The organism is Micromonospora sp. AP08, from assembly GCF_008085935.1.
GTDB lineage: Bacteria > Actinomycetota > Actinomycetes > Mycobacteriales > Micromonosporaceae > Micromonospora > Micromonospora chersina.
In genome coordinates this window covers 566384-623733 of record NZ_VSEZ01000001.1, presented here as the reverse complement: position 1 = coordinate 623733, position 57350 = coordinate 566384, and the positions used below count along the sequence as shown (strand labels likewise).

Here is a 57350-nt window from a genome sequence, read left to right as displayed (position 1 = left end):
CTTGATCAGGGTGTCCGGGTCCTCCCGCAGGCCGACCCGGGCCATCAGGTCCAGCGCCATCCGGTTGGCGGCCTTCCAGTCGATCGCCCCCCGCTTGCGGGGCTCGTTGCCGAGGAAGATGTTCTCGGTGATCGACATGTCCGGGATGAGCGCGAGCTCCTGGTGGATGATCACGATCCCGGCGTTCTCGCTCGCCCGGATGTCCGAGAAGCGGGTCTCCGCGCCCTGGTAGACGATCTGGCCGTCGTAGCTGCCGTACGGGTAGACGCCGCTGAGCACCTTCATCAGCGTCGACTTGCCGGCGCCGTTCTCGCCCACGATGGCGTGGATCTCGCCGGCACGGACCACCAGGTTGACGTCGGCCAGGGCCTTGACGCCGGGGAACTCCTTGGTGATGGAGCGCATCTCCAGGAGGACGGGCAGATCGCTCATCGCTCCCACCACCTTGCCAACGTCATGGCCGCCTCCCGCGATGGGTTATGACCTTCGCTCACTTTTCGTTGTCGTCGGCAACCCAATCTCGCCGGGGGCTGTTCCGCAAGTGCTCAAGTCACTCTTTTTCGTAACAAGTCGGTAATATTGACCGCCACGCTCAGTGACCTTTGCGACGCGTCCGGCGCTTGCCGACAAGCGCCGAGGGGGTGCTACTGATCAACTAATGACATCGTTGACGCGCATCGTATACCGCTATTTCGCGAAGCGCCCTCGTGGCCCGGATCGCCTGGTGAACCGGTGCGGCCGGCCACCCACCCGAGCCCGTGGCCGGGCCTCGGGCGGGTGTCATAATCGCGGCCATGACCGCTGACCCGAAGGCTGGTCGACCGAGCCTCGCTCAGGTCGCGGCGCTGTCCGGGGTCTCGGTGAAGACGGCTTCCCGAGCCCTGGGCGGCGAGCCCCGGGTGGCCGCGGACACCCGCTCGCGGGTGCGCGAGGCCGCCGACCAGCTCGGCTACCGGCTGAACGGGGTGGCCCGCGAGCTACGGCGGGGCGCCAGCACCTCCACGCTGGTCGGCCTGCTCATCGGCGACCTGGGGAACCCGTTCTACTCCCGGCTCGCCGGTGGGCTGGAGCGCGAGCTGCGCATGCGGGGCCTGCAACTGATCACCGCCAGCACCGACGAGGACCCGGAGTGGGAGCGGCGACTCGCCGACGCGCTGCTGGAGCGGCGGGTCCGCGGGCTGGTGATCGCCTCGACCGCGACCGAGCACGCCCATTTCGCGGCGGAAGACCGCCACGGCATCCCGTTCGTGTTCGTGGACCGGCCGCCGGTCGAGCTGGCCGCCGACACCGTGCTGCTGGACAACCGCCACGGCGCCCGGCTGGCCGGGGCCCACCTGGGCGCGCTCGGCCACCGGCGGATCGGGGTCGTCGGGGACCTGTCCCGGCTCAGCACCCACCGTGACCGGCTGGACGGCTTCGCCGAGGCCATGCGCGCGGCCGGCGTGGCGAACTGGGCGGACTACCTGGTGGAGAACGCGCACGACGTCGCCGCCGCCGAACGGGCCGTGCGCGACCTGCTGGACCGTACGCCCGCTCCGACCGCCCTGTTCACGATGAACAACCGGATCACCCTCGGCGCCCTGCGGGCCCTGCGGGGTCACCCCGCTCCCCCGGCGCTGGTCGGCTTCGACGAGGTGGATCTCGGCGACGTCCTGGGGGTGAGCGTCGTCGCACACGACCCGGAGGACATGGGGCGGCGGGCGGCACGGCTGCTGCTCGACCGGATCGACGGCCACCGCGGCCCGGCCCGGCAGGTGGTGATCCCGACCCGGCTGCTGGCCCGCGGATCCGGCGAACGGCCGCCGACCTCGGTGGGAACCGCCGGCTCCTAGTCCCCCATTGACACACACCTCTCGGGGCTCTACACAGGACGTTGACACCTGTCGATGACAACGATGTCACAAGTGTGTCGTCCGCGCCTCGAAGGAGGACCGCCTCATGCTCCGATCAGGCCCGTCCCGTCTGCTCACCCTGCTGGCCACCGCCGTCACCGGCGCGTCCGCACTCGTCGCGGTCGCCTCGCCCGCCGTGGCGGCCCCGCTGAACCTCACCCCGTACGTCAACCCGTTCATCGGCACCGACGACAGCAACGCGCCGAACCCCGTCGGCGGCGGCGCCGGCGGCAGCACCGTCCCCGGCCCGGTGCAGCCCTTCGGCATGGTGCAGCTGAGCCCGGACACCCCCACCGCCTCGCCGTCCGGCTACCGCTTCGGCGACACCCAGATCGAGGAGTTCAGCCTCACTCACTTCAACGGCGCCGGCTGCGCCAACAACGAGGACCTTGGGATCCTGCCCGTCACCGGCGCGCTCGGCGCCTCACCGGGAACCTCGTGGACCTCCTACCGCGCCACCCAGGACAAGGCGCAGGAACAGGCCCGTCCCGGCTTCTACCGCGCCGTGCTCAGCAACTACGGCAACACCCGGGTCGAGGCGTCGGCCACCCGACGCAGCGCCATTCTGCGGCTGACCTATCCCGCGACCAGCACCGCCCGGGTGCTCGTCAACACCAGTCGCAGCGCCACCGGCAGCCGGGCCGGCTCGATCCAGATCAACGGCTCCACCGTCACCGGCAGCGTCACCGGCGGCGGCTTCTGCGGCAACAGCAAGACCTACCAGATCTTCTACCGGATGGAGTTCGACCGCGCCCCGAGCGGCGTCGGCACCTGGCTCGGCGGCACCGTCACGGCCGGCTCCACGAGCGCCGGCGGCACCAACTCCGGCGGGTACCTGACCTTCGACGCCACCGCCGACCCGGTGGTGCAGGTCAAGGTGGGCATCTCCTTCGTGAGCCAGGCCGGCGCGCAGGCCAACCTGGCCGCCGAGCAGTCGGGCTTCGCCTTCGACACGGTCCGCGCGAACGCCGACGCCGAGTGGAACGCGATCCTCAACCGCGTGCAGGTGACCGGCGGCTCGGCCGCCGACCTGCAGAAGTTCTACACCGCGCTGTACCGCGTGTTCATCAACCCCAACGTGGCCAGCGACGTCGACGGGCGGTACCGCGGCTTCGACAACGCCATCCACACCGCCGGCCATCCGGTCTACCAGAACTACTCCGGCTGGGACATCTACCGCTCGTGGGCGGCCCTGATCGCCTTCCTGGCGCCCGCCGAGGCGACGGACATCGCCCGGTCCATGGTGCTCGACGGCCAGCAGGGCGGCCTGCTGCCGAAGTGGTCGCACAACACCAACGAGTCCTTCGTCATGACCGGTGACCCCGGCCCGATCGTCGTCGACAGCATGTACCAGTTCGGCGTACGGGGCTTCGACACCGCCGCGGCGCTGGCCCTCATGAAGAAGAGCTCCGCGGGCGGCACCACCCAGGGCAGCCCGATCCGCGGCCGGCAGAGCGGCTACGTCCAGCGCCGCTACATCGACGGCGACCCGTCCGACTCGCTGGAGTACTCGGCCAGCGACTTCGCGGTGGCCCAGTTCGCCCGGGCGCTGGGTGACACCGCCGCGTACGACACCCACATGGCGCGGGCGCAGTGGTGGCGCAACACGTTCAACACGGAGTCGGGCTACATCCACCCGCGCAACGCCGACGGCACCTGGCCGTGGCCGCTCGACCCGGCCAGCCAGTCGAACTTCGTCGAGGGCAACGCCTCGCAGTACACCTGGATGGTCCCCTACGACCTCGGTGCGCTGATCGACCTCATGGGCGGGCGGCAGACCGCCGTCCAGCGGCTCGACCACCACTTCACGCAGACCAACGGAGGCCAGTCGCAGCCGTACTTCTACATCGGCAACGAGCCGGAGCACGGTGTCCCCTGGGCCTACCACTTCGCCGCGGCGCCGGCCGGCACCAGCGCCGCCGTCCGCCGGATCATGAACGAGTCGTTCACCACCGGCCCCGGCGGCCTGCCGGGCAACGACGACCTCGGCGCCACCTCCGCCTGGTACGTCTGGTCCGCCCTCGGCATGTACCCGCCCACCCCGGGCGCCGACACCCTCGCCCTGCACGGCCCGGTCTTCCCGTCCGTCCTCATCGACCGGCCGGCCGGCGACGTCCAGATCACCGCCGCCAACGCCGGCCAGGGCAACCCGTACGTGCAGAGCCTGTCCGTCAACGGGGCGGCCGCCCGACGGGCCTGGCTTCGGTACGGCGACCTCGCCGGCGGCGCCACGCTGTCGTACGCGATGGGCGGTGCGCCGTCCGCATGGGGCACCGACCCCGCCGACGTGCCGCCGTCCTTCACCGACGGAGCCACCCCGCCGCCTGCCGCACCGGACCTCGGCCCCAACCTGGCCGCCGGCAGGCCGGCCACCGGCTCGGCCGCGTGCAACACCGCCGAGGGCCCCGAGAAGGCGTTCGACGGCCGACTCGCCAGCGCCAGCAAGTGGTGCTCCCTCGCCGCGGGAACGAAGTTCCTCCAGGTCGACCTCGGATCGAACCAGACCGTCCGCGCCTTCGTCGTCAAGCACGCCGGGCTCGGCGGGGAGAACACCGGCTGGAACACCGGTGACTTCACCATCCAGACCAGCACCGACGGCAGCGCCTGGACGACCCGCGCCACCACCTCCGGGAACCGCGCGAGCCGCACCTACCACCCCGTCCCGGCCGTGACCGCCCGGTACGTCCGGCTCAGCATCACCACCCCCACCAACAACGGCAACACGGCGGCCCGGATCGACGAGTTCGAGGTCCACGGCGCCGGCGGCGCGACGAACCTGGCGTTGAACCGGCCCGCCACCGCCGACTCGCAGTGCGCGAGCACGGAGGGGCCCGAGAGGGCCGTCAACGGCAGCACCTCCGGCGGCAACTCCGACAAGTGGTGCTCGACCGGCGGCAGCAAGTTCCTGCGCATCGACCTGGGCGCCGCCCACCGCATCCAGTCGATCACCGTCCACCACGCCGCCGCCGGCGGCGAGGACCCCGCCTGGAACACGCGGGACTTCGACCTCCAGGTCTCCCCCGACGGGTCGGCCTGGACGACGGTCGCCCAGGTCCGGGACAACACGGCGGGCGTGACGAGTCATCCGACGTCCGTGGACGGCAGGTACGTGCAGGTCCGGGTGCTCACCCCGACCCAGACCACCGACGCGGCCGCCCGCCTGTACGAGGTCGAGGTCTTCGGCACCTGACGACGCTCCCGCGGCGGACAGCGGCCGGACGGCACCGGCCGCTGTCCCGGAAAAGGGTGTGCGGGTCGAGGGGCAGCCCCTCTACCCTGCCCGGCGTGACCCTGGACATCGTGAGCCTGGCGGAGCGCCCCGACCTGGCGCCGCTGCTCGACAAGGATTTCGACGGCGCGTGGCCGCAGTTCATGCTCTGGGATCCGATGGGCTCGGTGTACTACAGCGTCGCCCACGACCTCTACCCGGAGTTCGTCTTCGCCGCGGTCGACCCGGCCGAGCCGGGCCGCGCCGTCGCCCGGGCGTACGCCGTGCCGCTGCGCTGGACGGAGGACGAACTGCCCGACGGCGGCTGGGACCGGATGATCCAGCGGGCCGCCGTCAACCGGCTCACCGGCGCCACCCCGAACCTGGTCTCCGCGCTGGAGATCTGCGTGCGGCCGGACCGGCGCGGCGGCGGGGTGTCCGGGCTGATGCTCGCCGCGATGCGCGAGGCGGTCGCCCGGCAGGGGTTCGACACGCTGGTCGCGCCGGTGCGCCCGAACGGCAAGGCCGCCCTCCCCGACCTGCCGATGACCGAGTACGCGGCGCGGGTCCGCCCCGACGGCCTGCCGGCCGACCCGTGGCTGCGGGTGCATGTCCGGGCCGGCGGGGTGATCGAGCGGGTCGCGCCCCGGTCGATGGCGGTCACCGGCACCCTCGCCGACTGGCGGCGCTGGACCGGGCTGCCGTTCGACACCAGCGGGCCGGTGCGGGTGCCGGGCGCGCTGGCGCCGGTGCTGGTGGACGTGGCGCACGACCACGCCGCCTACGTCGAGCCCAACGTCTGGGTGCGGCACCGGCTCTAGCGGCAGGCGGTCAGGCCGGCCAGGCGTGCCCGATCCCGTCGAGCAGGAGGACGACCCCGTCCGTGGCCGCCTCGCGGTCCCGGGAGATCTCCCGGTATTCCGGCGAGGTGGACCAGCGCTCGAAGTCCTCCCGGTTGTCGAAGGACATGAGCACGGCCTTCTCGTGCGGCCAGGTCCCCTCGACCACCAGCGGGGACTCGTCGGCCGAGAGCAGCCGGCCGCCGTGCCGCGCCAGGACCGGCAGGAAGGCGGCGACGTACCGGTCGTAACGCTGCCGGTCGTGGATGGTGATCTGCGCGAGGGCGTAGACGGTCACCGGCCCAGGTTACCGACGGGCTCCCCCGGGCGGCGCCGGCGGGGCGGCGCCGGGCTCCACCATCGTGGACCGTCGGGTCGGGCATCCGGGCGGCACGGAAACTGTCAAGTGCCCGAACCAACCTGGCCACAGTGTCCCTGACCTGCCGATACTGGACACGGAGGGCAGCGGGGGCGAGCCGCGCCGGTTGGGGGGGCAGTTGCCATGATCGACCAGGAGACGCAGCCCGTGGGCGCACCCGGCACCCCCGCCCCGGCGACGCCCGTCGGGGGCGGCGGAGGCGGCGGGTCCACCGTTCCGGCCGCGGTGTGGCAGGTGCGGGTGCGCACCAAGCTCGACGACCTGCACCAGCAGCTGAGCTTCCTGGTGACCCGCGGCGCCGGGAACCCCGCCCGGGTCGCGGCGCTGCGCGCCCAGTTGTCCGGCGTGGAGGCCGTGCTCGGCCGCAGCGGCGTGGTCGAGTGGCTGCGCGGCGGCAGGCTGGAGTACGCCTGGCAGAGCATCCACTCGGTGGAACGGGCCATGGTGGAGCTGCGGACGCCGGAGGAACTGCTCGGCCTGCTGCCGGCGTACCAGGGCGCGGCCGCGCAGTTCCTGAAGGCCGACGACACAGTGCTGACCGCCTTCGACGCGTCGACCGACGTCGGGGCGCCGACGCTGTTCCAGGCCAAGGTGCGGGCGCTGCTGGTGCAGTACCACGCGGCATCCGACGAGTTCCACGAGTCGGTGCGCCGGTTGCGCAACCGGATGCTGGGGCTGTCCGTCTTCGCGCTGGTCGCCGAGGCGCTGATGGTGCTGGCGCAGTGGCGCAGCCGGGACGTGCAACTGCTCAAGCCGCCGACCGACGCGGCCGGCGTGCCGGCCTGGCGGCTGCTGTTCTTCGTGCTCATCGCCGGGGCGCTCGGGGCGTTCATCAGCGCCCTGCCCTCGATGATCAACTCGCGCTCCGGCGGCCTGCCCTACAAGCTCCCGTTCCAGCAGGGCCTGCTGAAGCTGGCCATCGGTCCGCTGGTCGCGGTCGTCGGGATCATGCTGGTGATCGGTGGCCTCGTGGAGACCACGGTGAACAGCACCGCCGCCCTGCTGGGCGTCGCCATCGTCTTCGGCGCCGGGCAGCAGGCGGTCACCGCGTTCGCCGACCGCAGGGCGTCGGAGCTGCTCACCCCGGTCACGAAAAGCTGAGCCGGGGGCGGCCGCGAGCCGCTGCCGAGCGCCGCCGGCCTCGGTAGCCTGAAGCGCATGATCTTCATTACCGCGAAGTTCCGGGTCCGGCCCGAGGACGCCGACCGCTGGCCGCAGATCGCCGCCGAGTTCACCGCGGCCACCCGGGCCGAGCCGGGCTGCCTCTGGTTCGACTGGTCCCGCAGCCTCGACGACCCGACGGAGTACGTGCTGGTCGAGGCGTTCCGGGACGACGGGGCCGGCGCGGCGCACGTGCAGTCGGCGCACTTCCGCGCGGCGCAGCGCACGCTCCCGCCGCACCTGGCCGAGACGCCCCGGATCGTCAACACGACCGCGCCCGGCGAGGACTGGTCGCGGCTCGGCGAGATGGCCGTCCCCGAGGGCGACTGACCACCCCGACCACCCGTCAGCACACCTGCGCGCCGGCCGCCTCCGCGCGGCCGACGGCGGCCGGCAGCAGGTGGCGCACCACCGGTGCGCCGTCGGACAGGTCCCGCGCCCGGTCCTCCGCCCGCCGGTCGGCCTCGGTCAGCCGGCCCCCGTGCTGGCGCAGGTGCTCGTCCCAGGAGGGCACCAGGTAGACCTCGGTGAACTGGTCGGGTGTCTCGCCGGCGCGGAACAGCCCCCACCGCATCGCCCCGGTGCGCTGCCGCGAGCCGCGTACGTGATCCATCGCGGCGAGGAACTCCCCCTCCCGGTCGGGCCGGATCGTGTAGGTGACCGTCACGAGCACCGGCCCCACCCGGGGATCCGGCTGGAGCGCGAGGGCCAGGGGCGGCCGGTAGGCGGTCGGGTCGCGGGTCAGCCCCCGCAGGTCGGGCAGCGGCCAGACCTGCGACGTCACCGCACCGACCAGCATGAGGGCGCCCGCCACCCCGAAGGCGGCGACCAGCCCGGCAAGGTCGGCCACCACGCCCCAGAGCAGCGCGCCGACGGCCTGCCCGCCGCCTTGGACCACCTGGTAGACGGCCAACCCGCGGGCGCGTACCCAGCCGGGGAGGAAGAGCTGGATCTCGGCGTTGACGTTCGACAGCACGGTCACCCAGGCCACCCCGGCCGGCAGCAGGGCGACCAGCACCACCGGAACGGTCCGGACCGTGCCCACCACGATCAGCGTCGCCCCGTACACCGCCCCGGCCAGCAGCAGGAACTGGTTGGGCTTCATGGCGGCGCGGGTCCACGACAGCAGCAGCCCACCCAGGATGGCGCCCACCCCCAGGGCGGCCAGCAGCAGGCCGTACCCGCCGGAGCCCAGGCCGAGCCGGCGGCTCGCCACCAGCGGCAGCAGGGCCCAGAGTGCGCTGGCGGGGATGATGAACACCAGTGCCCGGCGCAGCAGCCGGCGCACCGTCGGGGAGTGCCGCACGTAGCGGCCGCCGGCGCGCAGCGCCGCGGTGAATCGCTCGGGCACCTCGGCGGCCCGGGTACCGCCGCCACGCCACCGGAACAGGGCCAGCGCGAAGATCAGGTAGGCCACCGCGTTCAGTCCGAAGACCGGGGCCGCGCCCACCCGGGCGATCAGCACACCGGCCGCGGCGGGCCCGACCGCGCGGGCCGTATTGATACTGATCGCGCCGAGCGCGGAGGCCGCCCGGAGCTGCTCGCGGGGCACCAGCTCCGGAATGATCGAGGCCCAGGCCGGCAGGGTCAGCGCCTGCCCGACGCCGAAGGCGAAGGTGAGGGTGAGCAGCAGCGCCGGCGGCATCCGCCCCGCCGCCGTGAGCAGGGTCAGCGCCACGGCCACCGCCACCAGGAACAGCTGCACGGAGATCAGCAGGTGCCGGCGGTCGAAGGTGTCCGCGAGGGCGCCCGAGGGCAGCGCGAGCAGCAGCAACGGCAGCAGGCTGGCGGTCTGCACCAGGGCGACCAGCGTGGAGGCGTTGGACTGGTGCACCAGCAGCCACTGCGCGCCGACCGTCTGCATCCAGGTGCCGATGTTCGCCGCGAGCAGCGCGAGCCACAGGTTGCGGTAGACCGCGGTGCGCAGCGGCGACCAGGCCGAGAACGACTGCTCGGCGGTGGCGTCGGTGGCCGCGGTCACCGGCCGTCCGTGGCCGGCAGCGGGCCCGGTTGCCGCCGTCGCACCGTGGCAGTCCTGCCGCCCATGCCTCGCCCCCCGTGTCGCCGCTCCGCGCGGGTCCGCGCCTCCGTGCCGCGCCGCGTTCCCGCCGCCGCCGGTTCCACACTCCGGCCGACCGCCGGGGTGTGCGGCCGGGATTAGCGGGAAAGGCAGGCCGGCCTGTCGGTACCCGACCTCCCACTCGAGCGGGGACGGTCACCGACACCTTCTCGAACACGGGGTGACGACGTATGACACGAGAGACGACCATGGGGGTCCGCTCGGTGACCGACAATCTCGGGATCCATCGGGCGGCCCAGGACCAGAGGTCGGAGGGACTGGCCCGCTTCCTGGGCTGGTTCAGCCTGGGCCTCGGCGTGACCGCGCTCGCGGCGGGGTCACGGGTGGCCCGGGCAGCCGGCGTGGACGACTCGCGCACGGCCCGGACGGTGTTGCGGGCCGCCGGGGTCCGGGAGATCGGCCACGCCGGGGTGCTGCTGGTGCCGCGGCGGGCGGGGCTGGGGACCTGGACCCGGGTGGCGGGCGACGTGATGGATGTCGTTGCCACCGGCCGCGCGTACCGCAACCGGCGCGGCGAGCGGCGCCGGCGGGCCGGTCTCACCCTCGCCGCCCTCGGTGGGATCACCGCCGTCGACCTCTACGCCTCGGTGCGCGCCACGCGCAACCGGCGGGGCAACCCGGAGGGCTTCGCGCACGGCTCCGTGACGGTCAACCGCACGCGCGAGGAGGTCTACCGCTTCTGGCACGACCTCGAGAACCTGCCGCGGTTCATGTACCACCTGCAGTCGGTGATCACCACCGGCCCCCGGCGCTCCCGCTGGTCGGCGAAGGCGCCGGCCGGCCGGACCGTCGAGTGGGAGGCGGAGATCGTGGACGAGCGCCCCAACGAGCTGATCCGCTGGCGCTCCGTGGACGGCTCCCGGGTGCCCAACTCCGGCACCGTCCGGTTCACCCCGGCCGCCGGTGGCAACGGCACCGAGGTGCGGGTGGAACTGGAGTACGCGGTGCCCGGCCGCCGGGTGGGCTCGCTGGTCGCGAAGGCGTTCGGCGAGAACCCGCAGCAGCAGATCTGCGACGACCTGCGGCGGTTCAAGCAGGTCATCGAGACCGGCGAGATCACACGGTCGGACGGGACACCCGACGGCACGAGCATCCAGACCCAGGCGAAGCAGCGTCCGGCCCGCCCGCTGGCGGCCCACCGGACCGCGTGAGGAGGCACCGTGAAGGCCAACTGCTGGATGGCACCGAACCGGGTGGCCGTGGAGGAGGTACCGGATCCGAAGGTCCTCAACCCGCGCGACGCGGTCGTCAAGGTCACCTCGGCGGCGATCTGCGGATCGGACCTGCACCTGCTCGACGGGTTCATCCCGGCCATGAAGCGCGGCGACGTGCTGGGCCACGAGTTCATGGGCGAGATCGTCGAGCTGGGCTCCGGGGCGCGGGACGGGCTGCGCGTCGGCGACCGGGTGGTCGTCGGTTTCCCCATCGCCTGCGGGGACTGCGCCTCGTGCCAACGCGGCCTCTACTCGGTCTGTGAGAACTCCAACCCGAACGCGGCGATCGCGGAGACCGCCATGGGCCACACCCCCGCCGGCATTTTCGGCTACTCGCATCTCCTGGGCGGGTACGCGGGCGGGCAGGCCGAGTACGTCCGGGTCCCGTACGCCGACGTCGGCGCCCTCAAGATCGAGGACGACCTGCCGGACGAGAAGGTGCTGTTCCTGTCCGACGTGCTGCCCACCGGTTACATGGCCGCCGAGATGGGCGACATCAAGCCCGGCGACGTCGTGGCGATCTGGGGCGCGGGCCCGGTCGGCCAGTTCGCCACGGTGAGCGCCTTCCTGCTCGGCGCCGAGCAGGTGGTGGTCATCGACCGGTTCCCGTACCGGCTGCGGATCGCCCGGGACCGGGCCGGCGCGGACACCATCAACTACGAGGAGACCGACGTCCTGGACACGCTGCGCGAGATGACCGCCGGCCGCGGGCCGGACGTCTGCATCGACGCCGTCGGCATGGAGGGGCACCACGCCTCGGCGGCGCTGCACGCGTACGACCGGGCGAAGCAGGCCGTGAAGGCGGAGACGGACCGGCCGCACGCGCTGCGCGAGGCGATCCTGGCCTGCCGCAACGGCGGCACCGTCTCGGCGGTCGGGGCGTACGGCGGGTTCATCGACAAGTTCCCGATGGGCTCGTTCATGAACCGGTCGCTGACCATGCGCTCCGGGCAGGCCCACGTGCAGCGCTACATGCGCCCGCTGCTGGAACGCATCCGCAAGGGTGAGATCGACCCGAGCTTCATCATCACCCACACCATGCGGCTCGACGACACGCCGCACGGCTACGACATCTTCAAGAACAAGCAGGACGACTGCTTGAAGGTGGTGCTCAAGCCCTGAAAATCTCCGACGAAGGCCCCGCTTCCATCGAAGCTCGCAAGCTGATGTGGGCGGTCGGTGCGGGGGCGTTGCCGGCTATCTGCGGCTGTACGCGAAGTTCGGCACGCAGGAGAAGCTCACCCAGCCGGTGCGCAACGACAACTGCGCCGGCTGAGCCGACGGGCCGGGCGGGGGACGCCTGCCGCGCGGGTAGGTGTGCTGACGCTCAGTCCTCCGGCTCCGGGCCCAGCAGCCGGATCTCCTCGATGTCGATGGCCGCCTGGAGCTGCCGCAGCACCACATCGTCGATCTCGTTGCGGTTGCGCAGCCGGGTGACCTCCTGCCGCTTGCGGTCCAGCACGCCGAGGCGCAACCGGCGGGTCATCTCGCGCTCCTCGTCGGCCTCGTCGCTGCGGGGTGAGCGGACGTCATCCAGGTGGTCCTGGTAGTCGGTGCGGAGCCGGTCGACGGTGTCCGGGGACACGCCGACTTCGGCGGCGACCTCGGGCAGCGCGGCCAGGGCCGCCTCGGTGGCCCGGATCCGGGCCCAGCGCACCTCGTGCTCCCGTTCCCGGTCGCCCATCAGGCCGGCCCACCTGACCACGGCCGGCAGGGTGGTGCCCTGCACCAGCATGATCAGCACGATCACCACCACGGTGACGAAGATGATCAGGTCGCGCTCGCGCACGGGGGTCCCGGCGTGCGTGGTGACCGGCACGGCCAGCGCGGCGGCGAGCGAGACCGCGCCCCGGAACCCGGCCCAGCCGATGGCAGTACGGACCCTGGCGTCGAAGCGACGGGCGCGGCGGGACTCCCGGCGGTCCAGGCCCTGCAACCCGGCCACCGACAGGTGTACCCAGATCATCCGGGTGGCGGTCACGACCAGGACGATCAGCACCGCGATGCCGAACGACTCCAGCGGCGAGTGGCTGGTGATGCTGCGCAGCGCCCGGGGCACCTGCATGCCCAGCAGCACGAAGAGGCTGCCGTTGATCATGAAGGTGGAGAGGTCCCAGAACGCGTACGCGGTGATCCGCGAGCGGGCCCGGATCACCCGGGGCCCCGCGTAGGAGAGCACGAGGCCGGCGACCACGACCCCGAGCACCCCACTGGCGTGCACCACGTCGGCCAGCAGGAAGGCGACGAACGGGGTGAGGATGCTCAGCCCACCCTCGCGCATCGGGTCGTCGACGTGCTTGCGGATCAGGACGACGGCGCCGCCGACGAGCAGGCCCGAGAGGACCCCGCCGAGCGCCTTGCCGACGAACTGGCCGCCCAGTTCCAGCGCGTTGGGCACCGCCCCGCCGACGATCACCCCGACGGCCACCGAGAACAGCACCAGCGCCGTGCCGTCGTTGACCAGGCTCTCCGTGCGCAGCGTGGTGAGGATGCCGCGGGGCATCCGCTTGGCCAGGCCGGCCACGGCGGCGGCGTCGGTGGGCGCGAGCACCGCGCCGAGCACCCAGGCGGCGGCCGGCTCGACGCCGAGGGCCTGGGCCGCGTACGCCACGGCGACCATCGTGAGGATCACCAGCGCGACGGCGAGCAGGGCGATCACCACGAGGTTGGCCCGGATCTCCCGGAGGCTGATGACCAGGCTCTCCCGGTAGAGGATCGCCGGGAGGAAGAGAATCAGCACCACCTCGGGCTTGAGGATCACGTTGTCGAATGGCGGCAGCAGGCCGAGCCCCGCCCCCATGGCGATGAGCAGCACCGGCGGGGCGACGCTGTACCGGCCGCCGATGGTGGTGCCGATGAGCACGGTGGCGCCGAGCACCGCGATCAGCACGAGTGCGCTCATGCCGTACCCCCGTCACCCGTCCGCCGGCTCCCACGGTGCCGCACGGGCGCGGCGCGGCGGGCTGGAACGACCGATCGCTACTCGAAGCGGGACGGGTCGGCGGCGCCGCGGCGCAGGATCTCCGGTTCCGGCCCGGACAGGTCGACCACGGTGGTCGGCTCCAGGCCGCAGTCCCCCGCGTCGACCACGGCGTCGACCAGGTGGTCAAGCCGTTCCTTGATCTCCCAGCCCTGGGTCAGCGGCTCATCCTCGCCGGGGAGCAGCAGGGTGCTGGAGAGCAGCGGCTCGCCGAGTTCGGCCAGCAGCGCCTGGGTCACCGTGTGCTTCGGTACGCGGACCCCGACGACCCGCCGCCGCGGGTCCTGGAGGCGCCGGGGCACCTCGGCGGTGGCCGGCAGGATGAACGTCCAGCTGCCCGGGATGGCGGCCTTGACCTGGCGGAAGACCGCGTTGCTGAGCTTGACGAACTGGCCGAGCTGGGCGAAGTCGGCGCACACCAGCGTGAACGGGTGCCGCGCGTCGAGGCGGCGGATCTCCCGGATCCGCTCGACGCCGGCCCGGTTGCCCAGCCGGCAGCCCAGGGCGTAACAGGAGTCCGTGGGGTAGGCGATCACGCCGTCGGCGCGGAGCAGGTCCACGAGCTGCCGGAGCACCCGGGGCTGGGGATTGTCCGGGTGCACGTCGTAGTACCTCGCCACGTCGACGAGCCTATTCCGAGGGCCGGGCGGAGGCGAGCGGAGAAAATCTCGCGTGACCAGGTTTGGCGTACGGGCGTTCTGGAAACAGAGGGGCGGCTCAAATGAGGGGGGACCTTTCCATGTCCGAAGCCAGCACAGACCGCGCCGACCGTCCGGCCGAGGTGACCGATCCGCTGTTGTGGGGCCTGTCCACCGCGGTGGCCGACGCCCACCAGCCCGACGAGGACCAGGTCTGCGTCAGCCCGAGCTGCGTCGGCGCGGCCTGGCCCTGCGCCGCCTGGAACAACGCCCAGGAGGGGCTGCGCGCCGCCCGGGCTCCGCGTCCCGCGCCGCCGGCCGCCGCCGCGACCGGGGAGCCGGGCCACGCCGACCCGCTGACCGGCTGGTCCACCGACCTGGTGCCGGCCCCCCGTTCGGAGGCGCTCGCCGTCAGCGCCGCCTGACGGCGCCGCCCGAGCGAGGGTGCCAGGGGAAACGTCCACCGGCACGCGGGGACGCGCCGTACCGTCGAGGTGAAGCGGCCGGCGCGTCCCGCGGTGCGTCCGTCGCCGACCTGCCCGCGCGGCACGCCGGCTCACCTCCGACCGCCGCCGAGCGTGCGCCCGCCGGACCCGGAGGTGAGCCCGTGGCGCCCGTCCCGGCGGTCCCCACGCTCGGCGTGGAGGAGGAGTACCTGCTCCTGGATCCGGTGACCGGGCAGAGCCTGCCCGTGGCCGACCGGGTGCTCGCCGCGCTCGCCGGCCCGAGCCGGGAGCAGAGCCGGCCGGAGTTCCGGCACAGCATGGTCGAGATGGTGACGCCCATCTGCACCGACCTGGCCGAGCTGAGGGAGCACCTGGTGACGCTCCGCCGGGCGGCGGCCGAGGCGGCCGAGGCGGCGGGAGCGCGGCTGGTGGCGGTGGCGGCGACGCCGGTGTGCGAGCCGCACCGGTCGGTGCCGGACAAGGACCGCTACCGGGCCATGTCGCACCGGTTCGGGCCGGTGGCGCACGACCCGGCGGTCTGCGGCTGTCACGTCCACGTCGGGGTGCCCGACCGCGAACTCGCCGTACAGGTCTGCAACCACCTGCGGCCCTGGCTTCCGGTCGTGCAGGCACTCACCGCCAACTCGCCGCTGCACGACGGGCGGGACACCGGCCACGCGAGCTGGCGCGCCATCCAGTTCGACCGCTGGCCCAGCGTGGGGCCGACCCCGCACTTCGACTCGGCGGCCGACTACGACCGCACGGTCCGGGACCTCGTCGACGCCGGCATCATGCTGGACGCCCAGATGGTCTACTGGTACGCCCGCCCGTCCGTCGCCTACCCGACGGTGGAGATCCGGGTGGGCGACGTCTGCCCGACGGTCGACGACACCCTGCTGGTGGCCGCCCTGCTGCGGGCCCTCGTCGCCACGGCGGCGGAGGACGTGCACGCCGGCCGGGCCGCGCCGCGGATCCGGGACTGCCTGGTGGCCGCGGCGCACTGGCGTGCCGCGCACGACGGGGTGGACGGGGACCTGGTCGACCTGCGTGCGGGCGGGTCCCGGCCGGCCTGGGAGCTGATCGACGACATGGTCGCCGCCGTGACACCCGCGCTGGCCCGCTACGGCGACCTGGACGTGGTGCACCACCAGCTCGACCGGCTGCGCCGCGAGGGCAGCGGGGCGACCCGGCAACGGCGGATCCTCGCGGACACCGGCGGGGACGTCCGGGCGGTCCTGGACGAGCTGGCCGCCCGCGCCCTCGACGCCTGAGCCGGCGACGGTCAGACGGGCGGGATGCCGGACCGCCCGATCCGGGCCAGGTCGGGTTCGCCGTCGACCGTCCGGCTCGGTGGCGGGGCGGTCGGCCCGGCCGGCTCGGTCGACTCGGTCCGGTCCTCGATGGCCGCGCCGCCGACCTCGCGCATCAGGTCCGCGACGACGGCGAGGGCGGTGGCCTTGTCGGCGTACTCCCGGCCGGTGGCGATGACCTGGCCGTCGTCGCCCACCAGCGTGAACCGGTAGCCGCCGGTGTCGACGGCGGCGATGAGGAACTTCACCCACGCCCCTTACCCGGGCGGCGGGCGGCGACACTCCGGCCCGGTCAGTCGATGCCGTGGGCCTGCAACCACAGCTCCAGCAGCCCGAGTTGCCAGAGCTTGTTGCTGCCGGCGGCGGCCTGCGCACGGTCGGGCTCGGCGAGCAGTTCCGCCACGTACTCCGGCCGGAACAGCCCTCGCCGCCGGGCGGCCGGCGCGGCGAGGGCCTCGGCGACCAGGTCGTGGACCGGGCCGTCGACCTTGCGCAGCGCCGGGACGGGGAAGTAGCCCTTGGGCCGGTCGATCACCTCGGCCGGCAGCACCGACCGGGCGACCTCCTTGAGCACGCCCTTGCCGCCCCGGGCGGTCTTGTGCTCGGGCGGGCAGGCGGCGGCGAGGGTGACGAGGTCCTGGTCCAGGAAGGGCGTACGCACCTCCAGCCCCCAGGCCATGCTCATGCTGTCGACCCGCTTGACCGGGTCGTCGGGCAGCAGCAGGTGGGTGTCCAGGCGCAGCACGGCGTCCAGCGCCGTCTCGGCGCCGGGTGCGGCCAGGTGCGCCGCCAGCACGTCGCGGCTGGCGTCCCGCGGGCAGGCGTGGGCCGGGCCGACCACCCGGGCCAGCTCGTCGTGCGTGCGGTCGAAGAAGGCCTCGGCGAAGGCGTCGGCCACCGCGTCCCGGGCCACGCCCACCAGCGGCTGGTGGTAGCCGTAGCCGGCGAAGACCTCGTCCGCGCCCTGGCCGGACTGGGCCACCTTGACGTGCCGGGCGACCTGCTCGGAGAGCAGGTGGAACGCGACCACGTCGTGGCTGCCCATCGGCTCGGTCATGGCCGTGACGGCACGGCGGACCGCCGGGACCAGGTCCTCGTCGCCGAGCCGGATCCGGTGGTGGTCGGTGTCGAAGGCGGCCGCCACGAGATCCGAGTAGTGGAACTCGTCGCCGCCCTCGCCGTCGCGGCCGCTGAAGCCGATGCTGAAGGTCTGGAGGTGGTGCTGTCCGGCCTCGGCGAGCAGGGCCACGATCATGCTGGAGTCGAGGCCGCCGGAGAGCAGCACCCCGACGGGCACGTCGGCCACCACGCGCCGCCGCACGGCCGTCCGCAGCGCGTCCCCCACGGCCGCCGTCCAGTCCCCGGCGGTCAGGCCGGCGTGCGCGGGGTCCCGGACGTAGTCGGGCCGCCAGTAGACGCGCTCGCGGGACCGGCCGTCGGCCTCGACGATCCGCAGGGTGGCCGGTGGCAGCTTGCGCACCCCGCGCAGGACGGTGCGCGGCGCCGGCACGATCGAGTGCCAGGACAGGTAGTGGTGCAGGGCCACCGGGTCGATGTCGGTGTCCACCTCGCCGGCCCGCAGCAGCGCGGGCAGCGTGGAGGCGAACCGCAGCCGGCCGGGCGACTCGGCCAGGTAGAGGGGCTTGATGCCGAGCCGGTCGCGGGCCAGCACGAGGCGGTCGCGCCGGTGGTCGACCAGGGCCACCGCGAACATCCCGACGAGGTGCTCGACGAAGCGCTCGCCCCACTGGGCGTACGCCACGAGGATCACCTCGGTGTCGCCGGTGGAGCGGAAGGTGTGGCCGGCGGAGATCAGCTCCTCGCGCAGCTCCGGGTAGTTGTAGACGCAGCCGTTGAAGACCAGCGTCAGCCCCAGGTCCTCGCGGGTCATCGGCTGCGCCGCCGCGTCCGACAGGTCGATCACGGTCAGCCGGCGGTGCCCCAGCGTCACCCAGCCCGCGGGGTGCAGCCCCTCGCCGTCCGGGCCGCGCGAGCGCATGGCCCCGGTCATCCGCTCGACGGCGGCGGTGTCCGGCCACGAGCCGTCGAAGCGGGCCTCCCCACTGATGCCGCACATGGTGGGCGGCCACCCCCGTCGCTCGGTACCGGCCGGCGGGCCGCGACTACCCGCGGCGGCGTCCGAGAAACCTGATCGTGCTGGTCAGGCGGCTTCCGGACGGTACGCCAGGATCGACCGGACGGGGTCAGAGAGCGCTCTCTTCCGACATGAAACATTGACGAGCGCGTAACCAGAACTTAATCTCGCTCCTCAAGAGAGCGCTCTCACGACCGGCCGGACCACACCCCGCACCTCCACTCCCCCCTGGTGAAGGGAACCCCCATGACACTCCCCCTCCGGGACCTCTCGCCCGGTGATCCTCCAGTGGCGACCCCCACCTGGCGCACCGGCGGCCGGCGCGCGCTCGCCGTCGCCGCTGCCGCGTCCGTCCTCGCGGCCGGCGTGCTCGGCGTCGTGGTGGCCGGCGGCGGCACCGCCACCGCCGGCACGGTCGGCGCGGGCAGCTACACCGAGACGCTGCCGCCCGGCGCCGTCCTCCCCAGGGGCTGCGGCGACATCAGCACCAACCCGCGGCTGTTCACGACCGCCGACGCCCCGAAGGGGGCCATCCCGACCGACGACTGGTGGTCGTCGCTGATCTGGAAGCGCAACAACTGCGCCACCAGCGAGAACATGCATGCCCACCCGCTGGCCTACCACGCGGAGAACAACGGGCTCGGGCTGTCGTACACCACCACGCCGGCGATCAGCGGCAGCCCCACCGGAGTCGGCGAGTACCACTTCCCGTACACCGAGGACGTCCGGGTCGGCGTGGCCGGGCTCGCCGCGCCGGTCGTCAAGGCCGCCGACTGGACGGACTGGACGGTCACCGCCGACTGGAGCGACGGTACGCGGACCATGCGCGCCACCATCGGGCACGGCCTGCCGTTCAGCTACTACACGGTCAGCGGCGGCGCCGCGCAGCTCACCGCCACTGACACGCCCACCGTGTGGACCAACTCCGGCTCGACCATCGGCTTCACGGTCCACGGCCACGACTACGTGGCGTACGCGCCGACCGGCGCGACCTGGAGCGTCAGCGGCGCCGGCATCAGCTCCACCCTGGCCGGCAAGGGCTACTTCTCGGTGGCCGTGCTGCCCGGCGGCGCCGACCGGGGCGCCCTCGCCACCGAGTACGGCCGCTACGCCCACGCGCACGTCACCGGCACGAGGATGACCTACGCGTACGACCCGGCGACCGGCGCCGTGCGCACCACGTACGCCGTCACCACCACCCCCCGCGAGGGCACCGAGACCCGGTCGGTGGTGGCGCTCTACCCGCACCAGTGGCGCAGCCTGACCGGCGCCACCCCGATCACCCCGACGTACGTCTCGGCACGCGGCGCCATGCGGGTCCTCACCGGCGTCTCGTCGTTCACCACCAGCATGAGGTACACCGGCGTGCTGCCGGAGGTGCCGGCCGTCGGCGACTCGTCCGGCGCGGACCTCACCACGGTCACCAATTACCTCAACGCCGAACTCGCCAACCCGGAGGGGATCAGCGGCAAGGACACCTACTGGGCCGGCAAGGGCCTCGGGCGGGCCGCCCGGATCGCCGAGATCGCCGACCAGCTCGGCCTCACCACCGTCCGCGACGCGGCGGTCGCCGCCATGAAGGCCCGGCTGACCAACTGGCTCACCGCGAGCTCCGGCGAGACCGGGCAGCTCTTCCACTACGACCGGAACTGGGGCACGCTGATCGGCTACCCCGCCTCGTACGGCTCCGACGAGGACCTCAACGACCACCACTTCCACTACGGCTACTTCGTGGCCGCCGCCGCCACCGTCGCCAAGTTCGACCCGGCCTGGGCCGACGACACCCGCTACGGCGGCATGGTGGACCTGCTCATCCGCGACGCCAACAACTACGACCGCGCCGACAGCCGCTTCCCCTACCTGCGCGACTTCGACATCTACGCCGGCCACGACTGGGCCTCCGGCCTCGCCCCCTTCTTCGCCGGCAACAACCAGGAGTCCTCCTCGGAGGGGATGAACTTCGCCAACGCCCTGATCCAGTGGGGACAGGCGACCGGTGACACCGCCGTCCGCGACGCCGGGGTCTTCATCTGGACCACGCAGGCCGCGGCCATCGCCGAGTACTGGTTCGACGTGCGCGACGAGAACTTCCCGGCCGCCTTCGGTCACCGGACCGTCGGCATGGTGTGGGGCGACGGGGCTTCCTACTCCACCTGGTTCTCCGCCGCGCCCGAGATGATCCAGGGCATCAACATGCTGCCGATCACCGGCGGCCACTTCTACCTCGGGAACGACCCCGCCTACGTGAAGGCCAACTACAACGAGCTGGTCACCAACAAGGGCGGCCCGCCGACGGTGTGGCAGGACATCCTCTGGGAGTTCCTGGCCCTCGGGGACGGCGACCAGGCGCTCCAGAACTTCCGCGCCAACAGCACGTTCGCCAGCGAGGAAGGGGAGAGCAAGGCACACACCTTCCACTGGATCCGCAACCTGGCCGCACTGGGCACCGTGGACCCGACGGTCACCGCGAACCACCCCCTCGCCAAGGTCTTCAAGAAGGGGACCGCCCGCACGTACGTGGCGTCGAACATCACCGCCCAGCCGCTGACCGTGACGTTCTCCGACGGCACGACGCTGGCCGTCCCGGCCGGCCGGACGGCCACCTCGGGCGCGCTCACCTGGAGCGGCGGCAACGCCACCGGCGGCGTCGTCGTCCCCACCGGTCCACCGCCCACGGGTTCACCCACGCCCACGCCGTCGCCGACCAGCCCCAGTCCCTCGCCGACCAGCCCCAGCCCGTCGCCGACCACCCCGCCCCCGTCGCTCTCCCCGACCCAGTACCTGCTTCCGGGTGGGGCGCTCGGCGGCACGGCCGGGGCGGCCGGCACGGTGTCGGTGGCCGCCGCGAACGGCAACCACGACGGCGTCCCGACCAACCCGCAGGTGTTCACCGCCACCGGGCTGACCGGGGCGTACAACGGCGGGTCGACCGTGTTCGACCTGGCCGTGGACGCCGGCACCACGGTCGGCAACGGCGTGCAGGCCCGGGTCTCGTACGACCTGACCGGCGACGGCACCGCCGACCGGGTGGAGACCTACTCCTACTACGCCACCGACCCGGTGGCCGGGGTCGAGCACTACCGGCAGACCCAGGGCCTGAAGTCGGCCACCGGGACGCTCGGCAACCTCGCGGGCGGCACCGTGAAGGTCGAGGTCTGGAACGCCATCGGCAGCGGGGCCACCTCGCTGGGCGTCGGCAACTCCTCCCAGCTCGTGCTCCCGTACACCGGAACCGGCCCGACCACGCCGCCGCCGGGAGGCTTCGCCGCGGACCTGTACCTGACCGGCCAGACGCTGACCGGCGCGGCGGGCGCCGCGGCCGGCGTGCCGGTGCCCGCGGCCAACGGCAACTGGGTCGGCAGCCCGCACAACCCGCTGGTCTACACGGCCACCGGGGTCACCGCGGCCTACGCCGGCGGGCAGACCCGCTTCGACCTGTTCCTCGACGCCGGCACGACCGTCGGGAACGGCACGCAGGTACGGGTCTCCTACGACCTGACCGGCGACGGCACCTTCGACCGGGTGGAGACGTACCAGTACTTCGCCACCGACCCGGTCACCGGGTGGGAGCACTACACCGAGGCCCGCGGGCTCTACTCGGGCGTGGGCACGCTCGGGAACCTGGCGGGCGGGACGGTGAAGGTGGAGGTGTGGAACGCCATCGGCGGCGGCGCCACCACCCTGGGCACCGGCAACCGCTCGAAGCTCACCCTGCCGTACACCGCCTGACGGCTCCGGCGGCGCCCCGGCCCACGGCGGCCGGGGCGCCGCCTCAGTCCCAGACGGTGGCGGTCGCGGCGAACAGCTCCGGGTCGCTGGCCACCGGGATCACGCAGAGCAGGTGACCGCCCGGCGCCCGCAGCACGTGGCAGTCGAGCCACCGGGAGACCGGCGTGGCACCGAGGTGGACCAGCCGGTCCACCTCGGCGGCCACGTCGTCGGTCTCGATGTCCAGGTGGTGCCGGGGCGCGTCGTCCACCGACTGCACCGCGGTCACCAGCCCGGGAACCACCTCGACCAGGCCGGTGAACTGCGGCTCGGCCGGGTCGGTGCGGGTCGGCGCGCCGAGCGCCGCGGACCAGAACTCGACCGCCGGCGCGGCGGCGTCGCGGGGGGCGTCGAGGATCAGGGCGTACAGCCGGGAACGGTGCATCGGCCGAGCTTAACCACGATCGGCGTCGATGGCAGGCTCAGGCCGACGGGCTGACCGCCCGCAGCCACGCCTGGGCGATCAGCGCGTGGCCGAACGGGGTGGGGTGCACCCCGTCGCGAGTCCACACCCGCCCGTCCACGTCGGCGGCCCGGAACAACTCGTCCACCGCCACCAGCGTCGCGCCGAACTCGGCGGCGAGCTCGCGGACCACCGCGACCTTCGGGTCGAGGTCCTCCCGCCACGCGTGCTGCGCGTCGTCCAGCGGAACCACGAACGGCTCGACGAGGACCAGCCGGGCGTCCAGCGGCCGGGTGGCCTCCAGCACGTGCCGGTAGTCGCGGGCGAAGTCGGCGGCGCTGGTCGGGTCGTCGCGGGTGTAACGCCGCCAGGTGTCGTTGATGCCGATGAGCACCGACACCACCTGCGGGGCGAGGGCCAGGCAGTCGGTCTCCCAGCGGTCCCGCAGGTCGCGTACCCGGTCGCCGCTGATCCCCCGGTTCAGGAAGGTGGCCCGGTGGTGGGGGTGGCGGGCGGTGAACCAGGCGGAGGCCATCATGGCGTACCCGGTGCCGAGGTCGTCGGCGCAGGACCGGTCCCGGCCGGCGTCGGTGATGCTGTCGCCGATGAAGAGCACCCGGCCGCCGCGCGGCACCTCCACCGTCATCCGCCCGTCCCCCGCCCGCTCGACGCCGTTTCCATGATCATGCCGCACGCCGCTCGGGTCGATTTCAGCGGCACCCGGATGACTCACGGCCGACCCGCCGGAAAAATCCGCCGTACGGCTGTTGCGTTTCACGGCCGGGGAACGATCACCCATCTGTGACAGCGTGGCGACCGGCGTGTGAAAACCTGCCCAAGTTGGCCTGCACCGTTGCAATCGGCGCACACCCGGTGGTTGACTGCTGCACCATGCCAGAGCCGAAGATCACGGACAGGCCGGTTTTTTCGTGAGAAGCACCGAGATCACCCGGCGGAGCACCTGGCGGCAGCGGGCGGCACGCTGGTTGGATCCCACGGTCGCCCGGTGGGACGTCTCTCCACCGGAGACACCCGAACCACCACCGCCCGAGGAGCGCGGGCCCGGCCCGTGGCCCGCCATCTGCGAGCAGTTCGCCCTCCGGATCCTCGCCTCGGCGTACCAGATGGGCGCGCACCTGGAGGCCGTCGAGGCCGACGAGCAGGACCCGGAACGGCTGGAGCGGCTCTACCGCATCGACCACGCGAACACCCGGATCCGGCGGCACGCGGAGAACCTCCAGGTGCTGCTGGGCCGGCGGGTCGAGGACGCCGACCCGCAGACCGTCCCCCTCGTGGACGTGGTCCGGGCCGCCGCCTCGGCGGTCGAGCACTACCCGCGCATCCGGGTCGGACACGTGGTCGAACTGGCGGTGGTCGAGTTCGCCGCCGACGACGTGATCCGGGTGCTCACCGAACTGCTGGACAACGCCACCCGGTTCTCCCCGCCCACCGCCCCGGTGACCGTGTCGGCGTTCGTCACCGAGGACGGCGGCGTCCTGCTGCGGGTCGAGGACGCCGGGGTGGGCCTGCACCCCGACCACCTGACCCAGCTCAACGCCCTGCTCAGCGGTCGGCCCGCCGCCCCGGTCGCGCGCGACCCCGCAGCCCACCTCGGGCTCGCCGTGGTCGCCCACCTGGCCGTCGCCCACCGGCTGCGGGTCGCCCTCACCACCCGACCCGCCGGCGGGACCACCGCGACCGTGGCTGTTCCCGGCGCGCTGCTCTGCGAGATCCCCGCCCCGGGCCCGGCCGCCGCGGCGCCCGCACCGCCGCCGGCCTGGCCACCGGCCGGGCACCGAACCGACCCCTGGAGCACGCCGATGGCCACGCCCCAGCACCGCGCCGACACCCCGACCGTCCGGCTGGCCACCCTCGACGCGCCGGCCGGCGAGCCGCCGCCCACCACCGGGCCGCCCACCACCGGGCTGCCCCGGCGGGTGCCCGAGAGCGTCCGTGACCGGGAACCGGCGCCCCGACCCGCCGCCGACACCGGCGCCGGCTCCCCACCCGAGGCGTGGCCCGACGAGACGGCCGCCTTCGCGGCCGGCGTCAGCGACGCCCGCACCCCCACCGACGGAGAAGGACGGCACTGATGACCCACGCGTACCCGGGAACCGGCGCCGGCAACGGGATGCCCGACTGCGCCTGGCTGATCCGGCAGTTCGTCGAGGACGTGCCCGGGGTCAGCCACGCGATGCTGGTGTCGCTGGACGGCCTGCAACTGGCGGCCTCGCAGGGCGTCGGCCGCGATCTGGGCGACCAGCTCGCCGCGCTGACCGCCGGCCTGCTCAGCATGGCCGACCGCAGCGCCGCCCTGCTGGAGCTGGGCGCCGCCGAGTACCTGACCGTCCGGCTGCCCCGCGGGCACCTGCTGTTCATGCGGGTGGGCGAGTCCGCCGGCCTCGCGGTGGCCGCCGCGCCCGGCTGCGACCTGCGGGTCGTGTCGTACCGGATGACGCAGTTCGTCGGCGCCGTGTGGCACGCCCTCACCCCGGCCGTCCGGCACGAGCTGCACCGCATGACCGCCGCCCAGGCCCGCTGACCGGCCGGAGGACGAGGATCATGCAGCTCAGGTACTGGAAGGTCCGGCCGTACGTGCTGACCGCCGGCCGCACCCGCACCCGCCAGCCGCTGCTCGTGCACACCCTGGTGTCGGTGCCCTACTACGACGCCGTGTTCGCCGCCGGCCTGCTGCCCGAGGCCCGCTCCCTGTACGAGCAGGCCCGCCGGACGGCGCGCTCGGTGGCCGAGCTCTCCGCGGTGTGCGGGATCTCGCTGGGGGTGACCCGGGTCGTCGTCGACGACCTGGCCGCCACCGACCGGCTGCTGGTCCACACCGACCACGACAACGTCGACTTCCGCCTCCTGGAGAGACTGCGCGATGGCCTCCGCAAGCTTGCCTGACAGCCCGCTGCTGACCTCGGCGAAGATCGTCATCGCCGGCGGTTTCGGGGTCGGCAAGACCACCTGCGTCGGCGCCATCTCGGAGATCCCGCCGGTCAACACCGAGGCGTGGATGACGGCGGCCAGCGAGACCGTCGACCGGCTGGACCCCGGCATCGACAAGACGACCACCACCGTGGCCATGGACTTCGGTCGGCTCACCATCGGCCCCGACCTGGTGCTCTACCTGTTCGGCACGCCGGGCCAGCCCCGGTTCTGGCCGATGTGGGACGACCTGTGCCGGGGCGCCGTCGGCGCACTGGTGCTCGCCGACACCCGCGACCTGGCCGCCTCGTTCCCGGCCGTCAACTACTTCGAGCAGGACAGCGACGTGCCCTTCGTGGTCTGCGTGAACCTCTTCGACGGGGTGCTGCACCACTCCCTCGAGGACGTCCGCGCCGCGCTCGCGCTGCCGGCCCGCGTACCCCTGACCGCCTGCGACGCCCGCGACCCGTCCTCGGTGGCGCGGGCGCTGCTGACGGTCGTGGAACACGCCATGTCCCGCACCCCCCGGCCCACCGCGGGCGCGCTCGCGGCGCGGTAGCTCAACCCCTGGAGGAACCATGCGCAGAATCCTGATCGTCGGGGCCGGACAGTCCGGGCTCCAGCTCGCCCTCAGCCTGCAGTCGGAGGGATACGACGTCACCGTGATGTCCGCCCGGACGCCCGACGAGATCCGCCGGGGCTGGGTGATGAGCACGCAGGCCATGTTCGGCACCGCGCTCGCCACCGAACGCCGGTACGGGCTGGACCTGTGGAAGGACCGGGCGCCCCGGATCGAGGGGCTGCACGTCTCGCTCTCCGCGCCGCCCGGCGAGCGGGCGCTGCGCATCGCGTGCCCGCTGGACGAGCCGGCGCAGAGCACCGACCAGCGGGTCAAGATGGCCGACTGGCTGGAGCTGTTCGAGGTGCGCGGCGGGACGGTGCTCTACCAGACGGTCACCACCAGCGACCTGGACGGCCTGGCCCGGCTCGGCCGCTACGACCTGACCGTGGTGGCCGCCGGCAAGGGCGACCTGGTCGGCGTCTTCGACCGCGACCCGGCCCGCTCCGTGTACGAGGCGCCGCAGCGCGGGCTGGCCGTGGCGTACGTGCACGGGATGACCCCGGACCCGCTGCTGCCCGTGCCGCACGTCAGCTTCAACGCGGTGCCCGGGCTCGGCGAGCTGTTCGTCATCCCGGCCCTGACCCACTCCGGTCCCTGCGAGATCCTGTTCTGGGAGGCGGTGCCCGGCGGACCGCTGGACCTGTGGACCGAGCGGCGCGACCCGGCCGAGCACCTGAAGCTCACCCTCGACCTGGCCCGCCGCTACACCCCGTGGATCTACGAGCGGTGCGTCGACGTGGAGCTGACCGACGGGCGGGCCACCCTGTCGGGGCGGTACACCCCGACGGTGCGCCGACCGGTGGCGGAGCTGCCCTCGGGCGGGCTCGTGCTGGGCATGGCGGACGTGGTGGTGGCCAACGACCCGATCACCGGCCAGGGCAGCAACACCGCGGCGAAGTGCGCGTCGGCGTACCTGGAGTCGATCCTGGAGCACGGCGACCGGCCGTTCGACCGGGACTGGATGACCGGGACCTTCGAGCGGTTCTGGGCGGCGACCGGCGAGGCCGTCACCGGCTGGACGAACGCCATGCTGCAACCGCTGCCGCCGCACGTGCAGCAACTGCTCGGCGCGGCCGCCGGCAATCCGGTGGTGGCCCGTCGGTTCGCCAACGGGTTCAGCGACCCGAACGACTTCCGCGACTGGTTCCTCACCCCGGAGGCCGCGGAGCGCTACCTGGCCTCGGTCGCCGGCTGACGACCGCCGCCGGCAAAGATCGGCACCGGCTCGGCGAGGTGGCGGTTTCCCCGGGGCCCGAATACCGCCACCTCCCGCGAGCTGGTGTCGATCTCGGGCGCCCGGCCCGCCGCGACGGGGGCGGTCAGAGGAGACCGGTCAGGTCCGCGAGGATGTCGGCGGCCGGGGCGGACCGGGCGCCGCGCCAGCCGGTGCCGGCCCACAGGTGCAGGCGGTCGGCGTCCCCGGCCCCGGCGGCGGCGACGCGCAGCGGCCGGGTCAGGTGGTGCAGCGCGGGATAGCCCAGCGGGGCGGCCGCCTCGTGCCGGTCGATGAAGTCGTTGCGGAGCCCGCGTGCCGGGCGGCCCGTGAAGGCGCGGGTGACCACCGTCCGGTCCCGTGCCGGGTCGGCCAGCGCGTCCCGGTGGGTCCGGCCGGTGCCGCTCTCGTCCGCCCGCAGCAGAAGCGTGCCGACCAGCACGCCGGCGGCGCCGGCGGCGAGCGCGGCCCGCACGTCGGGAGCGCCGCCGACGCCGCCCGCGCCCAGCACGGGCAGGCCGGTGCCGGTGACCAGCGCGACCAGTTCGGGCAGCGGGCGGAACGGCGGCGGGGTGTCCGGGGTGAACGTGCCCAGGTGCCCGCCGGCGGCCCCGCTCTGCGCGACCAGCCCGTCCACCCCGAGGTCGGCCGCGGCCGCCGCCTCGGCCGGGTCCGTGACGGTGACCAGCACCCGGCTGCCGGCCCGCCGCAGGTCCCGGACCACCGCCGCCGGGGGCAGGCCGAACGTGAAGCTGACCACCGGCACCGGGTCGGCGAGCAGCAGGTCGAGCTTCGCCGCCCAGTGGTCGTCGTCCTCGGTGCGGGCGGCGGCCGCCAGGTCCAGGCCGTAGGGCGTGCCCTCGGCGGCGATCCGGGTGGCGTAGCGCCGGAACTCCGCCTCCGCCACCGGCACCGGGGTGGGCACGAAGACGTTCACCCCGAAGGGCCGGCCGATGCTGCGCAGATCGGCGACCTCCGCCGCCACCGCCTCCGGCGTCTTGTAGCCGGCGGCCAGGAACGCGAACGCCCCGGCCGCGCCGACCGCCGCCGCCAGCCCGGTGGTGGTCGGCCCGCCGGCCATCGGCGCCGCCACCACCGGCACGTCCACCCCGAGCAGTTCCCGGATCCCGTCCACGGCACCAGTCTGCCCGTCCGCCGCCGGTCCCGCCCCCGCGCCCCGCGCCCTCGCCCGCGAGATCCGCACCGGCCGGCGAGCCGCGGCGCTCCCGTCAGGCGCGCCGGTGACGGGAGACGCCGCAGCCGGGGACCGTCAGGACGGCAGGCGGTCGCGCAGCCAGGCCGGCTCCGGGTTCACCACGGCCTCGTCGCGCAGCACCACGGTCGGGACCGTCTCGTCGCCCCCGGTGACCGCCCGGACCGCCGCCGCCCCGTCCGGGTCGCGCCAGATGTTCACCCAGTGCGCCCGGCCGGCCCGGCGGCCCAGGCGGAGTCGCAGGCGCAGGCAGTAGCGGCAGCCGGGCCGCCAGTAGACCACCGGCCGGCCGTCGCGCGCGCTGCGCTCCCGCGCCTCGGCGGCGGGCAGCGACCGCGGGAACGCCAGCGGCGAGAAGAGCACCGCCACCACCACGAAGACCACGAACTCGACGGCCCCCACCGCCGGGGTGGCCGCGCTGCGCGCGGCGAGCACCCCGACCATCACCATCAGACCGGCCATCCACCAATTGCGCAGCACGTCGCGGGATGCTACCCGCCGGCGTCAGGCCGTCGCGTCGGCCAGCAGTTCGAGCAGGTGGCGGTACGGCTGCCCGGTGGCCCGGGCCATGCCGATCTCGCAGGTGCGGTTGACCGAGGCGTACCCGTCGAAGGAGCGGGCGGTGACGGCGGCGGCCTCGGCGCGGGTGGCGGACGCGGTCAGCTCGGGATGCAGCAGCCCCCGGTCGCCCGCGAAGCCGCAGCACTGCCAGCCGTCGGGCACCACCACCTCGTCGGCGACGGCGCGGGCCACGGCGAGCAGGGCGTCGTCCAGCCCGAGCCGGGTGGACGAGCAGGTCGGGTGCAGCGCCAGGGAGCCGAGCCGGCGGCGCACGGTGAGCCGGGGCATCAGCTCGGTGGCCGCGTACGCGACGGCGTCCACCACGCGCAGGTCGCCGGCCCCGGCGAGCAGCTTCGCGTAGCCCTCGGTGCAGGAGGCGGCGTCGCTGACCAGCGGCAGCACGCCGTCGCGGCTGGCCGCGCGCAGCGCCGGCGGCACCCGGTCGCGCACCGCCTCGTAGCCGGACGTGAGGCCCTTCGAGGACCAGGGCGTGCCGCAGCACATGCTTCCGATGCCCTCGGGCACGAGCAGGCGTACGCCGGCCCGCTCGGCGAGGGTGAGCAGGGCGGCGGCCACGCCGGAGCCGCCCTCGGCGGGCGCGAACAGGGTGCCGAGGCAGGACGGGACGAAGACCGCGTCCGGCTCGTCGGCCGGGCGGGGGCGGCGCGGCCGGCCGCCCCTTGGCAGGTCACGCCGCCACTGCGGGACCCGGTCGGCGCCGAGGACCGCGCGGGCGGCCCGGGTGGCGGCCTCGGGCAGCGCGGGCGGCAGCGCGCCGGCCAGGTCGAGCCCGCGGGCCATGCCCCGAGTGGTGGTGCCCCAGCCGCGGGCCGCGCCCCGCCAGCCGGCCTGCGCCACCCCGCCGGTGCGGTCGGCGCGCAGCCGCCGCACCAGGTCGCCGGTGTTGATCAGGACCGGGCAGGCGGTGGCGCACATGCCGTCCACGGCGCACGTGTCGACCGCGTCGTAGTCGTACGCCGCCGCCAGCTCACGCGCCAGGGCCGGGTCGCCGGCGGCGTGGGCCGCGGCGATCTCCCGGCGCAGCACGATCCGCTGCCGGGGCGTCGTGGTCAGGTCGCGGCTGGGGCAGACCGGCTCGCAGTAGCCGCACTCGACGCAGCGGTCCACCTCCTCCTCCACGGTCGGCACGGTCTTCAGGTGCCGCAGGTGGATCTCCGGGTCGTCGCTGAGCAGCACGCCCGGGTTGAGCACCCCGTCCGGGTCGCAGAGCGTCTTGACCTCGCGCATCACCGCGTACAGCTCGTCGCCGAACTGGCGGCGCACGTACGGGGCCATGACCCGGCCGGTGCCGTGCTCGGCCTTGAGCGTGCCGCCGTGGCCGAGGACCAGGTCGACCATCTCCTCGGTGAAGTCGGCGTAGCGCGCCGGGGCCGCGCCGCCGGCGAACCGCTCGTTGAGCATGAAGTGCAGGTTGCCGTCCTTGGCGTGGCCGAAGATGACGCTCTCCTCATACCGGTGCCGGTCGAAGAGCTCGGCGAGCGCGGCGCAGGTGCCGGCGAGGGCCTCGACCGGGACGGCGATGTCCTCCAGCAGGGCGGTGGTGCCGGACGGGCGGGCGCCGGCCACCGCCGCGTACAGGCCCTTCCGGATGTGCCAGAGCGCGGCGCGGGCGGCGGCCTCGCCGCTGAGCCGGGCCGGCGTGGTCAGCGGCAGGCCGGCCAGGACCAGCCGGGCGGCGGCGACCCGCTCAGCGAGGGCATCCGGGTCGGACTCCTGCCACTCGACCAGCAGCGCCGCGTGGTCGCGGACCGCCAGGCCGCGCAGCGCGGCGTCCGCCCGCGGGTCCCGCTGCGCCACCCGCAGGGCGGCCGCGTCGAGCAGCTCGATCGCCGCCGGCCCGGCGGCCACCAGCGCCGGCATGGCGGCCATCGCCGCGCCCAGGGCGTCGAAGACCAGCAGGCCGGTCGCGGCGTGCCGGTGCACGGGTACGGTGCGGAACGTCGCCGCCGCGACGAAGGCGAGCGTGCCCTCGCTGCCCACCACCAGCCGGGTGAGCAGGTCGGCGGGCTCGTCGTGGTCGAGGAAGGCGTTCACCCCGTACCCCATGGTGTTCTTCATGGCGTACTGGGCGCGGACCCGGCGCACCGAGTCGGGGTTGCCGCGGACCCGGTCGCGCAGCCGCAGCAGCCCGGCGTGCAGCTCCGGCTCGGCGGCGCGCAGCCGGGCGTCGGCGTCCGGGGCGCCGGTGTCGAGCACGGTGCCGCTGGGCAGCACCAGCACCAGCGACTCCAGGGTGCGGTAGGTGTTGAACTCGGTGCCGCAGGTCATCCCGCTGGAGTTGTTGGCGACCACCCCGCCCACCGTGCAGGCGGACTCGCTGGCCGGGTCCGGGCCGAGCTTGCGGCCGTACGGGGCGAGCCGGGCGTTGACCTGCCGCAGCACCACCCCGGGCTGCACCCGCACCCGCCGGCCGTCGTCGAGGACGTCGAGGTCACGGAAGTGCCGCCGGGTGTCGACCAGCAGCCGGTCGGTGACCGCCTGGCCACTGAGACTGGTGCCGCCGGAGCGAAAGGTCAGCGGGGTGCCGGTGCGGCGGCTGTGCCGCAGCAGGGCGGCGACCTGGTCGGCGTCGGCCGGCGTGACCACGGCGCTCGGGTGCAGCAGGTAGTGCGACGCGTCGTGGGCCAGCCGGAGCCGGTCCGCGGCCCGGGTGGCGACCCCGCCGGGCACCACCGCCTCCAGTCCGTCCCGCGCGTCGCCGCTCAGCTCGACCATGATCGCCGCACCTCCCGCGGCCCACCCTAGTCACGAGCGGACGGCGCGCCGTCGGCCCCTTGCCTCGGCATCGACCCGGGTGGATACTCGCCGCTACAGCGTTCGTCGAGGTCGAGCCCCGAACCGACCTGGCGATCCGGCATGGACGCCGACGCAACCGGCGGCCTTCACCGTCCGAGGAGAAGACCGTGAGAATCCGCCGAAGCCGACTCACCCCCCTGCTCGCCGCGACCGTCGGCCTGGTGGCCGCCGGCGCCTTCGCCGTTCCCGGCGCCGCCTCCGCCGCGCCGAGCTTCACCGCCGACCAGCTGGCCCGCGCCGACGCCGCCGTCGCGGCCTCCGGCGTGCAGGGCATCGCCTGGCGCGTGGACGCCGGTTCCGGCCGCGTCGTGGTGACCGCCGACGACACCGTCTCCGCCGCCGAGGTGGCCGCGGTCAAGAAGAGCGCCGGCACCGCGGCGGGCGCCATCCGGGTCGACCGGGCCCGGGGCACCTTCCGCCCGCTGCTGTCGGCCGGCAACGCCATCTACGGCGGCGGCTACCGCTGCTCGCTCGGGTTCAACGTGGTGAAGTCCGGGGTCTACTACTTCCTCACGGCCGGGCACTGCGGCAACGTCGCCAAGACCTGGTACACCGACTCGGGCCTCAGGACCCTGATCGGCCCGACCATCAGCTCCAGCTTCCCGGGCAACGACTACGCCCTGGTCCGCTACGACAACGCCTCGCTCAGCCACCCGGGCGGCTACACCGCCGCGAACGCCGTGGTGGGTGAGTCGGTGAAGCGGACCGGCTCGACCACCGGCACCCACAGCGGCACGGTGACCGCCTTGAACGTGACCGTCCGCTACCAGGGCGGCGGCACGGTGCGGGGCATGATCCAGACCACCGTCTGCGCCGAGCCGGGCGACTCGGGCGGCCCGCTCTACGACGGCACCAAGGCGCTGGGCATCACCTCGGGCGGCAGCGGTGACTGCCGCACCGGCGGCACCACCTTCTACCAGCCGGTCACCGAGGCGGCGAGCGCGTACGGCGTGACCGTCTACTGAGCACGACGCGGCCGGCAGTCGCCGGCCGCACCGGCGACACCAGAGGACCCGCACCGGCTCGGCCGGTGCGAGTCCTCGCTCGTTCCGGCGGGCACCGGCGGCACACGCCCGTACTGGTGGCGCGGTATTCGCGATTTCAAACTCCGCCGTTGTCACGATTTCGGGGTGTGAAAATCACGCGCCGATCATGACTCATCACACTTTGCCCACCCCTCCGCCGTCCGCAGGATTGACCTCACCCGATCAGCCGGTGGAGGCAGACGACATGGACGAACGGTACGACTCGTACTGCGTGGTCGATCCGCTGTTCTACGACTCGCTCGCCAGCTCCGACGTCGAGGCCCCCGGCTACGCGGCGGACCGCCCACCGGCGCCCGGCTGGGAGCGCGAGGTCAAGGACGACTGGCTGGTCCACGGTCCGGTCGCCGGCTCGCTCCCCTCCCAGGGCTGGAAGATCCACGTGTCGGCCCGGCTGGACAACGCCGAGCGGGTGCTGGCCCGGGTGATGGACTACTGCGAGCCCCGCGGCATCCCGTTCAAGCATCTGCGCGGTCCGCGGATGCTGCTCATGCGCAACAGCAAGTACGCCCGCCGGGCCGCCAGCGGCAAGTTCGTCACCGTCTACCCCCGAGACGACGCGGAGCTGGAGCTGACCGCCAAGGAACTGGCCGCGCTGCTCGACGGCGAGCCCGGGCCGTACATCCTGAGCGACCTGCGGTACGGCGACGGCCCGGTGTACCTGCGCTACGGCGGTTTCGCCGCCCGGTACTGCATCTCGCCGGAGGGCCAGGTGGTGCCGGCCATCGAGGACGCCACCGGCACCCTGGTGCCCGACCGGCGCGACCCGGTCTTCCACGTGCCCGACTGGGTCACCCTGCCCGACTTCCTCGCCCCGCACCTGGCCGCCCGGAACGCCGCGACCACCACCGACCTGCCCTACCGGATCGAGAAGGTCATCCACTTCTCCAACGGCGGCGGTCTCTACGAGGCGCGGGACACCCGCACCGGGGACCGGGTGGTGCTGAAGGAGGCCCGCCCGCACGCCGGGCTGGACGCCACCGGCGCGGACGCGGTGACCCGGCTGCGCCGGGAGGCCGAGACGCTGCGCCGGCTCGCCGGAGTGCCGCACCTGGTACGGGTGCACGACGAGTTCAGCTTCGGCGGGCACGAGTTCCTGGCGCTGACGTTCGTCGAGGGCCGCCCCCTGAACAGGCTGGTGGTGGAGCGCTACCCGCTGGTCCACCTCGACGCCGACCGGGAGGCGTACACCCGGTGGGCCCTCGACCTGCACCGGCAGGTCGCCGAGGCGGTGGACGCCATCCACGCCCACGGCGTGGTCTACGGCGACCTGCACATGTTCAACATCATGGTGGGCGACGACGGGAACGTCACGCTCGTCGACTTCGAGGTCGCGACACCCGCCGCGGCGGCCGCCCGCCCGGCACTGCGCAACCAGGCCTTCGCCGCGCCCCGCGACCGGACCGGCTTCGATGTGGACCGGTACGCCCTGGCCTGCCTGCGGCTGGCCCTCTTCCTGCCGCTGACCGCGATGCTCCGGCTGGCGCCGGAGAAGGCGGCCCACCTGGCCGAGGTCGTGGCGGGGCACTTCCCCGTCCCCCGCGAGCTGCTCGACGAGTCGGTCGCCGTGATCCTCGGCGGGGCCGCGACCGGGACCGGCCACCCGGTCGGGCCGCGGACCGACCCGGAGGACTGGCCGGCATTGCGGGACCGGCTCGCCGCCGCGATCGGCGCGAGCGCCACCCCGCACCGCGACGACCGGCTCTTCCCCGGCGACATCCGGCAGTTCGCCGGCGCCGACGGCGCGCTGAACCTGGCCCACGGCGCGGCCGGGGTGCTCTGGGCGCTGCACACCAGCGGCGCCGGCACCGACCCCGGGCACGAGCGCTGGCTGATCGACCGGGTGCGGGAACCCGCGTCGGGCAGCCGGCTCGGCTTCTACGACGGGCTGCACGGCGTCGCGTACGTGCTGGACCTGCTCGGGCACCGCGGCGAGGCGCTGCGGCTGCTGGACCGCTGCCTCGACGAGCCGTGGACCGAACTGGGCGACGACCTCATGAGCGGCCTGTCCGGCATCGCGCTCAACCTGGCCCACTTCGCCGGGCGCACCGGCGACCGGCGGTACGCCGACGCCGCCCGGCGAGCGGTCGACGTGGTCGTCGGCCGGCTCGGCGACGTGGAATCGGTCGCCGAGGTCAGCGGTGGCCGCCACCCGTACGCGGGACTGCTCCGGGGTGGCGCCGGCACCGCGCTGATGCTGCTGCGGATGTACGAGCTGGACCACGACGAGAGCCTCCTCGACCACGCCGAGACCGCGCTGCGGCAGGACCTGCGCCGGTGCGTCCGGCGCGACGCCGGCCACCTGGAGGTCAACGAGGGCTGGCGGACCATGCCCTACCTCGCCGAGGGCAGCGTGGGCATCGGCCTGGTGCTCGACCAGTACCTGCGCCACCGCGGCGGCGAGGACCTCCGCGGCGCGGCCGAGGACATCCGCCGCTGCGCCGACTTCCCGTTCTACGCCCAGTCCGGGCTGTTCGCCGGCCGCGCCGGGATCGTGACGTACCTGGCCGGACGAGGTGAGCCGGAACCGGCCCGCCGGCAGGCTCGGCTGCTGAGCTGGCACGCCCTGCCCTACCGGGATGGGATCGCCTTCCCCGGCGAGCAGCTGCTGCGGCTGTCCATGGACCTGGCCACCGGCACCGCCGGCGTGCTGAGCGCCCTCGCGGCGACCCGGCCGGCGAGCCCCGGCCGGCTGCCCTTCCTCACGCCACTGCCCGGCCCGGCACCCGCCCGGCCCACCCCACCGGCCGGCGACTGACCGGCCCCACCAACTCCCCGGGGGTCACCCCGGGGCGGTCCGACCCGACGCGCACCGAAGGAGGTGACACGACATGGCCCTGCTCGACCTCCAGGGGATGGAGCTGCCGGCCGCCGAGCGTACCGGCGGGGGCAGCCAGGCGAGCCTGCTGCTCTGCGGCGACAGCTCGCTGAGCCTCACCACCTGCAAGTGATCCGGCCGTCCATCCACGACGGCCACGACCGACACACCCGTCACGACAGAAGGAGAAGGATCATGGCTCTGCTCGACCTCCAGGCGATGGAACTGCCGACCACCGAGAACCACGGCGGGGGCAGCCAGGCGAGCCTGCTGCTCTGCGGCGACAGCTCGCTGAGCGTCACCACCTGCAACTGACGGACAGTTCGCCTGGCCCCGGGCCGGCTCACGCCGGTCCGGGGCCGCGCCCGTGGAGGTGCCATGACCCCGGCCGACCGGCTCCTGTGGCGCGCCGTCGGGTCCGCCGGCTGGTGGACCCCGGTGCTGCTCGTGGCCACCGTGGCCGGGGCGGCGGCCGAGCTGGCCCTGCCCGCGGCGCTGGGCCGCGCGGTCGACGCCGCCGTCGGCGCCACCGGCGGGGAGTCCGCCGGCCGCTGGCTCGCCGCGGTGGGCGGGCTGGTCGTCCTGCTGGTCGGCGCGGGCGTGGTGCGGGACTACGGCACCGGCGCGGCGAGCGCCCGTTCCGTCGCCGGCCTGCGCCACACGCTGATCCGCCACATCCTCGCGCTCGATCCCCGCACGGCGGCCCGCCACCCGGTGGGTGACCTGGTCGGTCGCCTCGTGGGCCAGGTGGCCGACGCCGGGCAGGCCGCACCGACCCTCGTGCTGGCCGGCACCGTCCTGCTGCCGCCGGTGGGCAGCCTGGTGGCCCTCACCATGATCGATCCGTGGCTCGGCGCGACCTTCGTCGTGGGGCTGGTGCTGCTGGGCGTGCTGCTGCGCGGGTTCGTCGCCGACGCGTCCGCCGCGGTCGCCGGCTACCAGCGGGCCCAGGGGCACCTCGCCGGGCTGATGGTGGAGGCGCTGGCCGGCGCGCGGACCATCGCCGCCGCCGGCACCGCCGGGCGGGAGGTCGACCGTGTCCTGACCCCGGTCCCCGAGCTGCGGCGGCACGGCACGCGGACGTGGACCGTGCTGGCCGGGGCGGCGACCCGGGGCGCCGTGCTCAGCCCGATGCTGCAACTGGCCGTGGTCACCGTGGGCGGGCTCTCCCTGGCCGCCGGGCGGCTGACACCGGGAGACCTGCTGGCCGCCCTCCAGTACGCCGCGCTCGGCGCCGGCCTCGGCACCGTGGTCAGCGCCCTCAACAAGGCCGTCCGGGTACGCGCCGGCTGCCGTCGCGCGGCCGAGGTGCTCACCGAACCGGCCCGCCGGTACGGCGACCGGACCCTGCCGCCCGGCCCCGGCTGCCTGGAACTGCGCGGGGTCAGCGTGCGGGCCGACGACGGCCGGCCGCTGCTCGACGGGGTGGACCTGCGGGTGCCGGGGGGCGCCCTGCTCGCCGTCGTCGGCCCGTCCGGCGCCGGCAAGTCGCTGCTCGCCGCCGTCGCCGGCCGGCTGCGCGACCCGGACGCCGGGGAGGTGCGGCTGGACGGGACGCCGCTGCCGGACCTGTCGGCGGCGGCGCTGCACGCGGCGGTCGGCTACGGGTTCGAACGGCCCGTGCTGGTCGGCGAGACGGTGGGTGCCGCGGTCGGGTGCGGCGCCGACCCGGTGCCGGTGGCCCGGGCCGCGGCCATCCACGACTTCGTCGAGCGGCTGCCCGACCGGTACGGCACGCCGCTGGCCGAGGTCGCCATGTCGGGCGGGGAACGCCAGCGGCTCGGCCTGGCCCGCGCGCTTCGGGCCGAGCGGCTGCTCGTCCTCGACGACGCCACGTCCAGCCTGGACACGGTGACCGAGTACCGGGTGAACCGGGCGCTGACCGACCGGGCGGACCGGCGTACCCGGGTGGTGGTGAGCCACCGCGTCGGCACGGCCGCCCGGGCGGACCTGGTGGCCTGGGTGGCGGCCGGACGGATCCGCGCGGTCGGTCCGCACGCGGCGCTCTGGGACAACCCGGCCTACCGGGCGGTGTTCCGCTCGTGACCACGGTCGGTGCGGTGACCCGGGCCGCGCTGCGGGCACGGCGGGGCGCGCTCGTGCGGCTGGCCGCGTGGTCGGCGGCCGAGGCGCTGCCCGCGGCGCTCACCGGGCTGCTGACCGCGCGGGCCGTGGACGCCGGCTTCCTGGCCGGGCGCCCGGCGGTCGGGCTGCTCTGGTTGGGGCTGCTGGCCGCCGCCGTGCTGGTCGGCGCCGTGGGCACCAACCGGGCGTACGCGTGCCTCGGCGACCTGGTCGAGCCGTTCCGCGACGACCTGCTGCGCCGGGTGGTGGCCGGCGCGCTGGCGGGCGCGACGGGCGGCCGGGTCGACGACGCGGCGGTGGGCCGCCTGACCCACCAGGTGGAGATCGTCCGGGACACCTGGGCCGGCCTCCTGACGGTGGTCCGCGGCTTCCTGTTCGCCGCGTGCGCCGCGATCGTCGGGCTGTTCTCCCTCGCGGCCCCGGTCGCCCTGCTGGTCACCGTGCCGGTGCTGGCCGGTCTCGGCCTGTTCGCGGCCGCCGTGCCCGCGATGATCGCCCGCCAGCGGGAGTACGTGCTCGCCGACGAACGCCTCACCCGGATCGCGGTCACCGCGATCGCCGGCCACCGTGACGTGTCGGTGAGCGGCGCGCGGGAGCAGGTCACGCGCTGGGTGGGCCGGCACGTCGACGCCCAGGCGCGGGTGGAGCGGCGGCTCGCCGCCATGGCGGTCACCCGTGGCCTGAGCCTGGCCGTCGGTGGCTGGCTGCCGGTGCCGGTGGTCGTGCTCGCCACCCCGTGGCTGGTCCGGCAGGGCCTCGGGCCGGGCGCGGTCCTGGGCGCCCTGGTCTACGTCGTCCGGGGGGTGCAACCCGCCCTGCACACCCTCGTTCAGGGCGTCGCCGCCGGGGGGCTGCGGTTCACCGTGTCCCTGGACCGGCTCCTGCGGACGGCCGTCCCGGCGCCCGGCGAGGCCGCGCCGGCCGGCGGGGCGCGGCCCGCGCCGCCGCGCCCGCGGGCGCTGTCCGTGCGGGGCGTGACGTTCCGGTACGGGCCGCACGCGGACCCGGTGCTCGACGGCTTCGACCTCGACGTGCCCGACGGCGACCACCTCGTGGTGGTGGGCGCCAGCGGGATCGGCAAGTCCACCCTGGCCGCGGTGATCGCAGGGGTGCTGCGTCCGCAGGCCGGCACGGTCGAGGTGGGCGGGACCCCGGTGGCCGGCGCGACGGCCGCCGAGCTGGCGCGGCGGCGGGTGCTGATCCCACAGGAGGCGTACGTCTTCACCGGAAGCGTCCGGGACAACCTCCGCTACCTGCGGCCCGACCTGGCGGACCCGGAGATCGTCCGGGCAGCGGCCCGGCTGGGCCTGTCCGAGCTGGTGGACCGGCTCGGCGGGCTGGACGCGACGCTGCGCCCGGCCGGCCTGTCCGCCGGGGAGCGACAGCAGGTGGCCCTGCTGCGCGCCTGGCTCTCCCCCGCGCCCCTGGTGATCCTCGACGAGGCCACCTGCCACCTCGACCCGGCCACCGAGGCACGGCTGGAGACCGCGTTCGCCGAGCGGCCCGGCACGCTCGTGGTGATCGCACACCGGGTCAGTTCGGCGCTGCGCGCCCGCCGGGTGCTGCTGCTCGACGGCGGGCACGCGCTGCTCGACAGTCACCCGGGGCTGCTGGCCCGGTCGGCCGCGTACCGGGAGCTGGTGGGTTACTGGGAGGCCGGGGCGGAGCCGGTCAGATCCAGCCCGACTCCCGGGCGATCCGCACCGCTTCCAACCGGGTCCGCGCGCCGGTCTTCGCCATGATCCGGGAGAGGTGGTTGCGTACCGTCCCGGCCGACACCGCCAGCTTCTCGGCGATGTCCCGGACCGGATGCCCCTCGGCCGCCACGTCGAGCACCTCCCGCTCGCGGGGCGTCAGCGGGCTGTCGGCGACCTCCAGCGCCGCGACCACCAGCTCCGGATCGAGCACCACCTGACCGCGGGCGAGCAGCCGCACGCCCTCGGCGATCCGCTGCGGGGGCACCTCCCGGCTGAGGAAGCCGACCCGTCGCCCGTGCTCGGCGAGCACCGGACGGACCCGGGCGGCGCGGCGCCGTTCCACCAGGACCAGCAGCCGCCCGCCGCCGTCGGGGTCGCCCCCGGCGGCGATCCGGGCGAGCTGGTGCAGGGGTACGAGGTCGGCGTCGACGACGGCGACGTCCGGCCGGTCGTCCCGCAGCGCCTCACGCAGGGCGTGCATCGTGGCTGCCTCGCCGACGACGTCGATGTCGCCCTCGGCGTCGAGAAGATGGGCGAGGGCCCCCCGAACCAGTCGACCCTTGAGCGCGAGCAGCGTGCGGACCATGGCGACTCCCGGACATGACCCCCCGATCCTGACCTGACGTGTGCGTCCGATGACGCACCGTCAGGAACTTAATCGAAGGTGACCGTTGTGCAACACCCCTGTCATCCGCGTGTCGTCAGATCCAGCACGCGTCCCTGGCCCGCTCGACCGCCTCCCAGCGGTTCCGCGCGCCGGTCTTGCGCAACAGGCTGGACACGTGGTTGCGCACGGTGCCCGGCGCGAGGTGGAGCCGCTTCGCGATCTCCGCCGTCCGCAGCCCCTCCGCCGCCGCCGCGGCCACCTCGCGCTCCCGGTCGCTGAGCGGGTTCACCGCGGCGTCGAGCGCGGCGAGCGCCGTCAACGGGTCGATCATGCGCTGCCCGCGGGCCACCGCCCGCAGCAGGTCCACCAGTTCCTCCGGCGGCACGTCCGTGGCGACCACCCCGCGGACCCGGGCGCCGAGGGCTCGCCGCAGCGCCCGGGCGGTGCGGCGGGCGGTCAGCACGACGACGGCACACCCGTCGGCGGCCGGTCCGGTGACCACGGCGGGGTCGTCCACCGCGTCGAGGTCCACCAGCAGCAGGTCGGGACGGCAGGCGGCGAGCAGCGCCGGCACGCTCCCGGCCGGCTCCGTGTCGCCGACCACCGCGAAGTCCGGCGTGGCGGCGAGCACCGCGACCACGGCCGTCCGCAGCAGGCCCGGCTCCGCGACCACCGCCACCCGCACCGGCGCGGAGACCGTGCCGTCCCGTACGTCGCCCACCTGGACCACTGTGCCCGAAGGGCCGGCGGATAGTCGAGTTCGCTCGGCGATGTCCCGCATCGGACGGTCCCGGCGGGACATGCCGGCGTCGGGTTCCGTCGGTCAGCCCTGCCGCAGCGCCGGCATCGGCACCGGCACGGCGAGCGCGGTCGCCCCGGCGCCCGCGCCGCCCTCGCACGTGTTCGGCGGCACGGTGCCGATGCCCCGGGTGGCGGGCCGTTCCGCCGCCCAGAACATGAAGCCCAGCATGCCGGCCGTGCCGCCCGCGCCGTGCGGGGCGACGCTCTGCACGTACGGGGCCGCGGCCTTCTGCACCGAGGTGGCGTAGTCGACGCACTCGGGCAGCGGCTTGCCGCCGTAGGCGAGGTAGACCGCGCCGGTGAACTTGGCCGGGGCGAGCGGCGGGACCGGCGGGCTGTACTGCGCCTTGCCGTCGACGTGCTCCTGCCAGTTCGCCTGGGCGGTGCTGGCGGAGACGGGCCGGGCGGTGACCATGGCGTTGGCGTAGTCGAGGACCGGGGTGTCGGTGCGCAACCAGTCGGCGGTGGCCTTGCGGTTGAGGTCGATCAGCCAGCGGTCGCCGGCGGCCACGTCGATGGTGAGCCGGGCCGGCGCGCGGGCGCCGGTGGCGTCGTAGGGGTGGACGGCCCGGTAGGCGTCGATGAAGGACTGGAGGCCGGCCAGGTTCGGGCCGGTGTTCTGCTCGTAGTCGATCTCGATGCCGACGCCGAGCCGGGTGGCCACGGCGGCGGCCCGCTGCCCGAGCAGGGTGGGGTTCTCGGCGAGCGCGGTGTCCCAGTCGTCGGTGTAGGTGATGCCGCCGATGGAGAGCATGACCCGGACGCCGCGGGCGGTGAAGTACTGCACGATCTCGCCGGTCATGCCGCGCGGCACCCCGTCGAGGGTGGTGGCGTCGGTGGTCTGGCGCAGCAGGTCGAGCGGGTTGACGAAGCTCAGCACCACGAGGTTGACCGACGGGCGGCCGTCGCCGCGGTCGACCAGCCAGTGGTTCTGGCTGTCGAACTGGGCGACCGTGCGGACCGTGCCCCAGGTGCAGAAGTCGTCGCCGCAGTGCCAGGCCCCGTAGACCTGGACCGGGGTGGCCGCCAGCGGTGCAGGCGCGGACGGGGGCGCCGCGACGGCCGGGCCGGTGGTGGCGAGGACGAGCAGGAGTGTGGCCAGGAGTACCGAGCGTCGCATGGGGACCTCCCCGACTGTTCAGTACGCCTTGTTTACAGAAGACGACGACCTGCGTCAATGCGTCCCGGCGATCCCCTCCAGCACCCGTCGCTGGAAGGCGCGGGCCTCGGGTCCGGTCGGCGGCGGGCCGCCCCGACGGGCCGCGATCGACCGGCGGATCAGCCCGCCGTCCGGGTCGTCGGCCGCGAGACGCCGACCCGCGTCCACCTTGCCCAGCCAGACGCCGTCGCGGCTGCGGACCAGGGCGCGGCAGGCGCCGAGCACCGCGTCCTCGGCGCCGGGGGCGGGGGCGTCGCCGGGCGGGGTGGGCAGCGCCAGCCACCAGCGCAGCGCCTCGACCAGCAGCCGCCGCAGCTCCTCCGGCCCGGGGTCGGCGAACACCTCGGCGGCGGGCGGGCCGAGCAGGGCCAGCCCCGACTGGCGCAGGATGCTGCGGTCGAGCGCGTACCAGAACCGGCCGTCGGCGGCGGGCCGGTCCGCCGGGTCCCAGGTGGCCCGGAACGGCATGGTGGCGCCCGTGTTCAGCTCGACCTCGAAGCCCGGCTCGGGCGTGCCGGAGCCGGCCACGTCCCGCCGGTAGACCACCAGTTCCAGGCCGCGCGCCGGGCAGGGCAACGCCTCGTGCCGCAGCCGGTCCACCAGCGCCCGCTTCACCGGCCCGGCGACCGGCCGGACGACCACCAGGGCCACGTCGACGTCGCTGCGCCCCGGCTGGTACGCGCCCAGCCCCACCGAGCCGGCCGCGTACGCGCCGACGAGGTCGTCGCCCAGCACCGCCCGGGCCCGCCCGACCAGCTCGTCGAGGTAGCGGCGCACGTCGGAGTCCATGCCCGCATCCTGCCCCGTCCGGTTCGGGGCGGCGCGGGCCGGGGTCACTCCGCCGGGTCGGGGCAGCAGACGGTCAGCGCGCCGGGAACCGTCCTCACCTTCAGCTTCTTCGCGGTGCCGCGCGCGCCCCCGTCCAGCTCGTACGTCTTCGGCTCGGCGAAGCGGACGGTCACCTTCCGGCCCCGGGTGATCCGGACGAACGGCGACTCCTCGGAGCGGCCGGCGGCCATCCGGCCCAGCGTGCGGGCCCAGTCCACGGCGCCGCTCGCGGTGGAGACACCGATCTCCAGCGCGCCGTCGTCGGGGCGGGCGTCGTCGAAGGCGGGGATGCCGCCGGTGATCGTGCCGACGTTGCCGAAGAGCACGCAGCTCGCCTCGCCGTCGAACCAGTCGGCGCCGTCGACCCTGATCCGGGTCCGTACGCACTCGCCGCGGACGTGCCGCAGCCCGGTCCAGACGTACGCGATCCGGCCGAGCCTGCCCTTGAGCTTGCGGTCGGCGTCGCGGATCAGGTCGCCGTCGAACCCGGCGCCGGCCATCACGGCGAAGTGCTCCCCGTTGAGCCGGCCCAGGTCCAGCTCGCGCCGCCGGCCGTGCAGGGCGATCCGGACCGCCTCGGGCAGGTCGGCGGGGATGCCGAGGTTGGTGGCGAAGAGGTTGGCGGTGCCCGCGGGCAGGATCCCCATCGGCACGTCCGATCCGGCGAGGGTGTCGGCGCAGCGCTGCACCATGCCGTCGCCACCCCAGACCAGGACCAGCTCGGCGCCCTTGTCGAGCGCCTTGCGCACCTTCTTCGGCGCCTTGCGGCTCTTCGGCACCTCGTACCAGAGGAGCCGGCCGACCCCGGCGGCGACCAGGTTGGCGCGCAGCTCGTCGAGGCCGCCGCCGAAGGTCTTCTTCCGGTGGGCGACCACCGCGACCACGCCGGCCGGCGGCGCGGCAGCCTCGGTGGCGGGACGGTCGACCGTGCTCGTGCTCATGACCCCCGGTGGTACCCCACCGCCGGATTTTCCACGCCTGTCGGATCCCGACGCGCCCGATTCCGATCATCCGCGTGCTGTGATCAACCGACTTCGTTCGGTAGAGTGCGGGCGGAGATCGCCGGCGCTGGCCGGAGATCGGGGGGTGCCGGGATGACTCGACGGGGCGCACGGCTGACGGTGGTCGCGCTGCGCCTCGGCCTGCTGCTCGGCGGGGTCGCCCTGGCCTGGTGCGCCCACGAGGTCGCGGCCGGCGCCGCCGCCCACGCCGCCGAGCGCACGCCCGCCGGGCCGCGCAGCGTCGCCGCCGACCTGCCGCGCGGCGCGGTCACGACTCCCCCCACGTCCGCCGTGTCCTCCGGTCGGGCCCGGGGCGCCACCCGGCCCGCGCCACGCGAGCGCGCCACCCCTCGGGACCGTGCCGCCCGGCCCGCGCCACGCGACCGTGCCGCCCGGCCCGCGCCGCGGCACCGCGGCACGCCGATCCGCGAGCGGTTCCGCACGCGACCCGACCAGCGTGCCGCCGTCCGTCCGGAGGGCCGGCGGTCGGCTCCGGCCGCCCGTTCCGGATCGACCCGGGACGAGGCCCGGCGACCGGCTCCCGAGCCTGGCACGCCAGCACCGCGGCCACCCCGGCCGGGCCCCGGTGGCGCGCTCACCCCGGTCACCAGACCGCTCGCTCCGGGGCTCGACCCGGTGTGGCGTGGCCTGAAGTCCGTGCGTGAGCCGCTGGGCCACATCTTGACGCCGCTCAAGCCGGTGACCGACCTGCCGGACCCACCGGCCGGCGGGGAAACCACGCCGCCACCCGCCACGCCCCCGCCGACCGGCATCCCCGGCAGGCCGCCCCTCGCCGACGTGGGCGCCCCGGACCCGGACGTCTCCACCGTCGACCCCGGCGCCCCGGATCCGGACGTCTCCACCGTCGACCCCGGCGCCCCGGCCGGTGCCGAAGACCCCGCCTCTCCGACCGGCGCCGTCGACCGGGTGGAGCCCCACCGCACGAACGCGCACCGGTCGTCGCAGGCCACCGCGGCGACACCGCCCGCGCCCGCCGGCACCGAGCGGCCGCGCCCGGTGCAGACGGAGCACGACCGGGTCCCGGCGGCGCCGGTCCCGGCGGGCAACGGCGCCGCCGGATCGGCCGGCGCAGCCCACGGCGATGCCGCGATCGTCGGCGCCGCCACCTGGACCCCGCCCGCCCTGACCGGCCACCGCTGCCGCCCGGCCGACGGCCCGGCGCCCGCGTCCCGCTCGACCCGCCCGGGCACCCGGCCCGCCTGACCGGCCCCCGGTGCGGCCGCCGCCGCACAGGCCCCGGCTCCCTCCACCGACAGTTGCACGGCCGCTCACGGCCGGCGCCGGCCGACGACCACCCCGGCGCCCTCCCCCTTGTCGATGACCCTGGTGACCAGGAGTTCTTCATGAGCACAGCTACACCCGTCGTCCGGGCCCGTTGGTGCGACATCGGCCGGATTGCCGATCTCGTCGCCGAGGCCCTCTCCCCCAGCGCGCTCGCGGCCTGGCTCGTGCCCGACGCGCAACGGCGCACCGCCGTGCTCGCCGCCGTGGCCCGGATCTGGACCGAGCACGCGATGCTCTTCGGCGACGCGTTCCTGCTGCGCGACGGCACGGCGGCGACCGTCTGGTTCCACCGCTACCGGCCCATCCCGGTGCCGAACCGGTACGCCGACCGCCTCGCCGCGGCCGCCGGACCGGACGAGGAACGCTTCCTCCGGCTCGACGAGGCGCTCGCGGCCCGGCGACCGGCGGAGGCGCACAACCACCTCGCGCTGCTGGCCGCGCCCGGCCCGGCGGGAACCCGCCGGGCCGCCGCGGCGCTCGCCGGATCGCAGCGGTGGATGGACACCCTGAACCTCCCGACGTACGCGGAGGCGTTCACCGAGACCGACCGGGACCTGTTCCGGCGGCACGGGTACGCCGACCGGGAGGCCATCGCGGGGCCGGGCGACACCACCACCCACCCGATGTGGCGGCTCTCGCCGTTCTGGGCCGGCCGCTCCGGCGGCAACGGCCGGTGGCCGGCCCTGCGGATCACCAGCCGGACCCGCAACGGTCGGGCCAGCGGGTGGGCGCTGCGCTGATCCGTCGCCGACGGCCGGGCCGGGGCGGTGTTCGGGCCGCCCCGGCCCGGTCCGGCGGCGTCAGCGCAGCGGCGGGTTGGCGTACCGGACCAGTTCGAGGGCCTGCTCGTCGAACCAGGCGCCGGCGGCCGGGTCGGCCGTGCCGCCGCGCGCCGGGTCGAGCCCGGTGCCGGTGCCCCGGTCGCACTGCCCGTCGGACTGGCCGGGCGTCTTCACCCACAGGAACGCGTCAGCCAGCGGGTCACCGGTCGCCGTGGTGGGGCGTACGCCCAGGCCCCGGTCCGGCGGGTTGCACCAGGTCTGCGGGTCCGGCCAGCCCGCGCCGGCCGGCGCGGTCCACGGGCCCTGCCCGTTGCGGCTGGTGTCCACCACGAAGTGGGCCAGCCGGTCGGCCGGCACGTCGCCGACGTTCTCGGCGTACCAGGCGTCGGTGCGGCCCCAGGTGCTGAAGTCGGCCGGGTCGGCCGGGTGGTACTGGCTGGCGCACCAGTCGAAGTGGCCGCGCGCCCACTCGGGACCCGCGGTGCCGTAGTGGACGCACTTCGCGATCCAGTCGCCGTATTTGAGCTGGCGCTCGGTGGTCTCGTAGTTGGAGACGTTGAGGAAGAAGCCGTCGGCCTTGGCGACGCCGGCCTTGACCAGCCGGTCGGCGGCGTCGCCGACGCCCAGCCAGGCGCTGTGCGTGCCGTCGAGGTAGACGCTGGTGCGCGGCAGCGCGGCGAGCCGGTCGACGGCGTGGCGCAGCATGGTGAACCGGTCGGCGGCGGCGGTGGCCGGGTCGGCCTCGGCCGGGCGGCACCAGTCCTGGGTGCCGTTGATGGTGGTGTACCAGGGGATGATGCCGAGGCCGTCCGGCTCGAGGATGACGGCCACCTCGTGGCCGCCGATGCCCCGGGCGAAGGCGTCGATCCAGGCCTCGTACCCGGCCACCGAGGTGGCGCCGCCGGCCGAGTACTGCGAGCAGTCGCGGAACGGGATGTTGTAGGCCACGAGCAGCGGCACGGTCTTCTTGCCGGCCGCACGGCGTACCTCGGCGTTGACGGTCCGGGTGACCTCGGCCGGGGAGCCGCCGGTCACCCAGACCGCCTGGGGCGTGCGGATCATGGCACGCAGCCCGGCCGCCTCCTGGTGGCGCCCGGCGGCGGTCAGCTCGGCGATCTGGGTCACCGCCCCGTGGTCCGGTCGGGGGGTGTAGAAGGTGACGCCGTCGCGGAGTTCCGCGCCGGCCGGTGCGGTCGAGAAGGGTACGGCCGCGGCGAGGGTCGCGGCGACGGCGGCGAGACCGGTCACGGCGCGCCGCCGGAAGGGAGTCAGGGCCACGTCATTGCTCCTGAGGGACGGGGGAACGTGCGATGGGAGCGTTCCCGCAGCTCGTCCGAGCCTCCCCGGAGCAGCCGCGACTGTCAATGTCTCCCGGCGGGCCGCCGCATCGCGCCGCGCCGGGCGCCGACCCGCGGCATCGCGGGAGGCCTGTGCCGTCGCCGCAGCTCCGCTAGCCTGCGAGCCGGGCAGGGACACGATTCGGCCGAGCAGTCGGAGGGTATCGGGTGCGGATGCTTCAGACCGGTGACAACGACGACGCCGAGGGCGCCGCCACCCCGACCCCGGGGCGGAAGCGGCGGCGACACCGCCTGCTGATCTTCCTGGCGGTGTTCGCGCTGCTGGCCGGCTCCGGCCTGGTGGCCGGCGGCTACTACTTCGACAGCGTGCCGACCCCCACCGACCTCAAACTGCCGGAGTCGACCACCGTCTACTACGCCGACGGCCGCACGCCCATGGCGAAGCTGGGCGCCGAGAACCGCACCATCGTCCCGTACGACCAGATGAACGACTCGGCCAAGCAGGCCATCGTGGCGGCCGAGGACCGCACGTTCTGGACCAACAAGGGCGTGGACTTCAAGGGCGTGCTGCGAGCGGCCTGGGCGAACGTCACCGGCGGGCAGCGACAGGGCGCCTCCACCCTCACCCAGCAGTACGCGCGGGTCGCCGCCGACCTGCGCGGGGTCACCTACTCGCGGAAGCTGCGCGAGGCGGTCATCGCGTGGAAGCTGGACGACACGTACAGCAAGGAGGAGATCCTCGGCTTCTACCTGAACACCGTCCCGTTCGGGCGGGGCGCGTACGGGATCGAGGCGGCCGCGCAGACCTTCTTCGGCAAGACGGTGCGCCGGGACGCCCCGCCGCAGCAGCAGCTCACCCAGGCCGAGGCCATGGTGCTCTGCGCCATGGTGAAGCAGCCGGAGGCGGACCCGGCCGACCCCGAGGGCTCCCCCGGCTACGACCCGCGGCGCAACGCCAGGGCGAAGCAGAACTCGATCGACCGCTGGAACTACATCCGCGACGGCATGGTGAAGCTCGGGTACCTCACCTCGGAGCAGGCGGCGAACCTGGCGTACCCGGACTCGGTGCGGCCCACCGACCCCAACGCGGGCCGCTCCGGGCTGGACCGCCCGACCGGCCTGGTGGTCAACCACGTCCTCAGCGAGCTGCGGCAGACCGAGCCGTTCCGCGGCCAGCCCGACGAGGCGATCCGCGACGGCGGCTACAAGATCGTCACCACCATCGACAAGCGGGTGCAGGACGCCGCGGAGGCCGCCGCCGACATCCGCCGGGACACCGCGCCGGAGGCGGTCCGCGGCCAGCCGAAGAACTGGCAGGCCGCGCTCGTCGCGGTGGAGCCGGGCACCGGCCGGGTGCTCGGCTACTACGGCGGCGACAAGGGCTCCGGCGCCGACTACGCCGGCTGGTACACCGACGAGAACGGCCAGGCCCGCGGCTTCGGCCAACACCCGCCGGGCTCCTCGTTCAAGGTGTACGACCTGGCCGCCGCCGTGGAGAACAAGATCTCGGTGAAGCAGCGGTTCGACTCGCCCGCCACCAAGGAGTTCCCCGAGTCGGGGCGGACCAAGGGCAGCCCCGCCGGTCCCATCCGCAACGCCGAGCACGCGCCCTGCCAGCCGAACTGCGCCCTCTGGGAGGCGACCGTCGCCTCGCTGAACGTCACCTACTTCGAGCTGACCGAGAAGCTCGGCACCGCCAAGGTCATCGACATGGCCAAGCGGGCCGGGGTCGAGTCGATGTGGGAGACGGTCAAGGGCAATCCCCAGCCGCAGCGGGTGGACCTGCGGGACAAGCCCGCCGAGGAGGTGGCCGGGCGGTTCTCCACCGAGGTCGGCATCGGCCAGTACGGCATCAGCGTCCAGGACCACGCCAACGGGATGGCCACCTTCGCGGCCGGCGGCAAGCGCGCCGAGGCGCACTTCGTCCGCTCGGTGACCAAGGGTGACGAGAAGGTGTACGGCGAGCAGCTCAAGCAGACCGACCTCGGTCTCGACCAGGAGGCGATCAACCAGCTCGACTGGACGCTGCGCCGGGTCAAGGCGGCCAAGCTGGACAACGACTGGGACTCCGCCGGCAAGACCGGCACCTGGCAGGCCGGGCAGAGCACCACCCAGAACGTCCACACCTGGATGGTCGGCTGGACCGGGGCGCTCGCGTCCGCCGTCTGGCTCGGCACCACCGACGGCAAGCCGCTGCGCACGACGGGCGGCAGCTACGAGGTCTACGGCTCCACCGGGCCCGGGCCCATCTGGCGGCAGTTCATGGAGCAGGCCACCGCGGCGCTGAAGCTCGACCCGGACAAGTACCGGTTCCAGGATCCGGCGTTCCCGGACGACGCCCCGGAGACCCCGGCCCCGACGGCCCCACCGGCGTCCGCCTCGCCCACCCCGTCGGCGTCGCCGACGCCGAGCCCGACCCCGTCGCGCCCGCGCCCCAGCCCGACTGAGCGGCCGACCTCCCTGCCGACCATCTCCCCTTCGCTCACCCCGCTGCCGACCCTGTCACCGTCGAAGACCCGGCGACCTCGGTGACCGCGGGTCGGCCGTGGGCGGCGGATGCGATGATCGGCCGGTGGTGAACCCGACGACGCAGGCGATCCGGTCGGCCTGGGCGGCGCTGGGCGGGGACCCGGCCGCCGCCGCGGCGGTCCGGACGGCCGGTCCCGCCGGGGCGCTGCCGGCCCGGCTGCCGGTCACCGACCTGGCCGTGGCCTGCGTCGCCGCCGCCGGGCTGGCCGGCCTGGAGCTGGCCCGGGCCCGCGGGGCCGCGACGGACGGCACGCTGACCGTCGACAGCCGTGCGGTGGCGGTCTCCTTCACGAGCGACCGGCACCTGCGGGTGGACGGGCAGGCGTTCAGCGGTTTCGCCCCGCTGTCCCGGTTCTGGCCGACCGCCGACGGCTGGGTGCGCACCCACGCCAACTACCCGCACCACCGGCGGCGGCTGCTGGCCGCGCTCGACCTCGACCCGGCGCGCCCCGACGACGACGCCCTGGTGGCGGCGGTGGGCGACCGGGTCGGCGCGCGCCCGGCGGCCGAGGTCGAGCAGCGGGTGACCGCGGCCGGCGGCCTCGCCGTCGCCACCCGCACGCCGGGCGAGTGGGACGCCCACCCGCAGGCCGCGGCCGTCGCGGCGGAACCCCTGGTCCGGCTACGGGCCGACGCGCCGGCGCCGGCCCGTCCGGCGCCACCCGCGCCGCCCGGCCTGCCCGCCACCGGGGTACGCGTGCTCGACCTGACCCGGGTCATCGCCGGCCCGGTGGCCACCCGTTTCCTGGCCCTGCTCGGCGCCGACGTGCTGCGCGTCGACTCCCCCGGGCTGCCCGAGCTGGAGCCGCAGCACCTGGACACCGACGCCGGCAAGCGGTCCACCCTGCTCGACCTGGGCCGGGACGCCGACCGGGCCCGGTTCGCGGCGCTGCTCGCCGACGCCGACGTGGTGGTCACCGGCTACCGGCCGGGAGCGCTGGACCGGTGGGGCCTCTCCCCCGAGGCGCTGCGCCGCCACCACCCCGACCTGGTGGTGGCGCGGCTGTCGGCCTGGGGCGGCGGCCCGTGGGCCGGGCGGCGCAGCTTCGACAGCCTGGTGCAGGCGGCCACGGGCATCGCCGACATCGAGCGGCGGCCGGACGGCGCACCGGGTGTGCTGCCCGCCCAGGCGCTCGACCACGGCACCGGCTACCTGCTCGCGGCCGCGGTGCTGCGGGCGCTGGCCCGGCGCGCCGTCGACGGGGGCGCGTGGACGGCCGAGCTGTCGCTGGCGCGTACCGCCCGCTGGCTGCGGCACGAGCTGCCGGCCGGGCCGGTTCCGGACGCCGCGCCGCCCGACCCCGACCCCTGGTGCGCCGAGCGGGACTCGCCCGCCGGCCGCCTCCGGTACGCCCTGCCGCCGGTCACCCTGCCCGGCGGCCGGCGGGACTGGGCGAGCCCGCCGACGCGGTGGGGCGGCGACCCGCCGGCCTGGCCGGCCCGCTGAGCGCGGAGCCGCCGCTGGGCGGGACCGGCTCGCCGCCCACCGTCGGACCGACGCCGCTCAGGGGGCGAGCACGAGCCTGCGCAGCGCGGCGTCGAGGGTGGCCGCGTCCACGCCGCCCGGCCAGCCGCGCAGCAGCGCGCCGCCCTTGGCGATGACGACCACGGCCGGGGGCTCGCGGACCGCGTACGAGCGCCAGATCCCGCCGTCGGCGTCGAGCGCGACCGGGTACCCGACCCGGTGCTCCCGCAGGTAGCGCTGGACGTCCTCGGGCTTGTCCTCGGTGGCCACCCCGACGAAGACGACCTCGTCGGAGTGGCGGCGGGCCAGCTCGCCCAGGGCCGGCTGGCGGTCGGCGCAGAGCGTGCACCAGGAGGTGAAGAAGACCAGCACGACCGGGCGGTCGGCCCACAGGTCGGCGAGGGCCACCGGGCTGCCGTCGGTGAGCGCGCCGGTGACGGCGGGCGCGCCGGGCGCCGCGGACGGCGCCGGGCGCAGCGCGAGACCCGCCGGCGCCGGGCCGGGCAGCGCCGCGGCCCCACCGGCGACCGGCTCCGGCCGGGCGGGCGCGTCGTCGCCGCCGGAGCAGCCGGTCGCCGTGAGCGCGGCGGCGAGGGCGACGGCGGCGAGGCGGACGGCGTACCCCCGGATCATGACGGCACCACGGCGACCAGCGCCGGTCCCTCGCTGTCGTTCGGGGTGAGGTCGACCGGCGGGTGGCCGTCCACGACCAGCCGGTAGGCGTCCCGCGCGGCCAGGTCGACCGGCACGGCGAACTCGCAGTACGTGGGCACGCGCGTGACCTCCAGGTCCTCGGCGAAGGTCGCCACCGACCGGCCCGGGGACAGCGCGCCCTCGGCGAGCGTCCGGCCCGCGGCGTCGACCACCTGGAACGGCGACCGGTTGTGGAAGTGCGTGTACGGGCCGGTGCCGGCGCACTCGACGCCCGCCGGCCGGATGTTGATGTCCCGGACGAGCACCCGCACGGTCATCGCCGTCCGGGCCTCCTCGGCGCCACCGCACGCGGTGAGCGCGCCGGTGAGCAGGGACGGCAGCAGCAGCGCTGGCAGCAGGCGGCTCATCTGTCCTCCTGGTCGTCGGGGTGGGTCCCCGGGGCGGTGCGGCACGCCGGTGTCCGCACCGCCCCGGGGCGGGTCAGCCGAGCTGCGCCCGGGGCCGTTCGACCCGGCACTGGCTGGTCACGGTCCTGCTCGGGTCGCTCTCCGAGGTGGCCGTGAGGGTCACCAGGGTGGTGGCGGTCGCGCCGGAGCCGGCCCCCACCGAGACGGCGACGGGGGTGCTGGCGCCGAACTCGGCCGTGGCCAACTCGTTCGGCAGTTCCACCCGCCAGCCCTGGCCGCCGACGGCCGCCGAGAGCCGGTAGACGTCGGAGCGCAGGTACGCGCCCGCGTCCTCCGGGTGCGGCTGCCCGCCGGCCGCGTACGTCCCCGTGTTGGTCAGGTCGAAGGTGCAGGTCGCGCCCCTGCCGGTGGGCTCGCCGCGGGTCACCAGGTGGCCCTTGGACAGCGCCACCCCGTGCATGCTGGGGCCGGCGCCGTCCAGCGACCGGACCGCCACCGTGTACGAGAGCACCCCATCGGCGTCGCGGCGCAGGTTGAGCACGTAGAAGTGCAGCCGGTTGGCCTCGTCCACGTACTCGTACTCGCTGCCGGAGTTGGCCCCGGCGTGGAACAGCGCGTCGGACAGCTGCCGGTAGTCGCCCATGGTGATCTTCTGCGGGGTGCCGTTCGGCTGGTAGAAGTCGACCATGTCGATGTCCTGCGGGTTGGCGTCGACCACCCACACGAACGGGGCGCTGTCGGTGTTCTTGGTCTTGCTGATGAGCACGCCGTTGTCCGGGGTGAACGAGTCCGCGCCCAGCCGGTCGACGACCTCGACGGTGTAGTTGTTGTACCGGCCGCCGTCGCAGAGCGGGTCGGCCGTGACCGTGCACGCCGGCGAGCGGTCGGCGTTCATGGCGATGTTGAGCCCGGTCAGCCCGCCGGGTCCGGCGTCCACGGCGCGGGCGGTCACGTCGGCGACCACCATGCCGGAGGCGGCCAGCCCCTCCCGGGAGAGCCGCAGCACGTGTTCCTCGCCCAGCAGCCCGATCTTCAGCTTGTCCCGCAGCGTGTGCAGCGAGCCCATCGAGCCGCCATTGACCGGCGGGATCTGCCAGCGGGTGTGCGGTCCGCCCGGCCCGTTGAACGACCCGCGCGACATCATGCTCCAGATGCCGGTGTACGCGCGGCGCAACGGCGTGCCGTACGGGTTGTTGTAGTTGTCTCCGATGCTCAGCAGGTGGCTCAGCTCGTGGGCGTACACGCCCATGCCGGAGCTCTCCGCCTGGGTGGAGGAGCCGCCGCCGGCGTTCGGCCAGATGGTGGCGGCCGCCTTCCACGACGTCCACTCGACGTAGCGGGTCTTCGCGTAGTTGGGCAGGGTGGGGTCCGGCGGGCCCCACGCGTCCGGCACGTCCTCCTTGGTCTGGAACATCATCTGGCCGAACTCCTGCCAGGTGGAGGACTCGTCCTGACCGGCCGAGAGGATGAAGACCAGCTCGAAGCTGTCGGCCACCGCGTCGCCGACCGCCGCGCGCCAGGCGCCCAGCCCGTCGGTGCGGATGTTCTTGGCGCACGCCTCCCCGGTCGGGCAGGCGCCGGGGTTGAAGCCGTTGTCGATGCCGTACTGGTAGGACTTCGCCGGCATCTCGTACGGGCCGAAGCCGCTGAGGTCCACCCCGTACCGGCCGTTGGAGTCCTGCATCCAGTACTCGTGCAGGGTGTGTCCCCGGTTCAGGTCACCCGGCTTGTTGAGGAAATCGGTGTAGAACCGCGCGACCTGGCTCCGGGGCACGTTCGCGGCGGTCGCCTGCGGGTTGCCGAAGACCGTCGAGCCGGCCGGCTGCGTGATGACGAACGGCTGGTCCACGTAGTCCAGCGTGACCAGCGCGATCTTGAAGTTGCGGACCGAGCCGCGCACGGTCGGGTCGGCCCAGTTCCGGTTCGGCACCTGCCGGTAGTCGTCCCAGGTCATCGTGTCGGGGTTCTGCCAGCGCTGGGGGTCCAGCGGCTGGAACGGGGCGGGCCCGTCCGGCGGGTCGCCCGGTGCGGCGGAGGCCGGCCCGGCGGCGCCGGTCGCGACCAGGACGGTCGTGACGGCGGCGGCCAGGACCGAGCGCCACACCGCACGCCTGGTGGGCAGAAGGTGCATCGAGTCACCTCTCAGGTCGGGGGCGGGGGGCGGGGCGGTCCGGGGGCGTTCAGCCGTCCCGCATGATCACGCTCGATCCGACCCTAGGAGCCGGCCGGCGCGGCGGTCACCGTGCAGATGTCGGCAGGTGGACCGGCGACTTCCGACACGTGCAGGACGTCACGCCGTGGGCACCGGCCCGGCGTCGGCCCGCTCGGCCCGCCGCAGGTCCCGGCACAACCGCTCCTCCGACTCGGGCGGCAGCGCGCCGCGGGGCGGCCGGCACGGGCCGCCGTACCGGCCGGTGAGCCCCATGGCCAGCTTGACCGCCTGCACCCCCTCGGTGCGGGCGCCCCAGCCGAGCAGGGGATGCAGGCGGGCGTAGAGCGGCAGGGCGGCGGCCAGGTCGCGGGCGGCGCAGAGCCGGTGCAGGCGCAGGCAGAGCCGGGGCAGGACGTTGGGGCAGCGTGCCAGCCACCCGGTCGCCCCGCACACGGTCAGTTCCAGCAGCACGTCGTCGGCGCCGGCCAGCACGTCCAGGTGCGGGCAGAGGTCGCGGACCCGGTGCAGCCGGCGGACGTCGTCCTCCCGTACCGCCACCACGCCGTCGGTCTCGGCGACCCGGGCCAGCAGGTCCGGGGTGAGGTCCACGGTGGATTCGGCCGGATCGCGGCACACCACCACCGGCAGCCCGACGGCGGCCACCTCGCGGTAGTGGGCGACCACCTCGGCGGGGCCGCCCGGGTAGCCGACCGGTGGTGGGGCGAGCACGGCGGCCGCCCCGGCGGCCCGCGCCTGCTCGGCCCAGTGGCGCGCCTGCCGGCTGCCGTACCCCCCGACGGCCGGCAGCACCGCGCAGCCCGGCGGCGCCGCCTCCACGGCGGCGCGGACGACGTCGGCGCGCTCCCCCTCGGACAGGGCCGGATATTCGCCCAGCGGGCCGCACGGGGACACGCCCCGGCAGCCGGCGTCGCCGAGCCACCGCACGTGCTCCTGGAGCCGGTCGTAGTCGACGGAGAGATCGGCCCGGAACGGCGTGGGGAGGGCGACGACGACGCCCTGCCAGGGCCTGGTTGCGGCCACGACGGTGTTCCCTTCTCGGCGGACCCGGCCCCGCACACGTTAGGGGCGTACCGGTCCGCGGTCTTCCGACAGATGCCGGAACCACCGCGGGCTCGCCGGGTACGGGTGTCGCGGGGGTATTGCGCGCCCGCCAACATCATCGGAAGGTAGGCCCAGGGTCCTATCCGGGGGAAGCGCATGCGCATGGAGCTGCAACGCATCGTCGACCGGGTCGCGGCGCGGGTGAAGCGCCCGGCACTCATCGAGGACCGGCGCCAGCGCGTCGTCGTCTACAGCGAACACACGGGGTTGATCGACGGGGTGCGCCGCAGCTCGATCCTGCGCCGGCACACCACCCCGGAGGTGATCGCCTGGGCCCGGGAGATCGGCATCATGGAGGCCCGGCAGCCGGTGCGCACCCCGGCCTGCCCCGACCTGGACCTGCTCCCCCGGGTCTGCGTGCCGATCCGGCACCAGGACCTGCTGCTGGGTTTCGTCTGGTTCATCGACGCGGCCGACGGGATGACCGACGACGACATCTCGGTGGTGACCGAGGCGATGCCGGACCTGTCGCTGGCCCTCTACCGGGAGAACCTGCTCGGCGAGCTGACCTCGCAGCGGGAGGCGGAGGCCACCCGTACGCTGCTGGTCGAATCCCCGGAGGCCCGGCGGGAGGCGGTCCGGTCGCTGCTCACCGACGGCGTGGTGGCCCGCGACGGCCAGGTCACCGCGCTGGTCGCCCAGCTCGCCGTGACCCGGGACGACGTCCTGGACGACGTGGCCCGGGTCGCCCTGGAGCACGCGCTGGTCGCCACCCGGCAGTGGGTCGGGTCCCGCGAGACCCTGCACCTGGTCCGGCACGACCATGGGGTGCTGCTGCTGTGCGGCGGGCGGGCCACCGGCCGGGCGGCGGCCGGGGACGCCGCCGCGCACCTGGACCAGGCCCTGCGCGCGGCGACCCGGGGCCTGGCGTCGGTGAGCCGGACGGTGGTCGGGGTCGGCGACGACCGGCCCCGGCTGTACGACGGCGTGCTGTCCTACCAGGAGGCGTTCCAGGCGGCCCGGGTGGGCGTGCAACTGCCCGCCCTGGGCCCGGTCGTGCCCTGGGCCGACCTCGGCATCTACCGGTTGCTGTCCGGCGTGGACGCCCGGCACCTGGACGTCGCGCGGGTGCACCCGGGGCTGGGCGGGCTGTTCGGCGACGAGGCGCACCAGGTGCTGCTGGAGACCCTGGAGGTCTACCTGGACCTGGCCGGCAACGCCCACGCCACCGCCGAGCGGCTGCGGCTGCACCGGACGACGCTGTACTACCGGCTCCAGCGGGTGGAGCTGCTCGCCGGCACCGACCTGAAGGACGGCAACGAGCGGCTCTGCCTGCACCTGGCGCTGAAGCTGGGCCGGCTCACCGGCCGGTACCGGCCGGACCGGTAGCCGGGGCGGGGCGCCGTTGCCCCGCCCCGGAGTCTCCTAGAGGCCGGCGGCCTCGGCGGCGGTCCGGCCGCCCACCACCGGCAGGGTGATCCGACTGCGGTCGAAGTGGACGGTGATGTGGGCCCGGGTCTGCTTCGCCCGGCTGCTGTAGCCGGAGTACGAGCCGAGCAGGACCACGCCGATCTGGTGGCCGGCGTCGAAGACGTAGTCCTCGGGGAGCAGCTTCAGGTCGACGGCGGTCTTCTGCCCGGGCACCAGCGGCGTCGACACCGACGGCGAGTCGAGGTTGAGGCCGTCGATGATCCCCTTGGTGACCAGCTCCTGCGGGTTGGCCGCCACGGTCTTCTCGGTCCTGCGGTAGCAGGCGTTCTCGGCGAAGCCGCCCCAGGTCGCCGTCGCGCCCCAGCAGTCCTCGTCGGTCAGCGTCCGGATGCCGTCACCGCTGGTGCTGAACCGCGGGCGGGTGCCGTAGTCGACGAGGAGCCCGGCGAAGCTGGTGTC

49 protein-coding genes (2 of these 49 running past the window's edge) are annotated in these 57350 nt (G+C 74.7%); 26 read left to right on the top strand and 23 right to left on the bottom strand.

Annotation, left to right across the window (positions count from 1 at the left end):
• On the bottom strand, window positions 1-432 hold the 5' end (the start) of the coding sequence (gene mmsA / locus FXF50_RS02795) for a multiple monosaccharide ABC transporter ATP-binding protein (RefSeq protein WP_148425583.1). The gene continues 1116 nt to the left of window position 1, outside the view; the window shows 432 of its 1548 coding nt (coding positions 1-432); it begins with the start codon at window positions 430-432; the stop codon falls past the left edge of the window.
• A 362-nt stretch (window positions 433-794) separates the two neighbouring features.
• On the opposite strand from mmsA, the gene FXF50_RS02790 reads away from it, so the two are divergent.
• From FXF50_RS02790 to FXF50_RS02780, 3 genes are all read left to right on the top strand, one after another.
• The gene (locus FXF50_RS02790) at window positions 795-1832 is read left to right on the top strand and encodes a LacI family DNA-binding transcriptional regulator (protein ID WP_148425582.1); all 1038 of its coding nucleotides are present in this window, start codon (window positions 795-797) and stop codon (window positions 1830-1832) included.
• A gap of 106 nt (window positions 1833-1938) precedes the next feature.
• Window positions 1939-5082, top strand: coding sequence for a GH92 family glycosyl hydrolase (locus FXF50_RS02785; RefSeq protein ID WP_148425581.1), 3144 nt, complete (start codon window positions 1939-1941; stop codon window positions 5080-5082).
• Window positions 5083-5177: 95 nt separating this feature from the next.
• Window positions 5178-5921, top strand: coding sequence for an N-acetyltransferase (locus FXF50_RS02780; protein WP_255509851.1), 744 nt, complete (start codon window positions 5178-5180; stop codon window positions 5919-5921).
• A gap of 10 nt (window positions 5922-5931) precedes the next feature.
• On the opposite strand, the gene FXF50_RS02775 is transcribed toward FXF50_RS02780, so the two are convergent.
• The gene (locus FXF50_RS02775; protein ID WP_148425580.1) at window positions 5932-6237 is read right to left on the bottom strand and encodes a DUF1330 domain-containing protein; all 306 of its coding nucleotides are present in this window, start codon (window positions 6235-6237) and stop codon (window positions 5932-5934) included.
• Between the two features lie 204 nt (window positions 6238-6441).
• Here FXF50_RS02775 and FXF50_RS02770 point away from each other — a divergent pair, with 204 nt between their 5' ends.
• Window positions 6442-7419, top strand: a complete 978-nt coding sequence (locus FXF50_RS02770; protein ID WP_148425579.1) for a hypothetical protein — start codon at window positions 6442-6444, stop codon at window positions 7417-7419.
• Window positions 7420-7476: 57 nt separating this feature from the next.
• Window positions 7477-7809, top strand: coding sequence for a putative quinol monooxygenase (locus tag FXF50_RS02765; protein ID WP_148425578.1), 333 nt, complete (start codon window positions 7477-7479; stop codon window positions 7807-7809).
• Window positions 7810-7825: 16 nt separating this feature from the next.
• Here FXF50_RS02765 and FXF50_RS02760 read toward each other — a convergent pair whose 3' ends face one another.
• Window positions 7826-9460 carry an MFS transporter gene (locus FXF50_RS02760; protein ID WP_148425577.1) on the bottom strand — a complete coding sequence of 545 codons (1635 nt, stop codon included), beginning with the start codon at window positions 9458-9460 and terminating at the stop codon, window positions 7826-7828.
• Window positions 9461-9762: 302 nt separating this feature from the next.
• Between FXF50_RS02760 and FXF50_RS02755 the strand changes: the two genes are divergently transcribed.
• Both FXF50_RS02755 and FXF50_RS02750 read left to right on the top strand, forming a co-directional pair.
• Window positions 9763-10710, top strand: a complete 948-nt coding sequence (locus tag FXF50_RS02755; RefSeq protein WP_255509850.1) for an SRPBCC family protein — start codon at window positions 9763-9765, stop codon at window positions 10708-10710.
• A 9-nt stretch (window positions 10711-10719) separates the two neighbouring features.
• Window positions 10720-11895 carry a zinc-dependent alcohol dehydrogenase gene (locus FXF50_RS02750; protein ID WP_148425576.1) on the top strand — a complete coding sequence of 392 codons (1176 nt, stop codon included), beginning with the start codon at window positions 10720-10722 and terminating at the stop codon, window positions 11893-11895.
• 205 nt (window positions 11896-12100) lie between these two features.
• On the opposite strand, the gene FXF50_RS02745 is transcribed toward FXF50_RS02750, so the two are convergent.
• Complete coding sequence (locus tag FXF50_RS02745) at window positions 12101-13675, bottom strand: Na+/H+ antiporter (protein ID WP_187399481.1); 1575 nt, start codon at window positions 13673-13675, stop codon at window positions 12101-12103.
• A 77-nt stretch (window positions 13676-13752) separates the two neighbouring features.
• On the bottom strand, window positions 13753-14373 hold the full coding sequence (locus FXF50_RS02740) for an L-threonylcarbamoyladenylate synthase (RefSeq protein WP_148425575.1): 621 nt from the start codon (window positions 14371-14373) through the stop codon (window positions 13753-13755).
• Between the two features lie 119 nt (window positions 14374-14492).
• On the opposite strand from FXF50_RS02740, the gene FXF50_RS02735 reads away from it, so the two are divergent.
• Both FXF50_RS02735 and FXF50_RS02730 read left to right on the top strand, forming a co-directional pair.
• Window positions 14493-14816 (top strand): hypothetical protein, encoded by a 324-nt coding sequence (locus FXF50_RS02735; protein WP_148425574.1) that lies wholly within the window; start codon window positions 14493-14495, stop codon window positions 14814-14816.
• 182 nt (window positions 14817-14998) lie between these two features.
• A complete protein-coding gene (locus tag FXF50_RS02730; RefSeq protein WP_148425573.1) occupies window positions 14999-16108 on the top strand; it encodes a glutamate--cysteine ligase in 1110 nt (369 codons plus the stop codon).
• Window positions 16109-16119: 11 nt separating this feature from the next.
• Here FXF50_RS02730 and FXF50_RS02725 read toward each other — a convergent pair whose 3' ends face one another.
• Both FXF50_RS02725 and FXF50_RS02720 read right to left on the bottom strand, forming a co-directional pair.
• Window positions 16120-16395: a YegP family protein gene (locus FXF50_RS02725; RefSeq protein WP_148425572.1), complete on the bottom strand. Its 276-nt coding sequence runs from the start codon at window positions 16393-16395 to the stop codon at window positions 16120-16122.
• A 44-nt stretch (window positions 16396-16439) separates the two neighbouring features.
• Window positions 16440-18224 (bottom strand): N-acetylglutaminylglutamine amidotransferase, encoded by a 1785-nt coding sequence (locus FXF50_RS02720; protein ID WP_148425571.1) that lies wholly within the window; start codon window positions 18222-18224, stop codon window positions 16440-16442.
• Window positions 18225-18488: 264 nt separating this feature from the next.
• Between FXF50_RS02720 and FXF50_RS02715 the strand changes: the two genes are divergently transcribed.
• A complete protein-coding gene (locus tag FXF50_RS02715) occupies window positions 18489-21971 on the top strand; it encodes a glycosyl hydrolase (RefSeq protein ID WP_255509849.1) in 3483 nt (1160 codons plus the stop codon).
• A 43-nt stretch (window positions 21972-22014) separates the two neighbouring features.
• Here FXF50_RS02715 and FXF50_RS02710 read toward each other — a convergent pair whose 3' ends face one another.
• Together FXF50_RS02710 and FXF50_RS02705 are read right to left on the bottom strand one after the other, a co-directional pair.
• Window positions 22015-22395: a VOC family protein gene (locus tag FXF50_RS02710; protein ID WP_148425570.1), complete on the bottom strand. Its 381-nt coding sequence runs from the start codon at window positions 22393-22395 to the stop codon at window positions 22015-22017.
• 37 nt (window positions 22396-22432) lie between these two features.
• Window positions 22433-23059, bottom strand: coding sequence for an SGNH/GDSL hydrolase family protein (locus tag FXF50_RS02705; protein ID WP_148425569.1), 627 nt, complete (start codon window positions 23057-23059; stop codon window positions 22433-22435).
• Window positions 23060-23342: 283 nt separating this feature from the next.
• On the opposite strand from FXF50_RS02705, the gene FXF50_RS02700 reads away from it, so the two are divergent.
• The 5 genes from FXF50_RS02700 to FXF50_RS02680 are packed head-to-tail and all read left to right on the top strand — an operon-like array spanning window position 23343 to window position 27158.
• Window positions 23343-24506 carry a sensor histidine kinase KdpD gene (locus FXF50_RS02700; protein ID WP_148425568.1) on the top strand — a complete coding sequence of 388 codons (1164 nt, stop codon included), beginning with the start codon at window positions 23343-23345 and terminating at the stop codon, window positions 24504-24506.
• The gene (locus FXF50_RS02695) at window positions 24506-24955 is read left to right on the top strand and encodes a roadblock/LC7 domain-containing protein (protein WP_222865968.1); all 450 of its coding nucleotides are present in this window, start codon (window positions 24506-24508) and stop codon (window positions 24953-24955) included. The genes FXF50_RS02700 and FXF50_RS02695 overlap by 1 nt, the downstream gene beginning before the upstream one ends.
• A gap of 20 nt (window positions 24956-24975) precedes the next feature.
• Window positions 24976-25317 (top strand): DUF742 domain-containing protein, encoded by a 342-nt coding sequence (locus FXF50_RS02690; protein ID WP_148425567.1) that lies wholly within the window; start codon window positions 24976-24978, stop codon window positions 25315-25317.
• On the top strand, window positions 25295-25900 hold the full coding sequence (locus FXF50_RS02685; RefSeq protein WP_187399480.1) for an ATP/GTP-binding protein: 606 nt from the start codon (window positions 25295-25297) through the stop codon (window positions 25898-25900). The genes FXF50_RS02690 and FXF50_RS02685 overlap by 23 nt, the downstream gene beginning before the upstream one ends.
• Window positions 25901-25919: 19 nt before the next feature.
• Entirely contained in the window at window positions 25920-27158 is a 1239-nt protein-coding gene (locus FXF50_RS02680) for a styrene monooxygenase/indole monooxygenase family protein (RefSeq protein WP_148425566.1), read from the top strand.
• A 124-nt stretch (window positions 27159-27282) separates the two neighbouring features.
• Here FXF50_RS02680 and FXF50_RS02675 read toward each other — a convergent pair whose 3' ends face one another.
• The 3 genes from FXF50_RS02675 to FXF50_RS02665 all read right to left on the bottom strand — a co-directional run bounded on the left by FXF50_RS02675 (window position 27283) and on the right by FXF50_RS02665 (window position 31686).
• On the bottom strand, window positions 27283-28311 hold the full coding sequence (locus FXF50_RS02675) for a nitronate monooxygenase (protein WP_255509848.1): 1029 nt from the start codon (window positions 28309-28311) through the stop codon (window positions 27283-27285).
• A 135-nt stretch (window positions 28312-28446) separates the two neighbouring features.
• Window positions 28447-28869, bottom strand: a complete 423-nt coding sequence (locus FXF50_RS02670) for a glutaredoxin domain-containing protein (RefSeq protein ID WP_255509847.1) — start codon at window positions 28867-28869, stop codon at window positions 28447-28449.
• 24 nt (window positions 28870-28893) lie between these two features.
• Window positions 28894-31686 (bottom strand): FAD-binding and (Fe-S)-binding domain-containing protein, encoded by a 2793-nt coding sequence (locus tag FXF50_RS02665; RefSeq protein ID WP_148425565.1) that lies wholly within the window; start codon window positions 31684-31686, stop codon window positions 28894-28896.
• Window positions 31687-31874: 188 nt separating this feature from the next.
• On the opposite strand from FXF50_RS02665, the gene FXF50_RS02660 reads away from it, so the two are divergent.
• The 6 genes from FXF50_RS02660 to FXF50_RS02635 all read left to right on the top strand — a co-directional run bounded on the left by FXF50_RS02660 (window position 31875) and on the right by FXF50_RS02635 (window position 39455).
• On the top strand, window positions 31875-32732 hold the full coding sequence (locus FXF50_RS02660; RefSeq protein ID WP_148425564.1) for a S1 family peptidase: 858 nt from the start codon (window positions 31875-31877) through the stop codon (window positions 32730-32732).
• Between the two features lie 265 nt (window positions 32733-32997).
• Window positions 32998-35568, top strand: a complete 2571-nt coding sequence (lanKC, locus tag FXF50_RS02655) for a class III lanthionine synthetase LanKC (protein ID WP_148425563.1) — start codon at window positions 32998-33000, stop codon at window positions 35566-35568.
• Between the two features lie 73 nt (window positions 35569-35641).
• Window positions 35642-35761 (top strand): SapB/AmfS family lanthipeptide, encoded by a 120-nt coding sequence (locus FXF50_RS02650; RefSeq protein ID WP_091258467.1) that lies wholly within the window; start codon window positions 35642-35644, stop codon window positions 35759-35761.
• A gap of 62 nt (window positions 35762-35823) precedes the next feature.
• Window positions 35824-35943: a SapB/AmfS family lanthipeptide gene (locus FXF50_RS02645; RefSeq protein WP_091258469.1), complete on the top strand. Its 120-nt coding sequence runs from the start codon at window positions 35824-35826 to the stop codon at window positions 35941-35943.
• A 63-nt stretch (window positions 35944-36006) separates the two neighbouring features.
• On the top strand, window positions 36007-37674 hold the full coding sequence (locus tag FXF50_RS02640) for an ABC transporter ATP-binding protein (protein WP_148425562.1): 1668 nt from the start codon (window positions 36007-36009) through the stop codon (window positions 37672-37674).
• Complete coding sequence (locus tag FXF50_RS02635; protein ID WP_148425561.1) at window positions 37671-39455, top strand: ABC transporter ATP-binding protein; 1785 nt, start codon at window positions 37671-37673, stop codon at window positions 39453-39455. The genes FXF50_RS02640 and FXF50_RS02635 overlap by 4 nt, the downstream gene beginning before the upstream one ends.
• Here FXF50_RS02635 and FXF50_RS02630 read toward each other — a convergent pair.
• The 5 genes from FXF50_RS02630 to FXF50_RS02610 form a co-directional block, all read right to left on the bottom strand.
• Window positions 39385-39996 (bottom strand): response regulator transcription factor, encoded by a 612-nt coding sequence (locus FXF50_RS02630; RefSeq protein ID WP_148425560.1) that lies wholly within the window; start codon window positions 39994-39996, stop codon window positions 39385-39387. The two genes, FXF50_RS02635 and FXF50_RS02630, sit on opposite strands and share 71 nt — an antisense overlap.
• Window positions 39997-40111: 115 nt before the next feature.
• On the bottom strand, window positions 40112-40738 hold the full coding sequence (locus FXF50_RS02625; RefSeq protein ID WP_148425559.1) for a response regulator transcription factor: 627 nt from the start codon (window positions 40736-40738) through the stop codon (window positions 40112-40114).
• Between the two features lie 102 nt (window positions 40739-40840).
• The gene (locus FXF50_RS02620) at window positions 40841-41938 is read right to left on the bottom strand and encodes a hypothetical protein (protein WP_255509845.1); all 1098 of its coding nucleotides are present in this window, start codon (window positions 41936-41938) and stop codon (window positions 40841-40843) included.
• Between the two features lie 54 nt (window positions 41939-41992).
• Complete coding sequence (locus tag FXF50_RS02615) at window positions 41993-42766, bottom strand: nucleotidyltransferase domain-containing protein (protein ID WP_148425558.1); 774 nt, start codon at window positions 42764-42766, stop codon at window positions 41993-41995.
• 44 nt (window positions 42767-42810) lie between these two features.
• Complete coding sequence (locus tag FXF50_RS02610; protein ID WP_148425557.1) at window positions 42811-43746, bottom strand: diacylglycerol kinase family protein; 936 nt, start codon at window positions 43744-43746, stop codon at window positions 42811-42813.
• Window positions 43747-43899: 153 nt separating this feature from the next.
• Here FXF50_RS02610 and FXF50_RS30100 point away from each other — a divergent pair, with 153 nt between their 5' ends.
• A complete protein-coding gene (locus FXF50_RS30100; RefSeq protein WP_148425556.1) occupies window positions 43900-45030 on the top strand; it encodes a hypothetical protein in 1131 nt (376 codons plus the stop codon).
• 140 nt (window positions 45031-45170) lie between these two features.
• Window positions 45171-45851 (top strand): hypothetical protein, encoded by a 681-nt coding sequence (locus FXF50_RS02600; protein ID WP_148425555.1) that lies wholly within the window; start codon window positions 45171-45173, stop codon window positions 45849-45851.
• 60 nt (window positions 45852-45911) lie between these two features.
• Here FXF50_RS02600 and FXF50_RS02595 read toward each other — a convergent pair whose 3' ends face one another.
• Window positions 45912-47171, bottom strand: a complete 1260-nt coding sequence (locus tag FXF50_RS02595) for a glycoside hydrolase family 6 protein (protein WP_255509844.1) — start codon at window positions 47169-47171, stop codon at window positions 45912-45914.
• A gap of 233 nt (window positions 47172-47404) precedes the next feature.
• Between FXF50_RS02595 and FXF50_RS02590 the strand changes: the two genes are divergently transcribed.
• Both FXF50_RS02590 and FXF50_RS02585 read left to right on the top strand, forming a co-directional pair.
• Window positions 47405-49723, top strand: coding sequence for a transglycosylase domain-containing protein (locus tag FXF50_RS02590; RefSeq protein WP_148425700.1), 2319 nt, complete (start codon window positions 47405-47407; stop codon window positions 49721-49723).
• A gap of 40 nt (window positions 49724-49763) precedes the next feature.
• Window positions 49764-51167: a CoA transferase gene (locus FXF50_RS02585; RefSeq protein WP_222865967.1), complete on the top strand. Its 1404-nt coding sequence runs from the start codon at window positions 49764-49766 to the stop codon at window positions 51165-51167.
• A 57-nt stretch (window positions 51168-51224) separates the two neighbouring features.
• On the opposite strand, the gene FXF50_RS02580 is transcribed toward FXF50_RS02585, so the two are convergent.
• The 4 genes from FXF50_RS02580 to FXF50_RS02565 form a co-directional block, all read right to left on the bottom strand.
• The gene (locus FXF50_RS02580; RefSeq protein WP_148425554.1) at window positions 51225-51818 is read right to left on the bottom strand and encodes a TlpA disulfide reductase family protein; all 594 of its coding nucleotides are present in this window, start codon (window positions 51816-51818) and stop codon (window positions 51225-51227) included.
• Window positions 51815-52246, bottom strand: a complete 432-nt coding sequence (locus FXF50_RS02575; protein ID WP_148425553.1) for a hypothetical protein — start codon at window positions 52244-52246, stop codon at window positions 51815-51817. Before FXF50_RS02575 ends, FXF50_RS02580 begins: the two co-directional genes overlap by 4 nt.
• Before the next feature lie 73 nt (window positions 52247-52319).
• Entirely contained in the window at window positions 52320-54377 is a 2058-nt protein-coding gene (locus tag FXF50_RS02570) for a M6 family metalloprotease domain-containing protein (RefSeq protein WP_148425552.1), read from the bottom strand.
• Window positions 54378-54536: 159 nt separating this feature from the next.
• Entirely contained in the window at window positions 54537-55439 is a 903-nt protein-coding gene (locus FXF50_RS02565) for a dihydrodipicolinate synthase family protein (RefSeq protein ID WP_148425551.1), read from the bottom strand.
• A gap of 183 nt (window positions 55440-55622) precedes the next feature.
• Between FXF50_RS02565 and FXF50_RS02560 the strand changes: the two genes are divergently transcribed.
• On the top strand, window positions 55623-56849 hold the full coding sequence (locus tag FXF50_RS02560; protein ID WP_148425550.1) for a CdaR family transcriptional regulator: 1227 nt from the start codon (window positions 55623-55625) through the stop codon (window positions 56847-56849).
• Window positions 56850-56885: 36 nt separating this feature from the next.
• On the opposite strand, the gene FXF50_RS02555 is transcribed toward FXF50_RS02560, so the two are convergent.
• Window positions 56886-57350, bottom strand: the final stretch of a protein-coding gene (locus FXF50_RS02555; protein WP_148425549.1) for a Xaa-Pro dipeptidyl-peptidase. The gene runs 1452 nt beyond the window's last position; only the last 465 of its 1917 coding nucleotides appear in the window; its start codon lies off the right edge, out of view — the gene reads right to left on this strand; it ends in the stop codon at window positions 56886-56888.

Excerpts from the sequence above, each read along its gene's own strand:
- FXF50_RS02785 (WP_148425581.1), top strand. The coding sequence starts at position 1,939 with ATGCTCCGATCAGGCCCGTCCCGTCTGCTCACCCTGCTGGCCACCGCC.
- FXF50_RS02630 (WP_148425560.1), bottom strand. The coding sequence starts at position 39,996 with ATGGTCCGCACGCTGCTCGCGCTCAAGGGTCGACTGGTTCGGGGGGCC.
- FXF50_RS02720 (WP_148425571.1), bottom strand. The coding sequence starts at position 18,224 with ATGTGCGGCATCAGTGGGGAGGCCCGCTTCGACGGCTCGTGGCCGGAC.
- FXF50_RS02580 (WP_148425554.1), bottom strand. The coding sequence starts at position 51,818 with ATGATCCGGGGGTACGCCGTCCGCCTCGCCGCCGTCGCCCTCGCCGCC.
- FXF50_RS02685 (WP_187399480.1), top strand. The coding sequence starts at position 25,295 with ATGGCCTCCGCAAGCTTGCCTGACAGCCCGCTGCTGACCTCGGCGAAG.
- FXF50_RS02735 (WP_148425574.1), top strand. The coding sequence starts at position 14,493 with ATGTCCGAAGCCAGCACAGACCGCGCCGACCGTCCGGCCGAGGTGACC.
- FXF50_RS02765 (WP_148425578.1), top strand. The coding sequence starts at position 7,477 with ATGATCTTCATTACCGCGAAGTTCCGGGTCCGGCCCGAGGACGCCGAC.
- FXF50_RS02620 (WP_255509845.1), bottom strand. The coding sequence starts at position 41,938 with ATGCGACGCTCGGTACTCCTGGCCACACTCCTGCTCGTCCTCGCCACC.
- FXF50_RS02650 (WP_091258467.1), top strand. The coding sequence starts at position 35,642 with ATGGCCCTGCTCGACCTCCAGGGGATGGAGCTGCCGGCCGCCGAGCGT.
- FXF50_RS02640 (WP_148425562.1), top strand. The coding sequence starts at position 36,007 with ATGACCCCGGCCGACCGGCTCCTGTGGCGCGCCGTCGGGTCCGCCGGC.
- FXF50_RS02690 (WP_148425567.1), top strand. The coding sequence starts at position 24,976 with ATGCAGCTCAGGTACTGGAAGGTCCGGCCGTACGTGCTGACCGCCGGC.
- FXF50_RS02575 (WP_148425553.1), bottom strand. The coding sequence starts at position 52,246 with ATGAGCCGCCTGCTGCCAGCGCTGCTGCTGCCGTCCCTGCTCACCGGC.
- FXF50_RS02560 (WP_148425550.1), top strand. The coding sequence starts at position 55,623 with ATGGAGCTGCAACGCATCGTCGACCGGGTCGCGGCGCGGGTGAAGCGC.
- FXF50_RS02600 (WP_148425555.1), top strand. The coding sequence starts at position 45,171 with ATGAGCACAGCTACACCCGTCGTCCGGGCCCGTTGGTGCGACATCGGC.
- FXF50_RS02680 (WP_148425566.1), top strand. The coding sequence starts at position 25,920 with ATGCGCAGAATCCTGATCGTCGGGGCCGGACAGTCCGGGCTCCAGCTC.
- FXF50_RS02590 (WP_148425700.1), top strand. The coding sequence starts at position 47,405 with ATGCTTCAGACCGGTGACAACGACGACGCCGAGGGCGCCGCCACCCCG.
- FXF50_RS02710 (WP_148425570.1), bottom strand. The coding sequence starts at position 22,395 with ATGCACCGTTCCCGGCTGTACGCCCTGATCCTCGACGCCCCCCGCGAC.
- FXF50_RS02645 (WP_091258469.1), top strand. The coding sequence starts at position 35,824 with ATGGCTCTGCTCGACCTCCAGGCGATGGAACTGCCGACCACCGAGAAC.
- FXF50_RS02715 (WP_255509849.1), top strand. The coding sequence starts at position 18,489 with ATGACACTCCCCCTCCGGGACCTCTCGCCCGGTGATCCTCCAGTGGCG.
- FXF50_RS02665 (WP_148425565.1), bottom strand. The coding sequence starts at position 31,686 with ATGGTCGAGCTGAGCGGCGACGCGCGGGACGGACTGGAGGCGGTGGTG.
- FXF50_RS02745 (WP_187399481.1), bottom strand. The coding sequence starts at position 13,675 with ATGAGCGCACTCGTGCTGATCGCGGTGCTCGGCGCCACCGTGCTCATC.
- FXF50_RS30100 (WP_148425556.1), top strand. The coding sequence starts at position 43,900 with ATGACTCGACGGGGCGCACGGCTGACGGTGGTCGCGCTGCGCCTCGGC.
- FXF50_RS02570 (WP_148425552.1), bottom strand. The coding sequence starts at position 54,377 with ATGCACCTTCTGCCCACCAGGCGTGCGGTGTGGCGCTCGGTCCTGGCC.
- FXF50_RS02695 (WP_222865968.1), top strand. The coding sequence starts at position 24,506 with ATGACCCACGCGTACCCGGGAACCGGCGCCGGCAACGGGATGCCCGAC.
- FXF50_RS02705 (WP_148425569.1), bottom strand. The coding sequence starts at position 23,059 with ATGACGGTGGAGGTGCCGCGCGGCGGCCGGGTGCTCTTCATCGGCGAC.
- FXF50_RS02615 (WP_148425558.1), bottom strand. The coding sequence starts at position 42,766 with ATGGACTCCGACGTGCGCCGCTACCTCGACGAGCTGGTCGGGCGGGCC.
- FXF50_RS02790 (WP_148425582.1), top strand. The coding sequence starts at position 795 with ATGACCGCTGACCCGAAGGCTGGTCGACCGAGCCTCGCTCAGGTCGCG.
- FXF50_RS02770 (WP_148425579.1), top strand. The coding sequence starts at position 6,442 with ATGATCGACCAGGAGACGCAGCCCGTGGGCGCACCCGGCACCCCCGCC.
- lanKC (WP_148425563.1), top strand. The coding sequence starts at position 32,998 with ATGGACGAACGGTACGACTCGTACTGCGTGGTCGATCCGCTGTTCTAC.
- FXF50_RS02610 (WP_148425557.1), bottom strand. The coding sequence starts at position 43,746 with ATGAGCACGAGCACGGTCGACCGTCCCGCCACCGAGGCTGCCGCGCCG.